This is a genomic window from Paenibacillus taihuensis (genome assembly GCF_003386535.1).
Taxonomy (GTDB): Bacteria; Bacillota; Bacilli; order Paenibacillales; family Paenibacillaceae; genus Paenibacillus_Z; species Paenibacillus_Z taihuensis.
This window is the reverse complement of record NZ_QTTN01000028.1, coordinates 1-56,115: the sequence shown is the minus strand read 5'-3', so window position 1 is coordinate 56,115 and position 56,115 is coordinate 1. Positions and strand designations below refer to the sequence as shown.

The 56,115-nt window shown below is 52.2% G+C and carries 63 protein-coding genes (1 of these 63 only partly in view); 53 read left to right on the top strand and 10 right to left on the bottom strand.

The window, feature by feature from the left end; all coding sequences use genetic code 11:
* Positions 1-396, top strand: the 3' portion of a protein-coding gene (gene mntR / locus A8990_RS20945; protein ID WP_116190998.1) for a transcriptional regulator MntR. 33 nt of this gene lie to the left of the window's left edge; only the last 396 of its 429 coding nucleotides appear in the window; its start codon lies beyond the left edge, outside the window; the stop codon is at positions 394-396.
* A 61-nt stretch (positions 397-457) separates the two neighbouring features.
* Here the strand turns inward: mntR and A8990_RS20940 are convergent, their stop codons facing one another.
* Both A8990_RS20940 and A8990_RS20935 read right to left on the bottom strand, forming a co-directional pair.
* Positions 458-736 carry a 6TM ABC transporter family protein gene (locus A8990_RS20940; protein WP_116190997.1) on the bottom strand — a complete coding sequence of 93 codons (279 nt, stop codon included), beginning with the start codon at positions 734-736 and terminating at the stop codon, positions 458-460.
* 62 nt (positions 737-798) lie between these two features.
* Complete coding sequence (locus A8990_RS20935; protein ID WP_116191028.1) at positions 799-1,713, bottom strand: DUF1385 domain-containing protein; 915 nt, start codon at positions 1,711-1,713, stop codon at positions 799-801.
* Between the two features lie 266 nt (positions 1,714-1,979).
* On the opposite strand from A8990_RS20935, the gene A8990_RS20930 reads away from it, so the two are divergent.
* From A8990_RS20930 to A8990_RS20910, 5 genes are all read left to right on the top strand, one after another.
* Positions 1,980-2,504 (top strand): YqhR family membrane protein, encoded by a 525-nt coding sequence (locus A8990_RS20930; RefSeq protein ID WP_245996131.1) that lies wholly within the window; start codon positions 1,980-1,982, stop codon positions 2,502-2,504.
* Positions 2,505-2,594: 90 nt separating this feature from the next.
* A complete protein-coding gene (gene aroQ, locus A8990_RS20925) occupies positions 2,595-3,032 on the top strand; it encodes a type II 3-dehydroquinate dehydratase (RefSeq protein ID WP_116190996.1) in 438 nt (145 codons plus the stop codon).
* 20 nt (positions 3,033-3,052) lie between these two features.
* Positions 3,053-4,126 (top strand): M24 family metallopeptidase, encoded by a 1,074-nt coding sequence (locus A8990_RS20920; protein ID WP_116190995.1) that lies wholly within the window; start codon positions 3,053-3,055, stop codon positions 4,124-4,126.
* A 72-nt stretch (positions 4,127-4,198) separates the two neighbouring features.
* Complete coding sequence (gene efp / locus A8990_RS20915; protein ID WP_116190994.1) at positions 4,199-4,756, top strand: elongation factor P; 558 nt, start codon at positions 4,199-4,201, stop codon at positions 4,754-4,756.
* Positions 4,757-4,907: 151 nt separating this feature from the next.
* Complete coding sequence (locus A8990_RS20910) at positions 4,908-6,161, top strand: aspartate kinase (protein ID WP_116190993.1); 1,254 nt, start codon at positions 4,908-4,910, stop codon at positions 6,159-6,161.
* An 82-nt stretch (positions 6,162-6,243) separates the two neighbouring features.
* Here A8990_RS20910 and A8990_RS20905 read toward each other — a convergent pair whose 3' ends face one another.
* Positions 6,244-7,092: a helix-turn-helix transcriptional regulator gene (locus A8990_RS20905; protein ID WP_116190992.1), complete on the bottom strand. Its 849-nt coding sequence runs from the start codon at positions 7,090-7,092 to the stop codon at positions 6,244-6,246.
* A 128-nt stretch (positions 7,093-7,220) separates the two neighbouring features.
* On the opposite strand from A8990_RS20905, the gene fabF reads away from it, so the two are divergent.
* Positions 7,221-8,465 (top strand): beta-ketoacyl-ACP synthase II, encoded by a 1,245-nt coding sequence (gene fabF / locus A8990_RS20900; protein WP_116190991.1) that lies wholly within the window; start codon positions 7,221-7,223, stop codon positions 8,463-8,465.
* Between the two features lie 453 nt (positions 8,466-8,918).
* Here fabF and A8990_RS20895 read toward each other — a convergent pair whose 3' ends face one another.
* The 3 genes from A8990_RS20895 to comA all read right to left on the bottom strand — a co-directional run bounded on the left by A8990_RS20895 (position 8,919) and on the right by comA (position 11,093).
* Positions 8,919-9,383, bottom strand: a complete 465-nt coding sequence (locus A8990_RS20895; protein WP_116190990.1) for a DUF441 domain-containing protein — start codon at positions 9,381-9,383, stop codon at positions 8,919-8,921.
* A 103-nt stretch (positions 9,384-9,486) separates the two neighbouring features.
* Positions 9,487-10,197 (bottom strand): 2-phosphosulfolactate phosphatase, encoded by a 711-nt coding sequence (locus tag A8990_RS20890; protein ID WP_116190989.1) that lies wholly within the window; start codon positions 10,195-10,197, stop codon positions 9,487-9,489.
* 59 nt (positions 10,198-10,256) lie between these two features.
* A complete protein-coding gene (comA, locus tag A8990_RS20885) occupies positions 10,257-11,093 on the bottom strand; it encodes a phosphosulfolactate synthase (RefSeq protein ID WP_116190988.1) in 837 nt (278 codons plus the stop codon).
* 224 nt (positions 11,094-11,317) lie between these two features.
* Here comA and A8990_RS20880 point away from each other — a divergent pair, with 224 nt between their 5' ends.
* The 29 genes from A8990_RS20880 (at position 11,318) to clpP (ending at position 36,090) form a co-directional block, all read left to right on the top strand.
* Positions 11,318-11,584, top strand: coding sequence for a YqhV family protein (locus tag A8990_RS20880; protein ID WP_116190987.1), 267 nt, complete (start codon positions 11,318-11,320; stop codon positions 11,582-11,584).
* A 132-nt stretch (positions 11,585-11,716) separates the two neighbouring features.
* Complete coding sequence (spoIIIAA, locus tag A8990_RS20875) at positions 11,717-12,727, top strand: stage III sporulation protein AA (protein WP_116190986.1); 1,011 nt, start codon at positions 11,717-11,719, stop codon at positions 12,725-12,727.
* A complete protein-coding gene (gene spoIIIAB, locus A8990_RS20870) occupies positions 12,720-13,238 on the top strand; it encodes a stage III sporulation protein SpoIIIAB (protein ID WP_116190985.1) in 519 nt (172 codons plus the stop codon). Before spoIIIAA ends, spoIIIAB begins: the two co-directional genes overlap by 8 nt.
* A gap of 15 nt (positions 13,239-13,253) precedes the next feature.
* The gene (gene spoIIIAC, locus A8990_RS20865) at positions 13,254-13,457 is read left to right on the top strand and encodes a stage III sporulation protein AC (protein WP_116190984.1); all 204 of its coding nucleotides are present in this window, start codon (positions 13,254-13,256) and stop codon (positions 13,455-13,457) included.
* A 40-nt stretch (positions 13,458-13,497) separates the two neighbouring features.
* The gene (gene spoIIIAD / locus A8990_RS20860; RefSeq protein ID WP_116190983.1) at positions 13,498-13,893 is read left to right on the top strand and encodes a stage III sporulation protein AD; all 396 of its coding nucleotides are present in this window, start codon (positions 13,498-13,500) and stop codon (positions 13,891-13,893) included.
* A 5-nt stretch (positions 13,894-13,898) separates the two neighbouring features.
* Positions 13,899-15,182, top strand: a complete 1,284-nt coding sequence (spoIIIAE, locus tag A8990_RS20855; protein ID WP_245996130.1) for a stage III sporulation protein AE — start codon at positions 13,899-13,901, stop codon at positions 15,180-15,182.
* Between the two features lie 25 nt (positions 15,183-15,207).
* Positions 15,208-15,981 (top strand): stage III sporulation protein AF, encoded by a 774-nt coding sequence (gene spoIIIAF / locus A8990_RS20850; protein ID WP_116190982.1) that lies wholly within the window; start codon positions 15,208-15,210, stop codon positions 15,979-15,981.
* A 15-nt stretch (positions 15,982-15,996) separates the two neighbouring features.
* The gene (spoIIIAG, locus tag A8990_RS20845; protein ID WP_342772919.1) at positions 15,997-16,644 is read left to right on the top strand and encodes a stage III sporulation protein AG; all 648 of its coding nucleotides are present in this window, start codon (positions 15,997-15,999) and stop codon (positions 16,642-16,644) included.
* 38 nt (positions 16,645-16,682) lie between these two features.
* Positions 16,683-17,396 carry a SpoIIIAH-like family protein gene (locus A8990_RS20840; RefSeq protein WP_116190981.1) on the top strand — a complete coding sequence of 238 codons (714 nt, stop codon included), beginning with the start codon at positions 16,683-16,685 and terminating at the stop codon, positions 17,394-17,396.
* Between the two features lie 210 nt (positions 17,397-17,606).
* Positions 17,607-18,092, top strand: a complete 486-nt coding sequence (gene accB / locus A8990_RS20835) for an acetyl-CoA carboxylase biotin carboxyl carrier protein (protein WP_116190980.1) — start codon at positions 17,607-17,609, stop codon at positions 18,090-18,092.
* Positions 18,093-18,147: 55 nt separating this feature from the next.
* A complete protein-coding gene (gene accC / locus A8990_RS20830; protein WP_116190979.1) occupies positions 18,148-19,506 on the top strand; it encodes an acetyl-CoA carboxylase biotin carboxylase subunit in 1,359 nt (452 codons plus the stop codon).
* A gap of 142 nt (positions 19,507-19,648) precedes the next feature.
* On the top strand, positions 19,649-20,056 hold the full coding sequence (locus A8990_RS20825) for an Asp23/Gls24 family envelope stress response protein (RefSeq protein WP_116190978.1): 408 nt from the start codon (positions 19,649-19,651) through the stop codon (positions 20,054-20,056).
* A gap of 108 nt (positions 20,057-20,164) precedes the next feature.
* Positions 20,165-20,728 carry an alkaline shock response membrane anchor protein AmaP gene (gene amaP, locus A8990_RS20820; protein ID WP_116190977.1) on the top strand — a complete coding sequence of 188 codons (564 nt, stop codon included), beginning with the start codon at positions 20,165-20,167 and terminating at the stop codon, positions 20,726-20,728.
* An 11-nt stretch (positions 20,729-20,739) separates the two neighbouring features.
* Entirely contained in the window at positions 20,740-20,970 is a 231-nt protein-coding gene (locus tag A8990_RS20815; RefSeq protein ID WP_425463922.1) for a DUF2273 domain-containing protein, read from the top strand.
* 94 nt (positions 20,971-21,064) lie between these two features.
* Positions 21,065-21,517: a transcription antitermination factor NusB gene (gene nusB / locus A8990_RS20810; protein ID WP_116190975.1), complete on the top strand. Its 453-nt coding sequence runs from the start codon at positions 21,065-21,067 to the stop codon at positions 21,515-21,517.
* 149 nt (positions 21,518-21,666) lie between these two features.
* Entirely contained in the window at positions 21,667-22,527 is an 861-nt protein-coding gene (folD, locus tag A8990_RS20805; RefSeq protein ID WP_116190974.1) for a bifunctional methylenetetrahydrofolate dehydrogenase/methenyltetrahydrofolate cyclohydrolase FolD, read from the top strand.
* Between the two features lie 10 nt (positions 22,528-22,537).
* Positions 22,538-23,905 (top strand): exodeoxyribonuclease VII large subunit, encoded by a 1,368-nt coding sequence (gene xseA, locus A8990_RS20800; protein WP_116190973.1) that lies wholly within the window; start codon positions 22,538-22,540, stop codon positions 23,903-23,905.
* Complete coding sequence (gene xseB, locus A8990_RS20795) at positions 23,895-24,152, top strand: exodeoxyribonuclease VII small subunit (RefSeq protein ID WP_116190972.1); 258 nt, start codon at positions 23,895-23,897, stop codon at positions 24,150-24,152. The genes xseA and xseB overlap by 11 nt, the downstream gene beginning before the upstream one ends.
* An 11-nt stretch (positions 24,153-24,163) precedes the next feature.
* A complete protein-coding gene (locus A8990_RS20790) occupies positions 24,164-25,075 on the top strand; it encodes a polyprenyl synthetase family protein (RefSeq protein ID WP_425463921.1) in 912 nt (303 codons plus the stop codon).
* Positions 25,076-25,214: 139 nt separating this feature from the next.
* Entirely contained in the window at positions 25,215-27,113 is a 1,899-nt protein-coding gene (gene dxs, locus A8990_RS20785) for a 1-deoxy-D-xylulose-5-phosphate synthase (protein WP_116190971.1), read from the top strand.
* A 16-nt stretch (positions 27,114-27,129) separates the two neighbouring features.
* On the top strand, positions 27,130-27,963 hold the full coding sequence (locus A8990_RS20780; protein ID WP_116190970.1) for a TlyA family RNA methyltransferase: 834 nt from the start codon (positions 27,130-27,132) through the stop codon (positions 27,961-27,963).
* Positions 27,964-28,212: 249 nt separating this feature from the next.
* Positions 28,213-28,674: a hypothetical protein gene (locus A8990_RS20775; RefSeq protein WP_116190969.1), complete on the top strand. Its 462-nt coding sequence runs from the start codon at positions 28,213-28,215 to the stop codon at positions 28,672-28,674.
* A gap of 44 nt (positions 28,675-28,718) precedes the next feature.
* Positions 28,719-29,168: a transcriptional regulator AhrC/ArgR gene (gene ahrC / locus A8990_RS20770; protein WP_116190968.1), complete on the top strand. Its 450-nt coding sequence runs from the start codon at positions 28,719-28,721 to the stop codon at positions 29,166-29,168.
* Positions 29,169-29,212: 44 nt separating this feature from the next.
* A complete protein-coding gene (gene recN, locus A8990_RS20765; RefSeq protein ID WP_116190967.1) occupies positions 29,213-30,913 on the top strand; it encodes a DNA repair protein RecN in 1,701 nt (566 codons plus the stop codon).
* Between the two features lie 123 nt (positions 30,914-31,036).
* Entirely contained in the window at positions 31,037-32,362 is a 1,326-nt protein-coding gene (gene spoIVB / locus A8990_RS20760; RefSeq protein WP_181909694.1) for a SpoIVB peptidase, read from the top strand.
* Between the two features lie 238 nt (positions 32,363-32,600).
* On the top strand, positions 32,601-33,419 hold the full coding sequence (gene spo0A / locus A8990_RS20755) for a sporulation transcription factor Spo0A (protein WP_116190965.1): 819 nt from the start codon (positions 32,601-32,603) through the stop codon (positions 33,417-33,419).
* 103 nt (positions 33,420-33,522) lie between these two features.
* Positions 33,523-34,713: an MFS transporter gene (locus A8990_RS20750; RefSeq protein ID WP_245996129.1), complete on the top strand. Its 1,191-nt coding sequence runs from the start codon at positions 33,523-33,525 to the stop codon at positions 34,711-34,713.
* An 82-nt stretch (positions 34,714-34,795) separates the two neighbouring features.
* A complete protein-coding gene (locus A8990_RS20745; protein ID WP_181909693.1) occupies positions 34,796-35,479 on the top strand; it encodes an RNA polymerase sigma factor in 684 nt (227 codons plus the stop codon).
* Positions 35,480-35,505: 26 nt separating this feature from the next.
* Positions 35,506-36,090, top strand: a complete 585-nt coding sequence (clpP, locus tag A8990_RS20740; protein ID WP_116190963.1) for an ATP-dependent Clp endopeptidase proteolytic subunit ClpP — start codon at positions 35,506-35,508, stop codon at positions 36,088-36,090.
* Positions 36,091-36,150: 60 nt separating this feature from the next.
* Here clpP and A8990_RS20735 read toward each other — a convergent pair whose 3' ends face one another.
* Positions 36,151-36,447 (bottom strand): DUF2627 domain-containing protein, encoded by a 297-nt coding sequence (locus A8990_RS20735; protein WP_116190962.1) that lies wholly within the window; start codon positions 36,445-36,447, stop codon positions 36,151-36,153.
* 155 nt (positions 36,448-36,602) lie between these two features.
* Here A8990_RS20735 and lpdA point away from each other — a divergent pair, with 155 nt between their 5' ends.
* The 5 genes from lpdA (at position 36,603) to lipB (ending at position 42,415) form a co-directional block, all read left to right on the top strand.
* On the top strand, positions 36,603-38,030 hold the full coding sequence (gene lpdA, locus A8990_RS20730) for a dihydrolipoyl dehydrogenase (RefSeq protein WP_116190961.1): 1,428 nt from the start codon (positions 36,603-36,605) through the stop codon (positions 38,028-38,030).
* A 162-nt stretch (positions 38,031-38,192) separates the two neighbouring features.
* Entirely contained in the window at positions 38,193-39,230 is a 1,038-nt protein-coding gene (locus tag A8990_RS20725) for a thiamine pyrophosphate-dependent dehydrogenase E1 component subunit alpha (RefSeq protein WP_116190960.1), read from the top strand.
* Position 39,231: 1 nt separating this feature from the next.
* Positions 39,232-40,215 carry an alpha-ketoacid dehydrogenase subunit beta gene (locus A8990_RS20720; protein ID WP_116190959.1) on the top strand — a complete coding sequence of 328 codons (984 nt, stop codon included), beginning with the start codon at positions 39,232-39,234 and terminating at the stop codon, positions 40,213-40,215.
* A 51-nt stretch (positions 40,216-40,266) separates the two neighbouring features.
* The gene (locus A8990_RS20715; protein WP_181909696.1) at positions 40,267-41,658 is read left to right on the top strand and encodes a dihydrolipoamide acetyltransferase family protein; all 1,392 of its coding nucleotides are present in this window, start codon (positions 40,267-40,269) and stop codon (positions 41,656-41,658) included.
* A 19-nt stretch (positions 41,659-41,677) separates the two neighbouring features.
* Positions 41,678-42,415: a lipoyl(octanoyl) transferase LipB gene (gene lipB / locus A8990_RS20710; RefSeq protein WP_116190957.1), complete on the top strand. Its 738-nt coding sequence runs from the start codon at positions 41,678-41,680 to the stop codon at positions 42,413-42,415.
* Here lipB and prli42 read toward each other — a convergent pair.
* Positions 42,374-42,472: a stressosome-associated protein Prli42 gene (prli42, locus tag A8990_RS31645; protein WP_165910951.1), complete on the bottom strand. Its 99-nt coding sequence runs from the start codon at positions 42,470-42,472 to the stop codon at positions 42,374-42,376. The two genes, lipB and prli42, sit on opposite strands and share 42 nt — an antisense overlap.
* An 82-nt stretch (positions 42,473-42,554) precedes the next feature.
* Here prli42 and A8990_RS20705 point away from each other — a divergent pair, with 82 nt between their 5' ends.
* Positions 42,555-43,688 (top strand): M20/M25/M40 family metallo-hydrolase, encoded by a 1,134-nt coding sequence (locus A8990_RS20705; protein ID WP_116190956.1) that lies wholly within the window; start codon positions 42,555-42,557, stop codon positions 43,686-43,688.
* Positions 43,689-43,794: 106 nt separating this feature from the next.
* On the opposite strand, the gene mciZ is transcribed toward A8990_RS20705, so the two are convergent.
* On the bottom strand, positions 43,795-43,956 hold the full coding sequence (gene mciZ / locus A8990_RS32805; RefSeq protein WP_116190955.1) for a Z-ring formation inhibitor MciZ: 162 nt from the start codon (positions 43,954-43,956) through the stop codon (positions 43,795-43,797).
* Between the two features lie 87 nt (positions 43,957-44,043).
* Between mciZ and A8990_RS20695 the strand changes: the two genes are divergently transcribed.
* The 4 genes from A8990_RS20695 (at position 44,044) to fur (ending at position 47,915) form a co-directional block, all read left to right on the top strand.
* The gene (locus tag A8990_RS20695) at positions 44,044-44,601 is read left to right on the top strand and encodes an NUDIX hydrolase (RefSeq protein WP_116190954.1); all 558 of its coding nucleotides are present in this window, start codon (positions 44,044-44,046) and stop codon (positions 44,599-44,601) included.
* Entirely contained in the window at positions 44,601-45,809 is a 1,209-nt protein-coding gene (locus tag A8990_RS20690; RefSeq protein ID WP_116190953.1) for an endonuclease Q family protein, read from the top strand. Before A8990_RS20695 ends, A8990_RS20690 begins: the two co-directional genes overlap by 1 nt.
* Positions 45,810-46,701: 892 nt before the next feature.
* Complete coding sequence (gene spoIIM, locus A8990_RS20680; protein ID WP_116190951.1) at positions 46,702-47,346, top strand: stage II sporulation protein M; 645 nt, start codon at positions 46,702-46,704, stop codon at positions 47,344-47,346.
* Between the two features lie 101 nt (positions 47,347-47,447).
* On the top strand, positions 47,448-47,915 hold the full coding sequence (gene fur, locus A8990_RS20675; protein WP_116190950.1) for a ferric iron uptake transcriptional regulator: 468 nt from the start codon (positions 47,448-47,450) through the stop codon (positions 47,913-47,915).
* A gap of 75 nt (positions 47,916-47,990) precedes the next feature.
* Here fur and A8990_RS20670 read toward each other — a convergent pair whose 3' ends face one another.
* On the bottom strand, positions 47,991-49,304 hold the full coding sequence (locus A8990_RS20670; RefSeq protein WP_245996135.1) for a S8 family peptidase: 1,314 nt from the start codon (positions 49,302-49,304) through the stop codon (positions 47,991-47,993).
* A gap of 220 nt (positions 49,305-49,524) precedes the next feature.
* Here A8990_RS20670 and ald point away from each other — a divergent pair, with 220 nt between their 5' ends.
* From ald to A8990_RS20635, 7 genes are all read left to right on the top strand, one after another.
* Positions 49,525-50,667 (top strand): alanine dehydrogenase, encoded by a 1,143-nt coding sequence (ald, locus tag A8990_RS20665; protein ID WP_116190948.1) that lies wholly within the window; start codon positions 49,525-49,527, stop codon positions 50,665-50,667.
* 103 nt (positions 50,668-50,770) lie between these two features.
* Positions 50,771-51,004, top strand: coding sequence for a DUF4227 family protein (locus tag A8990_RS20660; protein ID WP_116190947.1), 234 nt, complete (start codon positions 50,771-50,773; stop codon positions 51,002-51,004).
* 111 nt (positions 51,005-51,115) lie between these two features.
* On the top strand, positions 51,116-52,015 hold the full coding sequence (xerD, locus tag A8990_RS20655) for a site-specific tyrosine recombinase XerD (RefSeq protein ID WP_116190946.1): 900 nt from the start codon (positions 51,116-51,118) through the stop codon (positions 52,013-52,015).
* Between the two features lie 24 nt (positions 52,016-52,039).
* Positions 52,040-53,215 carry a phosphopentomutase gene (gene deoB, locus A8990_RS20650; RefSeq protein ID WP_116190945.1) on the top strand — a complete coding sequence of 392 codons (1,176 nt, stop codon included), beginning with the start codon at positions 52,040-52,042 and terminating at the stop codon, positions 53,213-53,215.
* Positions 53,216-53,247: 32 nt separating this feature from the next.
* Positions 53,248-54,072 (top strand): purine-nucleoside phosphorylase, encoded by an 825-nt coding sequence (locus A8990_RS20645; RefSeq protein ID WP_116190944.1) that lies wholly within the window; start codon positions 53,248-53,250, stop codon positions 54,070-54,072.
* A 105-nt stretch (positions 54,073-54,177) separates the two neighbouring features.
* Positions 54,178-54,348 (top strand): aspartyl-phosphate phosphatase Spo0E family protein, encoded by a 171-nt coding sequence (locus tag A8990_RS20640; RefSeq protein WP_116190943.1) that lies wholly within the window; start codon positions 54,178-54,180, stop codon positions 54,346-54,348.
* A gap of 68 nt (positions 54,349-54,416) precedes the next feature.
* Positions 54,417-55,745, top strand: a complete 1,329-nt coding sequence (locus A8990_RS20635) for a pyrimidine-nucleoside phosphorylase (protein WP_116190942.1) — start codon at positions 54,417-54,419, stop codon at positions 55,743-55,745.
* Positions 55,746-56,115: the final 370 nt, after the last annotated feature.

Below are 56,115 nucleotides of genomic sequence, written 5' to 3'. Positions count from 1 at the left end.
CGGATTTATAAATTGATTGATGAGAAAGGCTATGCCCGGGTTTCGGATATCGCGGAAGGGCTTGAAGTTCATCCTTCTTCCGTAACGAAGATGATCCAGAAGCTGGATAAAGATAATTATTTGATCTATGAGAAGTATCGCGGGCTTGTACTTACGAACAAAGGGAAGAAGATGGGCAAGCGGCTTGTTGAGCGCCATCATCTGCTGGAATCGTTCCTGACCGTTATCGGCGTTCAGGAAGAGAACATCTATAAGGATGTCGAAGGTATCGAGCATCACTTGAGCTGGGACTCAATCACATGCATTGAGACGCTTGTGGAGTTTTTCCGGAGAGAGCCATCGCGTCTGGAGGAGTTCCGGTCGGTTCATGCCGAGCTCAATAGCGATAATATATAGGTATTCGAAAGGGGCATCCTTCAGCAGAGTAGCTGAGGGATGCCCCTTATTAGTTTGCTAATTAATGATACTTCGGTAAATTGTCGTCATCCTTGCCGCCCTCAATGACGCGGAACGGCATGTTCTTACGCTGCTTGCTCTTGGCAGGCTGGTCCTTGCGGGACTGCGTCTTGTAGCGCGGCTTTGCTTTCGTTCGCACGCCGCCTGGCGGAAACTTATACAGCAAATAAATAACGCCGAACACGACAACCGGAATAAGTAGCTGATAGGGATTGCTTATCGTTTGCGAAACAATGCCGATGACGACGAGCACAAGGATGACGATGGACAATAGACTCATTTTACGAGGCATGGCTCCCACCCTTTCTTCCCGAAACTAAGATTCATTCGTGAAACGTTGATTTACGGCTTGCTCACCTGACCATCGAGTTCAAGCATCCGGTTGAAGGAAGCGATCGATACAGCCACTTGTTCATCCGTAGGTTCTTTCGTTGTCAGCTTCTGGAGCCACAGGCCCGGATAGCCGAGGAAACGAAGCACTGGCAAATCGCGAAGCGCGTTCGTGAAGCGAAGCGCTTCATAGGATACGCCTAAAACGACTGGAAGGAGCAGAATGCGCAAGTAAATCCGTTCCCAGAGCGAATCCCAATGGAAGAAGGAATAGACGACGACGCCGACCAATACCGAGAAGACAATAAAGCTGCTGCCGCAGCGGTAATGGAGTCTGGTGTACTTCTGTACATTCGAAACAGTCAATTCCGCTCCTGCTTCATAGGCGCTTATTACTTTATGCTCGGCGCCGTGATATTGGAACAGGCGCTTAATGAGCGGTGTTAACGAGATAATATATAAATATGAGAGCAAGAACAAAATTTTGATAACACCTTCAATAAGGTTGTGTACGACTCGGTTAGAGAAGGAGTGCTGGAAGAGCAGCTGCTCAATAATGGCAGGCACTACCGTGAAAACAATCTTACCAAACGCGAACGACAATATACCTGCAACGGCAACTCCGACGATCATGCTCAGGCTCCAGCCGCTTTTCTCTTCTTTCTTCGCCGATTTCGCCGCAGCTGCTTCGGCTGTGCCTTCCTTGCTCGAATCCGCCAGCTCGTCCTCTGCATAAGACTCCATGGAGAAGTTCAAATGCTGCGAACCTTTTGCGCTTGATTCGAGAATTGCGACTACACCGCGTACGAGCGGGATTTTCTTCAGCCTCTGAATCCAAGGCTTGGTCGTTCTCGGCACTTCGTAGAAAATAATTTCATTATTTTTGCGCCGTACGGCAGTGACATTAGCGTGACGGCCTGCAAACATAACACCTTCGATGACGGCTTGTCCGCCATAAATATTTTGTGTGCTTTCAGACAAGGGCGAATCACCATCCTTTAGTTTGACGTAAGGTAAGATTATAGCTTTGAATACGCTACCTACTGTATCTATTGTACTTGATTCTGCGGCTATTTGCGAGAGCCATCCATTACCTCATTTCGAGGTGTCCGCCGATTTGTGATCGATTCGTTTGTGCATACTACTATCCATGACGGCAATGTACAACTTTACGGCAATGGAGGAAACTGATCTTGCGAAACATACAGAGAAGCAGTCGGCAACAAGGGACGAAGAATGACTACGACGGCAGTACACATACGAATCCGACCGCTTTTTGCTTGCAACTTGGCTTTTTTGCAGGACTGATATGGGGCTTGGTCCACTGGCTGCTTTTTGCGCTGAACTTCACGAAGGTTATGCCGGCGTTTCTCTTGGATCCGTTCTATAAACAGTCTTTCCTGCTGAAGTGGTGGGGGGGTCTGCTTGGGATCGCGGCGTTCATTGTATTCTCGATTATCGCGACATTCATCTATAAGGTGCTGCTTGGGCGACTATTTGGTCCGTGGCCGGGCATCCTTTATGGAATGCTATGGTGGGCGCTGATCTTTATGACGATTGGCCCTGCGATGAGTATGACTAAGGCTTATAATCTAATCGGATATAAGACGCTGATTACGGAATGCTGCCTGTTTGTACTGTGGGGATTATTCATCGGCTACACGATTGCTTTTGAATTTTCCGATGAAGCGGGACGGGAGCCAGCGGGAGCGAGCTAGTGCATGGCATGAGCTGCTGGGCGAGCACTTCTCAAAGCGTGGGTCTTTGTGGTAGAATGGCAATTGATCTATGCGCCGGGAGGATTCTCCATGACTCGAATACTTGTACTAAACGGGCCGAATTTAAACATGCTTGGCATTCGTGAGCCAGGTGTTTACGGTTCCATGTCGCTTCCAGCTATTGAAGAGATGCTGAAGGAAACAGCGGCATCGCTCGGAGTTGACATTTCGTTCTTCCAATCCAATCACGAAGGGGCACTAATCGACCGCATCCACGAGGCATACGGCCAAGTAGAGGGAATCGTCATGAACCCTGGAGCGTTCACTCACTACAGCATTGCCATTCGCGATGCGATCGCAAGCGTCGGCATTCCTGTCGTTGAGGTGCATTTATCGAACATTCATAAGCGGGAAGCGTTTCGTCATGTTTCAGTCATCGCGCCAGTTGCGATCGGTCAGATCGCAGGGTTTGGCGCTCAAAGCTATGTGCTTGGCGTCCATGCACTAGTGAATCAGCTGAAGCAGTAATTAGAAAAAGGGTGATACTTTTGACACAGAAACGTTTAGCCGGATTGCGAGAGAAGCTTGCAGGTCTGCAGGCAGATGCGATTCTCGTAACAAGTGCCGTTAACCGTCGGTACATAAGTGGATTTACTGGATCTTCTGGCATGCTGCTTATCACAGCGGCAGACAGCTGGCTGCTGACGGACTTCCGTTACATGACGCAAGCGCCGCAGCAAGCTCCTCACTTCACAGTGGTCGAGCATGGTCCGAAATGGATTGAGACGGTTCGTGATTTGGCGGATAAGGCAGGCGTACGCAAGCTTGCTTTCGAACAGGATCACGTCGTATTCAGCAGCTATTCCGACTGGAATGGCGTTCTTGGCTCGATCGAGCTTGTACCGGTATCCGGAGCAATTGAACAGCTGCGCCTTTATAAGGATGATGCAGAGCTTGCCGTTATTCGTGAAGCCTGTGCGCTTGCGGATGAGACATTCCAGCACATCCTCAGCTTCATCAAGCCAGGCGTCAGCGAGCGCGCCGTCGCGCTTGAGATGGAGATGTACATGCGCAGCAAAGGCGCTACTTCGTCTTCGTTCGATACGATTGTCGCATCAGGTGAGCGTTCTGCGCTGCCGCACGGTGTTGCAAGCGATCGAATCATTGGCAATAATGAATTTGTTAAGCTTGACTTTGGTGCTCTGCTCAAAGGCTACTGCTCCGATCTGACAAGAACGATCGTTGTAGGCAAGCCGACAGACAAGCATCGCGAAATTTACGAAATCGTGCTTGAAGCGCAAATGACTGCACTTGCCGGCATTAAGCCAGGCATGACAGGCCGCGAAGCGGATGCACTTGCTCGTGACATCATCACGAAGTATGGCTACGGTGACAAGTTCGGTCACGGTACAGGCCATGGTTTCGGTATGGAAATTCACGAAGCGCCACGTGTATCGGTTGGCGGAACGACAGTGCTTGAGCCAGGCATGACAGTTACGGTGGAGCCAGGCATTTACTTGCCAGGTTTCGGCGGCGTTCGCATCGAGGATGACATCGTCATCACCGAGAACGGCAATTCGTTATTAACCTCATCTCCGAAGGCATTGTTCATTTTGGAATGAGATTTATAAACAACATTACCCAAGCAGCGGATCAGCACCTGATGGACCGCTTATTACAGGAGGAAACCTAGAGTGATTTCAGTAAACGATTTTAAAACGGGTCTTACCGTTGAGGTAGACGGCGATATCTTCACAGTTCTTGATTTCCAACACGTTAAACCAGGCAAAGGTGCAGCATTCGTTCGTTCGAAGCTGAAAAACCTGCGTAACGGCAACACTGTTGAAAGAACGTTCCGCGCAGGCGAGAACATCGGCAAAGCAAACATCGAGAACCGTGCGGTGCAATACCTGTACAACTCCGGTGCGGAGTATACGTTCATGGATAACGAAACTTACGACCAATTCAATCTCGACAAGAAGCAATTGGAATGGGAAGTTAACTTCTTGAAAGAAAACATGACCGTTAACATCACAAGCTACCACGAGGAAATCATCGGTATTCAACTGCCTAACAACGTAGACCTGAAAGTAACAGAAACAGAACCAGGCGTAAAAGGCAACACGGCGCAAGGCGCAACGAAGAACGCTACAGTCGAAACAGGCCTGAACGTCCAAGTTCCGCTGTTCATCAACGAAGGCGACGTTCTTCTTATCGACACGCGCGATGGCAAGTACATCTCCCGTGCTTAATTTCATGACAAAAGAAGCCGCCCGGTCTTAGTGCCGTGCGGTTTTTTTGTTGGTGGTTCATATTCAAAATTGTGTCGTTGTGTTATAATCTTGTGTTAGAAAAGAACTTCATACTCTACAGAGATCGAACAACGTTGGGAGTGGATTAGCAGTGTCGTTGATAGTAATGAAATTCGGCGGCAGCTCCGTTGGCTCAACTGAACGGATGCAGCGCGTTGCAAGACGCATCGCCGATTATAAAGAGGCTGGCCATAAAGTCGTTGTTGTCGTTTCCGCAATGGGCGATACAACAGACGATTTAATTGATCAATCCAAGCTGCTTAATGCCAATCCGCCTGCACGTGAGATGGATATGCTGCTGACGGTTGGCGAGCAAATTTCGATTGCATTGCTGTCGATGGCAATAGACGCGATCGGACTGAAATCCAAGTCGTTCACGGGCTGGCAGGCTGGGATTACAACAGAAGCGGTTCACGGCAAGGCACGTATTTCGGACATTCAGCCCGATCGGATTTTTGCGGCACTCGACAGTGGCTACGCAGCCATCGTTGCAGGCTTCCAAGGTGCGACGGAAGATGGCGACATTACGACACTGGGCCGCGGCGGTTCCGATACAACTGCAGTCGCTCTTGCGGCGGCACTCAAAGCTGACGTATGTGAGATCTATACCGATGTAGACGGTATTTATTCGACTGATCCGCGTGTTGTAAAATGCGCTCGCAAGCTAGATGAAATTACGTACGATGAAATGCTGGAGCTTGCTAACCTAGGTGCTGCCGTTCTGCATCCTCGTGCCGTTGAATATGCGAAAAATTACAATGTGAATTTGGTTGTACGTTCTAGCTTTACGCAAAATGAAGGTACGAGTGTGAAGGAGGAAGCGGTAATGGAGCAAGGAAATGCCGTTCGCGGTATTGCATTTGATAAAAACGTAGCACGTATTAGCATCTTGGGTGTTGAAGATATTCCAGGCGTTCTTGCCAAAGTATTCGGCGCGCTTGCATCGAACGGCGTTGACGTCGATATTATCGTACAGAGCGGCACGCAAGACGGTAAAGCAGACTTCGCGTTCACTGTAACGCTGACAGATAAAGATAGAGCGATTGGCATTGTGGAGCGTATCCGCGCGGAAGTGCCTTACCGTGAAGTGACTTCCGAAGAGAACCTCGTGAAGGTTTCCATCGTTGGTGCAGGCATGGTCAGCAATCCAGGGGTTGCGGCAAAAATGTTCGCAGCGATCTACGAGCAAGGCATCAGCATCAAGCTCGTTACGACTTCCGAAATCCGTCTGTCCGTCGTAATCGGTGCAGAACACACGCAAGATGTTGTCCGCGCACTGCACACGGCATACGGCCTGGACACAGCAGAGCAAGCTTTCGTAGGCGGCCCGCAGGATCGCCGATAGGATATAAGATTGCCGGTATTGGAAAACAGCAGCACCTTAGGGTGCTGCTGTTTTTTTGTGTTTATGTTTCTTCGATTATGAGCTATGAGGGGGACTGCGTGTCGAGCAGCTTTCGCAGCTTGCTCTCAGTCGTAGTGTCTGCGGCAGGCGTGTAGATGCTGCAGCGCAGGTCATCCTCGCCTTGCACTTGCAGCGAGGTCAGCTGGAACAGCATTTTGCCGGCTGCGGCGTGGCGGAACTCGATTACCATCTCCGGCGCGAGACTGACTCGGCTCCGCTCCCAGAGCGAATCGAAATCGGGGTATGATGCTCTCATCTCCGAGAGGAAGTCTTCGTACCACTCATCTTCTACATAACGTCCATAATACGCTCGGAAAATGGCGAGGAAATCCAAGGCGAAGTGCTCCCAATTTGCCGCCAGCCGCCGGAAATCCTTGCGCGCAAACAACAGCCGAACGAGGTTGCGGTCTTCTGCTGGCAGCAGGTCGAAATCCAGAAATACGCGGGAAGCGGCTTCATTCCAGCCGACAATTCGAAATCGCCTGTCGGTGACGATCGTAGGGCAGTAGCGGAGCTCTTTCAAGATCCGTTGGAGTGATGGGCGAATCTCCGGGAGCAGCTGCAATTCCGGAGCAGGCGTGCTCGTGGACTCCATGGCCAGCGAAAACAGATACCTGCGCTCGTCGGAGGTCAGTTGGAGCGCCGAAGCGACGCAGTCCAGCACGGATGCAGAGACTTGGATATCGCGGCCCTGCTCGAGCCATGTGTACCAGGTCGTGCTTACTCCTGCGAGTTGTGCGACTTCCTCACGCCGCAGCCCAGGTGTTCTCCTGCGAATGCCTGCAGGCAGGCCAACCGTCTGAGGCATCGTTTGCGCGCGGCGCTTCTTGAGAAATTCGGATAGTGCTTGCAGCCTGGCTTGCCGATTCATGATTAATAGAACCTCCAAGTAGTAGTCTGGTAGTTATTATACTAGGATAAATACAAACTTGTAATAGGATAAATTGTAGCGCAAGATGGGATAGCAGGCAACTCGGAACGCAATTAGGAGGAATTAATATGGAACGGGTAGTCATTACCGGTACGGGTATAATATCGCCGCTTGGGAATGAGACGGCTGTCTTCTGGGAGAGGCTGAAGAAAGGTGAATCTGGTATTACCGAGATTGACTCGCTGGATGATGTCAGTCGGTTCAAGTCGCGTATCGCCGGTCTGGTACGAGATTTCGACGGCGATGCGAGATTCGGACGAAAGGAAGCGAGAAGAATGGATCGTTTCGTTCAGTTCGCGCTGGCTGCAGCCGAGCAGGCATGGAATGAAGCCGGTCTGAATGCCGCTTCAATCGACCATGAGCGCTTAGGCGTGTACGTCGGCTCCGGTATTGGCGGATTGAACACGTTGCTCGAGCAGGACGGAGTATTGCGAGATCGTGGTGCGGATAGAGTTAGTCCGACACTCGTTCCGATGATGATCGCGAACATGGCTTCGGCGATGATCAGCATTCGCTTCGGAGCGCACGGACCGTCCATGTCTCCCGTGACGGCATGTTCGATCGGGAATACTGCGATCGGAGAAGCCTTTCGTCTTATTCGGTCGGGAGGCGCTGATGTGGTGTTCGCCGGAGGGGCGGAGGCTGCGGTAACGGAGATATCTCTTGCCAGCTTCGGCAATGCGACTTCGCTCTCGAACCGAAATGATGACCCAACTGGTGCGAGCCGTCCTTTCGATAGTGGCCGCGACGGTTTCGTCATTGCCGAAGGTGCAGGAATCGTCGTGCTGGAATCGTTATCGCATGCCCTTGCAAGAGGCGCTACAATCTATGGTGAAGTAATCGGATACGGAGCTAGCTCGGACGCCTATCACATTGTCGCGACGCATCCAGAAGGATTAGGCGCTTATCTCGCGATGAAGTCGGCACTGCGGGATGCGGGCTTAACGCCGAGCGACGTGGACGTTATCAGCGCGCACGCGACAAGCACGCACCTTGGCGATATTTCCGAGACGAAGGCGATCAAGCGTCTGTTCGGAGAAGATGCCTATCGCGTGCCAATCACGGCAAACAAGTCGATGACGGGGCATATGCTCGGCGCAGCAGGCGGAGCCGAAGCGATCGCGCTCGTGAACTCGCTTCGCGAAGGCATCATTCCACCGACAATTAATCAGGAAGAGGGTGATCCGGAATGCGATCTGGATTACGTGCCGAACATAGCGCGAGAGGCGGATCTTCGCGTTGGCATGTCCAACTCCTTCGGCTTCGGCGGGCATAATGCAGTGATTGTGCTTCGGCGGTTTGATGGGGAGTAAACTTGAGCGGGACATTGTGCGTTGAATTGACAATTGGAAAAGCGGAATTGGTGAAGTAGCCGGTCTGGTGGACTACATTCGAGTAAATTGGGCGGAATTGGTAGATGTAGCTGGTCTGGTGGACTACATGGAGATTATGTATGTACTCCAGGTACCTACATTAGCGGAATACCAGTGTTTTGAGTGAAAGAGTGTACTCCAGGTACCTACATTGGCGGAATACCGATGATTCGAGCGAAAGAGTGTACTCTAAGTACCTACATTGGCGGAATACCAGTGTTTTGAGTGAAAGAATGTACTCCAGGTGCCTACATTGGCGGAATAACGATGATTCGAGCGAAAGAGTGTACTCCAGGTACCTACACAAACCATGTACTTCCTCACACACAAACAAAGAAGCTCCCCAACCAACAACCAACTGGGGAGCTTCTTTGCTTCACCCCACGCTCGTCGCTAAAAAAAGCGTCCGGCAATAAAGCTAAACAGCTTGAACAAGATCGCGGTGATACCGGCGGCCATAAGAGGGCCGACGGGGATTCCGCGCAGAAAGACGATGCCGAAGATCGAGCCGACGACGAGGCCGACGATCAGCTGCGGATCGAGCCGCAGCATCTCAAGACCTTTGCCGTTGACGTAAGTGGCGATCGCGCCTCCTGTCAGGGCGAGGATGCCAGGCCATGAAGTGACGACGCTGAGCATATCTTTGGTTGTGATTCGCTCCGAAGCGAACGGAACAAGCACGCTAAACGTAAGGAACAGCAGTCCGAGCTCTAATCCTCTCCGCTCAATTGTGGGCAAGAAGCGCTGCAGATGAACGAGCTTCACAATCAAGAGCACGCATGCCGCTGTTGAGATGATCGGCGATCGTCCAATTAAGCCAATAATAATGAGTACAACTAATACGACTTCCCCGCTCATACTTGCCCGACTCCTTCAACCGTTGTCGCCGCCCCGCAAATGAACATGGAGCGTCCATACTTCCAGTGTATGGAACAAGCTCTCGCGATATGTCTAATCCGAGTTACCCTTGTACAAGCATGTCGCCTTGCATCCGCGGCACGATACTGCTGCAATTGACGACACTGCATCGCTCCACGTCGCGGCCGCTGCCATACTTAATCAATCGTTTTCCCGTTACGCTGCCGGAAATGACCTCATAGAGATGATCGGCTGTATTCCGATACAACCCCAGCATAGCCGCGCCAAAATCATTCATCTCAAGCGGCGCAGAGCAAAGCGCCTGAAGCTCGCTGATGAGCAGGCCCGCGCATACGCCGTCTTCCAGCGCAAATTCATCATGGCTGCCGGCGCACAGCAGCACAAGATCACGGCGCAGCTCCATCGCAGCGCGCGCGCATGCCGCCGCATTGTTCAGCGATCCCGCCAGCACATGGTCGGCGCGCATCGCTTTGTGCAGTGCCCGCGTGCCGTTCGTCGTCGTCAGAACGACCCGACGCCCGCGAACCGCTTCAGCGGTAAATTCCTCGGGGGAGTTGCCGAGATCGAATCCGGGGATTTTACGGCAAAACCGCTCTCCCGCCAGCACCTGTCCTTCGCATAGAAGCGCTCTTGCTTCCAGCACGGTTTCCACAGGGACGATCCCTGCGGCCCCGGCGGAAAGCGCAGCGACAATCGTGCTCGTTGCGCGAAGCACATCAATAACGATCGCCGTCCGATGGCTGAACCGCTCAGCCTGCGCTTCATTTACGTTGGAGATGACTTCAATTTGCATGAGTTAACGCTTCCTTCCTGAAATTCCTAAAACGGTAGAACCGGCATGCCGAAACCGCATTAAATCATATAAACAAACGGCTCGACATGTACCCCGAAACAGAATGTGTCGGAGCGCAGCCCCCGCCGCATCGTTTCAAGTGCTAATACCTCGCCCGGCTGAATGTTGCCGAGGTGCACATCGGAGCCGAAGGTTTGCAGCATCAGCACCTGTTGGTGCTTCAGCGGCGTTTCCCACATAATGCGGCTAACATCGCCGCCGAAAGCACGGCTTACCGTTTCGAGCACGCTTTGCGCGCAATTGCCATTGGCATCGAACAGTCCAACGCCGACGCCGGATTCTCTTGCTTCAATCGTCACCATTTCTGAACCTGCATGCCAGTCTGCCTCAGCGGTAGCGACAAGCTCCTGGACATCGACAAGCGAGCCGGTCAGCTTCTTCCCATATTCAGAAACGACGCGAAGTCCGTTCTTAACTCCTTCTTGAATAAGCTCGGCGCGCTGCTTGCGGCTCAACTCAATCGTGCCATCGGACACTTCAATTCCGTTAAAGCCAAGCCGGCAAATCGTCCGGAAAAAGGCAGCCACGACGTCTTGCTGCACCGCGGACTCCAGCAGCGTGCCTCCTGGCATGACGGTAAGGCCGCATCGTTTCGCTTGTTCGATTTTGCTCAGAAGGAGGTCCGTCGGATATAACGGCGCAGTGCCGAATCCGAATTTAATGCAATCCATATAGCTTGCAGACGTCTCAAGCAGATCGGAGAACGCGTGGCGTCCTAGCCCTTTGTCAATTACCATCGTTTTGCCGCGCTCGTGAGCGCTGCGGCTGGACATCTCGCGCTGGCCGCTTGGGTCGCTGAGTACGGAAGGCCAAGCCGCCACATTAATTGATCTCATGATATCTCCTCACAATTCGCAGGTCGTTTCATTTCCACAGCAATATATGCAGTGCGCCCAGATCGTGTGCTGATGACAGTGCGCATACGCCTAATTTTGTGAGAATGAAAGAATAGCAAGTCCGCATAAGCTATACGAGAGCGGTTCTAGTAGTAGAAGAAGTAGAGGGACAATGGGCAAAATGCATCTCGCATCTTGCAACAATTGGAAGAGAGGAGATAGATATGCTGAACAAAATTGTAATGAGCATGGCGACGATTCGGATTTTCTCCGGCTCGCTCGAAATTTTGGCGGCACTGCTCATGCTGCGGCTCAATCAGGTTGATAAAGCGTTAGTTGTCAACACTTCACTGGCGTTCGTCGGTCCACTGGTGCTTATCTCCACGACGACGATCGGACTCGTGGGACTTTCGGACAAAATCTCGTTTGGCAAAATGCTGTGGATCGTTGGCGGCGTCGCGTGCATTTTGACCGGGGTGCTGAAAAAGTAGCCTTCCAGCAATCGTTCATAGACGTCTAGATTTGTCATAATGCTGCGTTCCATTGAATAGAATTGGTTATAAAGATGGACAATCACGCCATTCTAGCAATCTAGCTTTGGAGCTGCCGGGAGGGATTGAACGATGCTGAAGAAAGTGCTGCATTTGCTGCCTTCCGAGCTGGCCTATGTGCTATGCCGCATTCCGGATAAGATTCAGGACGTCATCGAAGAGATACGAATCCGCGAAGGCCGGCCGCTTGAAATTAGTACAAGCCAAGGCTTTTGGTTCGTATCCGGAACCGGGAAGCTGCTGGCGAAGCCGGATGAAGCGTACAAGCCAACCCCGGAGCTTTGCCGCAAAATGCAAGAGCGAGTCACGAATCATTCGCTCTATGCGATGGAGGAAGAACTGCGCCGCGGATATATCACGGTCGCCGGCGGTCATCGGATTGGACTAGCTGGCCGCACGATTCTGGAGCAGGGCCATGTCCGGGGCATCCGCGATATCGCAGCGTTCAACGTGCGGATCGCCAGAGAAGTGATCGGCGCGGCAACCGGGCTGCTGCCGAAGCTCGTTGATCTTCAGCGGCAGACGCTGCAATCGACGCTCATCATCGCACCGCCGCAGCAAGGAAAGACAACACTTGTGCGGGACTTGGCAAGGGCGGTCAGCTGTGGAGCTTGGGGACATCCTGCTGCTTCGGACTGGCCTGGCCGCAAAGTCGGTATTATCGATGAGCGCTCGGAGATTGCAGCCTGCGTCAGAGGCGTGCCTACGTTCAATGTCGGGCCGCGGACAGATGTGATGGATGCCTGCCCCAAAGCGGAAGGGATGATGATGATGCTTCGCTCCATGTCACCGGAGATTATAATCGTCGACGAAATCGGCCGCGAAGAGGACGGCGCAGCCATTCTGGATGCCAGCCACGCCGGCGTGACCGTTATTGCAACCGCGCATGCCAAGGATCTGGAGGATGCAAGAGGCCGGCCGCTGCTCGGCAAGCTGCTCGAAGCGGGAGCCTTCCAGCATATCGTGGAGCTTCGGCGAAGCGGAGGAAGCCTGATGAGCAGAGTGCTGCCGGCCGCTTCGGCTGGACGAGCGCCGGCGGCTCGCGAGCCGACAGCAGTGAAGGGAGGCGGCGCCAGTGGTTAAGCTGATTGGAGCTGCGCTCATCCTGTTCGCCGGCACGATGATCGGGTTCGTACAAGCGTCGCGATTCGCTTCGCGCCCGAATCAGATTCGCCAGCTGATCTACGCGCTAACGCGGCTCGAGACTGAGATCGGATACGGCTTCACGCCGCTGCCGGAAGCAATCAGCCGCAGCGCAGCCATGCTGCAGGAACCAGCCGCAGGGCTGTTCCGCGCAGTGGGGCGCAGGCTGGACGAACAGTCCGAGCTCACGTTCCGCGAATGCTGGGAACAGGCGGCAGCCGAAATTTGGCCGAATACTGCGATGCGACAGCCAGAGCAAGCGGCGCTAGTCCGGCTCGGGTCGACTCTTGGCATCAGCGACAGGGAAGACCAGATGAAACATTTGAAGCTCGCGATTCAACAGCTCCATGCGGAAGAGGAAAACGCTCGGGAAGATGCTTCGCGATTCTCAAAAATGTGGAAGAGTCTTGGCGTACTCACTGCTCTACTCGTCGTCATTTTGATTCTTTAATGGGGTGCCGCAAGAATGAACTTTGATGTATTGGCAATCTTTCAAATCGCCGGAATTGGGTTTATCGCCGCCATGATCCATACGCTTCTGAAGCAAAGCGGCAAGGAGGAATACGCGCACTGGGCGACGCTGGTCGGATTTATCATTGTGCTGTTCATGATTTTGCGATTATTAGGCGATCTGTTTCAGGAAATCAAGACGACGTTCTTATTTCAATGACAACAACAACAGCTTTTACAGCTAGGCAGGTGAACAGGCTTTGGAAATCATCCAAATTGTAGGACTAGGTTTGGTGGCAGCAGCACTCGTGCTTGTTCTGCGGGAGCAGAAGCCGATGTTCGCTTTTCTGCTGGCTGCATTTACAGGACTGTTCATCTTCTTGTATGTCGTTGGCAAAATCGACGCCGTATTAAATGTGCTCGAGCAGCTCGCGGATCGGTCCGGCATCCCGTCGATCTATCTGAAGACGATTCTGAAAATCATCGGCATCGCCTACATCGCCGAATTCGGCTCGCAGATTGTACGAGACGCGGGGCAGGAGAGCATTGCCTCGAAGATCGAATTTGCCGGCAAAATCCTCATTCTCGTGCTCGCAGTGCCGATCATCAGCGTCATCGTAGAAACAGTGCTCGGCCTGTTGCCGGTAGGGAGTTGAACCAGATGATGCAGATGAGACGATGGTTGATCCGTAACACGATGCTCGTAGCCGTCGTCCTGTTCGCACTTCTCGCACTTCTGCCGGTGGCGGCAATGGCAGCATCGAATGGGCCTGACGATCAGATGCAGCAGACAGAACAGATGGATCGACCGTCAGCATCGAGGTCAGGTGCCGATCCTAGTGCGCCCGAAGTCAATGCAGCGCTTGCGAATCAACAGCTGAAGGGCATTAACACGGAGGCTGTTGAGGATTACTGGAACAAGCTGATGAAGGAATACAGCGGCTTCTTCCCGGAAAATAAAGTGCCAAGCTTTGCGGAGATGGTCGTGCCAGGCGGCGAAGGACTCAAACTGACGACGGTCATCTCGGGACTGCTGAGATACGTGCTGCACGAGATCCTTTACAATGGCAAGCTGCTCGTCACGATCGTCATTCTGACGGTGTTCAGCATGATGCTGGAGACGATGCAGACCGCGTTCGAGCGTAATACTGTGAGCAAAGTGGCCTACAGCATCGCCTACATGGTCATGATCGTGCTGGCGGTGAACAGCTTCAACGTCGCAATCGGCTATGCGAAGGACGCCATCACCGGAATGATCCAGTTCATGCTCGCGATGGTGCCGCTGCTGCTGACACTGCTTGCAACAATGGGGAGCGTCGTTACCGTTTCGGTGCTCCATCCGCTCATTGTCTTCATGATCAACGCGGTGGGCTCCATCATCTATACCGTCGTTTTTCCGCTCCTGTTCTTCTCTGCCGTGCTTCATATCGCAAGCGCCGTGTCGGATAAGTTCAAGGTAACGCAGCTGGCGAACGTGCTCCGCAATTTCAGTGTCGGGCTGATGGGCATCATGCTGACGGTGTTTCTCGGGGTTATCTCGGTGCAAGGGGCGACGGGCTCCGTCACAGACGGCGTAACGATGCGGACGGCGAAGTTCATTACAGGCAACTTCGTACCTGTCATTGGACGAACCTTCTCGGATGCTGCTGATACGGTCATGTCGGCTTCGCTGCTCGTCAAGAACGCGATCGGGATCGCAGGCGTAGTCATCATTTTGTTCCTATGCGCATTCCCTGCGGTGAAGATTATGACGCTCGCACTCATCTACAACGTATCTGCCGCCATCATGCAGCCGCTCGGTGACAGTCCGATCGTGACCTGCCTGCAGACGATCGGCAAAACTTTAATTTACGTCTTCGCTGCGCTGGCCGCAGTCGGACTGATGTTCTTCCTGGCCATCACGATCGTGCTTACGGCAGGCAACGCGGCGGTCATGATCAGGTGAAGCGCATGAAGCAGGAGGGGTTCGCATGCTGAACTGGCTTGCCGTATGGCTTCAGCAAATTATCGCGGTTGTGCTGCTGGCGGGCTTTATTGATCTGATTCTGCCAAACAAGGCGATGCAGCGGTATGTAAGACTGGTCGCGGGACTGATTATCCTTCTGACCATCCTGACGCCGATCATTCGGCTGCTCCAAGGCGACTTCAACGCAAGGCTGGATCAGCAGGTGGATAACTGGATTCAATCGACCAAGAATGACCAGCTCCACATGCCGACGCTTGAAGAGATTCAAGAGAATGCCAAGAAGCTGCAGCAGAAGCAGCAGGATTCGGCCTTACTGCTGACGGAACAGAGGCTCGGGGCATCCATGAAGGAAAGCATCGCAGAGTCGACCGGATTGCAAGTGGCAGGGGTGAACGTCAAGCTGATCGGAACGAACGGCGGAGATCAGGCACGAATCGACTCGGTCGTGGTGACATTAGCAAAGCCGGAACCAGGAACAGAGCCAGATGCAGATTCAGCAGCGAACTCAGAGTCGGTCCCGGAGGATGAGAGCGCGGCAACAGGTAATTCGAATTCGGGGAAGAACGTGAAGCCGGTCGAAGAGATTGAAGCGATCGAAGTTACGGTCCCGCCCGTGACGGATCAGCAGGGGAACACACCAGATGCTTCTGCAGAGGTTCAGCCAGTGAACAACGCTGCGGCAGCTGCCGTTAAGGAAGTGCTCCGGCAAGGCTGGAGTGTGAATCCGAAACGAATTGAAGTGCTGCAGCAGCAAGCGGATGCCGAGTCGGCAAAGTAGGGAAAGGGGAGAACGATGTTGGCCAAATGGCTGGATGCGCTGGAGTCATCAGTTGGAGGCGGTCGTGGAGGCGGAGGGCCGAAGCGGGTGAAGACGCTGCGCTGGCTGCTCATTCTCGGAGGGATCGGAGTCGCGCTAGTTATCCTGAACTCTTTTCTCACCTATCGCCAAGTACCATCCGCAGATCAGCAAACAACAGCGTCCAATGCTCCGCAGACGGAAGCGGCTTTGGGGCCAGGCGGTTCATCGAACAGCCCTTTTGACGTCATCGAGCATTCGCTGGAGAATCGGCTTAAAGAGATCTTGGAGATGATCGTGGGCGTAAGCGATGTCGACGTGCTGATAACGGTGGACTCCACGGAGGAATCGGTCGTACAGCTAAACCAGAAAGAATCGCAGCAGATTACGAACGAAAGCGACAAGAATGGCGGTAAACGAAGCATCACAGCCCTGACTAAGGAAGGACAAGTGGTGCTCTACGATACATCCGGCGACCAATCGCCAATCATTGTGAAGAAGCTTCAGCCGAAAATTCGCGGTGTACTGATCGTCGCGAAGGGTGCAGAGAACGGTACGGTAAGACGGCTCATTGTCGACGCTGTCGAGAAGGGCCTTAATGTTGCGGTCAACCGAATATCGGTTGTTCCCCGCAAACACCAATAAAATTTCAATTGGACAATGAAAAGGGAGGCTGTTCGTAAATGAACAACAAAAGGCAAACGATTTGGCTAGTATCCATGCTGAGTTTAATGGTCATTTTGTCGGCTTATTATTTGTTTACTGAGGATGTAGGAACGCCAAGCAACATGGTCACTGACGGAACGCAGCAGCAGCAGAGCGCAGCTTCGAACGCGACGGAGGCTTCCAGCGATGCTGGCAACGACAACGGCATTACCGTATCCGAAGTAACAGGCAATAAAGACGCGAATGCAAGCACAGATGCAACGGCAACGAACAGTACGCAGGATGCTTCGAAGGACAGCACAGCTGCGGCAGACAATAGAGCGGCAGCAGACGCAGCGGATCAAGAAACGCTCAAGCAGCTGGAGAAATCCGGCGCAGTCAGCGAGAGCGTGTTCAGCCAAATGCAAGAGAAGCGCGATCAGAAGTTCTATGATGAGTACAACAAGCTGCTGGGCACCATCTCCGATACGAAGCAGGACGAGAAAGCGGCCGGCGCGGCTGTTGATCAGCTGAATCTGCTGGAAGACAAGAGCACGAAGGTTACTGCCCTTGAAGAAGAGCTGACGAAACAATTCAGCAATGCGGCTGTCGTATCTGACGATAATGACCGTTACAAAGTCGTCGTCCAAAGCGAGAAGCTCGAGAAGAGCCAAGCGGAAACGATCCTGTCCATGGTCATCAACGAGCTTGGCGTATCTCCGGATCAAGTGACGATTCAATATGTGAAGTAAACGGTCTAAGAGAGAGCCCCATTGCCAATGCTATAGGCAATGGGGCTTTTTCCCATCCAGGCTTGTATAAAAAATGGGTTCGTGTTCCGGGTGGTTTATGCTATAATGAGCATTGGTATGTGCAGGTTTGGTAAATTGCACCTTACCCACTGTTATTGTTACTAAGAAGCATCTTCCCTGAAGATGCACTACATTTTTAGGAGTGAAACGATGTTTAAGCTGAGTGAGATAAAAGAATTGATCAAACTGGTTGACGGTACTTCCGTCCATGAACTTGAAATCGAAAACGATGGCGCACGCCTAATGATTCGTAAACCCGGCAAAACAGAAGTGGTGAATGTACAAGCTGCTTCAGCCATTCCTACATATACGCAGGCGTATCAGCCGCAGGCAGCAGCACCGGCACCAAGCCCGCAAGCAAGCGCGCAAGCGTCGCAGCCGGCAGCTACTGAGAACTATCACCAAATCGTATCGCCGATGGTGGGTACTTTCTACCGCGCGTCCTCGCCAGAGAAAGGTGCTTACGTGAATGTTGGCGATCGCATTAACGAGAAGTCGATCGTATGTATCCTTGAAGCGATGAAGCTTATGAATGAGCTTGAAGCCGAAGTACGCGGCGAAATCGTTGACATCCTTGTTGAGAATGGCCAGCTTGTCGAATTCGGGCAGCCGTTGTTCCTGGTTAAACCGGAGTAGCATTTGAAGCGAAAAGGGAATCAAGTACAATAGCATGCGCGAAAGGAGCTTACCCATGAAATTCAACAAAATATTGATTGCAAACCGGGGCGAAATCGCTGTGCGTATTATTCGTGCTTGCCGCGAGCTCGGCATTCAAACCGTTGCTGTTTATTCGGAAGCGGACCGTGAATCCCTTCATGTACGTTTAGCTGATGAAGCTTATTGCATCGGACCGGTTGCGTCCAAAGACAGCTACCTGAACTTGACGAATATTATGAGCGTTGCAACGTTAACCGATTGCGATGCGATCCACCCGGGCTACGGCTTCCTGGCGGAAAATGCGGATTTCGCTGAAATTTGCGAATCCTGCAACGTGACCTTTATCGGTCCTTCCCCGCAAGCGATTAGCAAGATGGGTGATAAAGCGGTTGCAAAATCGACGATGAAGCAAGCCGACGTACCGATTATCCCAGGCTCTGACGGCCTGATCGAAGATATGGATGATGCCATTCGCGTAGCCCGCGAGATTGGCTATCCGGTTATTATTAAAGCAACTGCGGGCGGAGGCGGCAAAGGCATCCGTATTGCAGAGGACGAGAATTCCCTCATTTCGCAAATTACGACGGCTCAGCAGGAAGCGCAGAAGGCTTTCGGCAATGCCGGCGTTTACCTTGAGAAATATTTGACGGGCATGAAGCACGTTGAAATTCAAATTATGGCCGACAAGCATGGCAACGCCGTTCACTTGTTCGAGCGTGACTGCTCCGTGCAGCGCCGCCGCCAGAAGCTTGTCGAGGAAGCGCCTTGTCCGATTCTTAGCCCGGCGCTTCGTGAGCGTATGGGCCAGGCAGCTGTGCGCGCTGCGCTTGCTGTTAACTATTCCGGCGCTGGCACTCTTGAGTTCTTGCTCGGTCCAGACGGCAACTTCTACTTCATGGAGATGAATACGCGTATTCAGGTAGAGCATCCAGTAACAGAATTGATTACTGGCGTCGACCTGATTAAAGAAATGATCTCTGTGGCAGAAGGCAATGAGCTTTCCTTCAAGCAAGAAGATCTGAAGATTAACGGCTGGTCGATCGAATGCCGGATTAATGCGGAAGATTCGGAGCGCGGCTTTATGCCTTCGCCAGGTAAGATCGACTTCTACTTGCCGCCAGGCGGTCTAGGCGTGCGTGTTGACAGCGGTGCATATCCGGGTTATACGATTTCCCCGCATTACGATTCGATGATCGCGAAGCTGATCGTCTGGGGCGCAACGCGTGAAGACGCGATTGCACGGATGAAGCGGGCACTCGGCGAGTTCGCGATCGATGGGATTAAGACGACGATTCCGTTCCATATGAAGCTCTTGAATCATCCGAAATTCCTCAAAGGCAATTTCGATATCAAGTTCCTCGAGGACAATGACATTAACAATCCTGTAGAATAACCGCGAGAATCGCGGTTGTGACAATTGGACTGGTTTGTCATAATTCCTTTGGAATGCTATAGTATAGGAATAAGAAGCGGATAAGCTATCCATGCCAAAATTGGCGGATATACGCAACTTTTACGGGAGGTGTAGGATAACCATGAGTACGCTAGCAGCGGACTACGAAAAGACGGACATGGGCACTATTCAAATCGCACCCGAAGTGATTGAGATCATTGCTGGACTTGCGACAATTGAGGTAAAGGGCGTTGCAGGCATGAGCGGCGGTTTCGCCGGCGGCATTGCAGAGCTACTGGGCCGTAAAAACTTGTCCAAAGGTGTAAAGGTTGAAGTTGGGCAGCGTGAGGCTGCAGTCGATGTCTCCATCATTGTGGAATACGGCAATCGTATTCCGGAAATTGCGGCTAACATTCAGAACAACGTGAAACGGTCCATCGAAATGATGACTGGTCTCCATGTAGTCGAAGTGAATGTGCATATCCATGACGTTCATTTCAAGACAACAGAGAAGCTGGAAGAAGATGAGATCGTTACGCGCCTAAAGTAGAGATGCAATCGTCAATCGTAAATGAATGATGACATACCCCCTAGTGGTTGGGCTTGCCGCTCGGCGCTAGGGGGTTTTATCTAGTCCGCCCCAAGGAGGAATCTCACGTTGATTAGAGTGCTGGACAAGTTCCTATTATTCTTATACAGCTTGGCGATCGGTGCGGTGGCTGTCATTGCATTCAGCGCAGGCATGTACTGGTTCCCTGAAGAGTGGCTGATCAATCTCGTACATAATACATACAGCGGCGACTATGACTGGCTGCAGGCGACGGTGCTCATCGTCTCCGCGCTTGTCTTTATCATTAGCCTTCGTTTCTTCTATGTATCGCTTAGACGGAGCAATTCATCCGCACCGTCGATTGACCAGCGGACGGAATTCGGCGACATTCGCATCTCGCTAGAGACCGTTGAGAACCTCGCGCTTAAGGCAGCAAGCCGCCAGCGCGGCGTGAAAGATCTGAAAGCAAGAATTCGAATTAGCGACGCAGGCATTGAAGTGTCATTGCGCGCCATTGCTGATGGTGAAAGCTCGATTCCGGTTCTTACTGAAGAAATACAGCGTGCCGTCAAATCCCATGTGGAAGAGATTACAGGTATTCCTGTAGCCGGCGTGTCTGTATTCGTAGCTAATATCATCCAAACCGCGAACTTTAAAAGTCGCGTAGAATAGAGGTGATGCCGATGTGGAAGGAAGTCTGGACAACCTACGGGGGACGGATAACCGGTGTAACAGCAGGTATCATTCTTGGTCTTCTTTATTTTATTGTAGGTTTTTGGGACATGCTGTTTTTCGCCTTTCTGCTTTGTATCGGCTATACCATAGGCAAAGCGAAAGACCAACAAAGAGGCCCCATTATTCCATGGCAGCGGCTTGGCGAATGGCTTATGGAACGATGGAGGCCGTTTAGATAATACTATGGTCTCCTCCGTACCCCGGACTTAAGTGGATTCGTTCGGGGCAGGGAGGAGATCATATTTTGACCAATGTGATGAATCGGGAGGCACCATGAAACGTAGGCTAGCACGGGAAATTGTGGTACAAAGCTTGTACCATATGGAAATGAATGAAGAAGCAACAGCAGCATCCGCAGTGGATATGCTGGTGGATGAAGTGAAAGAAGAGAATGAGATCGAAGCGGACGCTGCGGACGTTCACCGCATTGATGAATATGTGCGCGAAATGGTTCAAGGCGTACTTGAGCGCAAATCAGCGATTGATGATATGCTGCAGCACTATTTGACGGGTTGGCAAGTCGATCGTTTGTCTCGTGTAGATCGGCAGATCCTTCGCCTCGCTTGCTATGAGCTTGTATTCCGGGATGATGTGCCGCCTAAGGCAATCATCAACGAAGCCATCGAGCTTGCGAAGCATTTCGGTACGGACGAGTCCGGCAAGTTCGTCAACGGCGTTCTAGGCCGTCTGCTGCAGGCGCTCGATGAGCTCAAGCCGAAGGCTTAAACTTATGAGTTAACGATAGCGAGTCTTCACTCGCTTAACGGTAGCCCCTTGAGTCCTTTTACAGGATTTAAGGGGCTTTAAGAAAATTTAGTCCATTTTCAAGCGTTCAAAACTGCTATCATAACATCGATTCAGGAGTGATTACGAGAATGACTGCACAGCGTATTGAAGGTAAAGTGATTTCGGATGCAATCCGAGTTGAAATTGGAGAAGAAACGGCGAAATTGTCTGCGCAAGGCATTCAGCCTGGTCTTGCCGTTGTCCTTGTCGGCGAAGACGCGGCTTCGAAGGTGTATGTAGGCAGCAAGGAGAAAGCATGCCAGCAGCTTGGTTTCTATTCAGAGGTTCACCGTCTTAGCGGCGATGCGTCTGAAGAAGAGCTTCTGGCGCTAATCGATAGACTCAACAATCAATCGACGATTCATGGTATTCTCGTGCAGCTGCCGCTGCCGAAGCATATCAATGAGAAAGCGGTTATCGATGCAATCAGCCCTATGAAAGACGTGGATGGCTTCCATCCGGTCAGCGTCGGCAATCTCGTGATCGGTGACGATAGCTTACTGCCTTGTACGCCAGCAGGCGTTATCGAGCTAATTAAGCGGACAGGCGTATCCATTGCTGGCAAGCATGCAGTCGTTATTGGCCGCAGCAATATTGTCGGCAAGCCGGTATCGATGCTGCTGCTTCGCGAGAACGCGACTGTGACGATCTGTCATTCGCGTACAGCGAATATGGAAGAGATCGCAAGAACGGCTGATATTCTAGTCGTAGCGATCGGCAAAGCCAAGGCAATCGGCAGCAAGTTCGTGAAGCCGGGTGCGGTCGTTATCGACGTCGGCATTAACCGTCTGGAAACCGGCAAGCTGGCTGGCGATGTCGACTATGACGATGTGCTTGAAACAGCGGGCTATGTGACGCCGGTACCGGGCGGTGTTGGTCCGATGACGATTACAATGCTGATGCTGAACACGCTGAAAGCGGCGAAACAACAACACGCAATCCAGGGGTGATAAGCGGAAGATGGCGGATCGCACGCGTATATTTTCGATTAAAGAGATAAATCGTTATATTGGCATGAAGCTGGGATCGGACGAGCTCCTCGGCGATGTATGGATTCGCGGGGAGATCTCTAATTTCACGCATCATTCAAGCGGACATATGTATTTCACGCTTAAGGATAAGGACAGCCGGCTCAAGTGCATCATGTTTGCTTCTTACAATCAGCGGCTGCCCTTCATTCCGAAGGAAGGCGCGAAGGTTATTGCAAGGGGCAATATCTCCGTTTACGAGCGTGACGGCAATTATCAATTTTACTGTATCTCCATGCAGCCGGACGGGATCGGAAGTCTCTATCTGGCCTATGAGCAGCTGAAGAAGAAGCTGCAGGATGAAGGCTTGTTTGACGCAGCACGGAAGCGGCCGATCCCGCGGTTTCCGAAAGCAATCGGCGTAATCACGTCTGCAACAGGCGCGGCCGTGCGGGATATAATCATTACGCTGCAGCGCCGTCACCCTTCTGTGCCGGTGCTGCTTTTTCCCGTTCTCGTGCAAGGGACAGGCGCTGCGCCTTCAATCGTAAAAGCGATCGAAACAATGAACCGTTTAGCCGAAGTCGACGTATTAATAATAGGCCGTGGCGGCGGGTCGCTCGAAGAGCTATGGGCGTTCAATGAAGAGGCGGTTGCGAGAAGCATTGCCAGATCACGCATTCCGGTTATTTCGGCGGTTGGACATGAGACGGATTTTACGATAGCTGACTTTGTCGCAGACCTCCGGGCCGCAACGCCAACAGCTGCCGCAGAGCTTGCCGTTACGAGTGTTCATGAGCTGAAATCGAAACTGGCTCAGACAGAATCAAGGCTTGTGAGTAGTTTGCGAATGTCTTTGAACAACCGTAAGGAACGTCTTGCGCGGCTGCGCAGATCGCCATTATTCATAAATCCGCGCAAATATTTATTGCAGCATGCCGAGCGGCTAGACCGCGCACAGGAACGGCTGCATGTGAGAGTGCTTCGCCTTGCGGAACGAAACATTGATAAATATAAACGCCTCAGCGGAGCGCTTGCCAAGATGCATCCTGGAGCGCAAGCTGCGCAAGCAGCGAAGCAGCTGGAGCGTGTATCGGACCGGCTGCAGTCGACAATGGCAGCAGGCATGAAGGAGAAGCGGATGCAGCTGCTTGCTTCAATGAGGCAGCTTGATGCGCTTAGTCCACTGAAAGTCATGTCCAGAGGGTACAGCCTGATCTACGATGAGCAGGAGAAACGGCTCGTGAAATCGGTGAATGACGTCCAGCTCGGCGACCTTGTGAAGGTTAAAGTTGCAGACGGTCAGCTGGAATGCCAAGTATGGGGAATTAATGGGGAGGCCAAAGCAGATGGCAGCTAAAGAAAAAGTGTTGGAAGAAGAGGCGATTAGCTTCGAAACGGCAATGGAACGTCTAGAGTCGATCGTAAGCAAGCTTGAGAGCGGCGATGTTCCGCTTGAGACGGCGATCGAATTGTTCCAAGAAGGGATGAAGCTGTCCCAGCTGTGCGGCGCCAAACTTGAGGATGTTGAACGTAAGATCGAAGTGCTCATTGAAACAGAGAACGGCTTACATAAAAAACCGTTTGCCCAGACAAACGAGGAATAGAGGGATTGCCAGTGAAGACTTCGGTTTCTACTGCCGACTACTTGAATCGCTCCGTCTTGGAAATCGAAGAGGCGCTGCATATGTCGCTCCCGCAGGAATGGGATATTCCGCCGGCACTTCGGGAGTCGATGATGTATTCCTTGGAGGCGGGCGGTAAACGTCTGCGGCCTATTCTCGTTCTGACAGCGGCTGAGGCAGTTCACAGCAACAGTCTTGCCCGCAGCCAGGCAATGCCGGTGGCGTGTGCGATTGAGATGATCCATACGTACTCGCTCATTCACGATGATTTGCCAGCGATGGATAACGATGACTATCGAAGAGGCAAATTAACCAATCATAAAGTATACGGTGATGCGATGGCTATACTTGCCGGCGATGGGTTGCTCACACATGCCTTCTACGCGATTACTCGTTCTGCTGCGCTTGGAACTCCACCAGAGACGGCGCTCGCGATCGTATCGGATCTCGCAAGGCTTGCGGGTGCTCCGGGCATGGTTGGAGGCCAGGCGGCTGATATCTTAGGCGAGCAGGGCGTTACCTCACTTGCTGAACTGGAGTACATCCACTTGCACAAGACCAGCGACTTGATCGTGTTCTCCGTGTTGGCTGGAGCACGGATCGGCGGCGCAACGCAGCAGCAGCTGGAATCGCTGCAGCAATTCGCCCGCAAGCTTGGGCTAGCTTTTCAAATCCAGGACGACATTCTGGATCTGATTGGCGACGAGGCGAAGCTTGGCAAGCCGGTGCAAAGCGACGTGCAGCAGCAGAAGGTAACATACCCGTTCTTGCTTGGCATGGAGAAGAGCGTGGCGCTCGTGGAGCGTTTAACGGAGGAATCCAAGCAAGCGCTGGCTGATGCGAAGTTGGCAAATCCGGACAATTTGATGGCAATTGCTGATTATTTAATGAATCGGGATCATTAATTTGACCGTGAAATTATCAAGATTATCGAGATTGAACAGACAATTGTCGTTTTTGCTTAAATCGTATGTTATAATTTAGCCACATTTGACGTTTAATGGATTACGGGTCAACAATAACCCGTGAAAGCGAGGAAATATCGTGTTACTGGAACATATTCATGAGCCGGCTGATCTTAAACCACTATCGATCGCCCAATTGGAACAGCTTGCTGCGGAAATCCGCTCGTTCCTAATTGAGAAGCTGTCAGAGACAGGCGGGCATCTTGCGCCTAATCTTGGTGTTGTCGAGCTTACAATTGCGCTGCATTACTTGTTTGACAGCCCTAAAGATAAATTTATTTTTGACGTGGGCCATCAATCATACGTTCATAAAATTTTGACTGGACGTATGGAACAGTTCGATACGCTCCGTAAATATAAAGGGTTGTGCGGGTTCGTCAAACGTTCGGAGAGTGTGCATGACGTTTGGGAAGCCGGCCACAGCAGCACTTCGCTGTCCGCAGCGATGGGCATGGCGCTTGCCCGCGATTTGAAAGGCGAGAAGAACAAGGTCGTTGCTGTAATTGGCGACGGTGCACTTACAGGCGGTATGGCACTTGAGGCGCTGAACCACATTGGGCATGAGAAGAAGAATTTGATGGTCATTCTGAATGACAATGAGATGTCGATTGCACCGAACGTAGGTGCACTGCATCACTACCTAGGCAAGATCCGAACAGACCGCCATTATCAGAAGGCGAAAGAAGAACTCAATCAGCTGCTGAACAAAATCCCTGCAATCGGCGGGAAATTGGCGAAGACGGTTGAACGTTTGAAGGACAGTGTGAAGTATTTGCTCATGAACGGTGTTCTGTTTGAGCAATTCGGCTTCACTTATTTCGGTCCAGTAGATGGGCATGACTTGGTTCAATTGACGGAAACCATCGAGCAAGCTAGCCGCGTGCAAGGTCCGGTGCTTATTCACGTCATTACGGTTAAAGGCAAAGGCTACTCTCCGGCGGAAGCCGATTCGCATAAATGGCACGGCATTACGCCGTATAAGATTGAATCCGGTCAAGTGTTGAAAGCAGTTGGGCCGCCGATGTACACCGAAGTGTTCAGCGAAGCGCTCATGGACCTAGCTGAGCAGGACAGCCGAATCGTTGCCGTTACTCCAGCGATGCCGGGCGGATCCGGTTTGATGAAGTTCGCTGCGAAGTATCCGGATCGCATGATTGATGTCGGTATAGCAGAGCAGCATGCTGCAACCATGTGCGCAGCGATGGCGATGGAGGGCTTAAAGCCGGTTTATGCGGTGTATTCGACCTTCCTGCAGCGCGCGTATGACCAAGTCGTGCATGATATTTGCCGCCAGAACACGAATGTTGTGTTTGCGATTGACCGTGCAGGCTTCGTAGGCCCGGATGGCGAGACGCATCAAGGTGTATATGACATCGCCTACTTGCGCCACATTCCGAACATGGCTCTCATGATGCCTAAGGATGAGAACGAGCTTCGCCGGATGATGAAGACGGCGATTGATTATAATGATGGACCGATCGCAATCCGTTACCCGCGGATTAACGGGCTTGGCGTAACAATCGAACCTGAGATGAAGCCGATTCCGATTGGCTCGTGGGAAGTGCTTCGCGAAGGAGATTCCGCTGTTATTGCGGCAATCGGACCGATGATTCAAGTTGCAGAGGAAGCTGCTGACTTGCTGAAGCGCGAAGGGCTGCAGGTTCGTATCGTCAATGCGCGGTTTATTAAGCCGATGGATGAAGCGATGCTGCTGCAAATCGCCGAGGAAGGCTTGCATATGCTCGTCCTTGAGGAAGGCTCAGAGCTAGGCGGCCTTGGCAGTGCGATTATGGAGTTCTATTCGTTGAATGGTAAGTACGGCGTGCCGGTTCGGATTATGGGCGTGCCGGATGTTTTCGTCGAACACGGATCCATTAAGGAGCAGCGCCAGGAAATCGGATTGACGGCTGAGCATGTTGCGGCGGAGCTGAAAGCACTGCTGCCTCGTATGCGCAAGCGCGTTCCGGGTCAGGTATAAGAAGCAGGAGAAACCGATGACAATTGCAAAAGAAAGAATCGATGTCTTGCTCGTGGAGCAAGGCTTCTACGAAAGCCGTGTGAAGGCGAAGGCGGCGCTTATGGCTGGTCTCGTGCTCGTCGATGGGGAACGGATCGAGAAGAGCGGGATGAAGGTGCCCCGCGCGGCGAATATCGTCGTGAAAGGCGCCGTACACCCTTATGTGAGCCGCGGAGGACTGAAACTGGAGAAAGCGATTCGCCAGTTCGAGCTGAACCTGCAAGGTGCCGTTATGATCGATATTGGAGCGTCTACGGGAGGCTTCACTGACTGTGCGCTGCAGAACGGCGCGTCATACGTCTATGCGGTTGACGTAGGCTACAATCAAATCGACTGGTCGCTTCGTCAGGATGAACGAGTTAATGTGATGGAACGGACCAATTTCCGCTACACCGTTCCGGAAGATTTGACTGGACCGCAGCCAACGTTCGCAACGATTGATGTATCGTTCATTTCGTTGAAATTGATACTGCCGACGCTTGGAACGCTGCTAATGCGCGGTGCCGGTGTCGTTGCCTTGATCAAGCCGCAGTTCGAAGCGGGACGCGAGAAGGTCCCCAAGTCCGGTGTCGTTCGTGAGCCGAGCGTCCATCGCGAAGTGCTTGAGCAAGTGCTGTCGATGGCTGCGCAAGAAGGCTTCGCATTGCAGCATTTGACGTTCTCGCCTATTACAGGCGGCGAAGGCAATATTGAATTCCTGGCTCACTGGCTGTGGGAACCAGGCAGCAGCCAGGCGCCTCCAAGCGATGAAGCGATTGCTGCGGTTGTGAAGGATGCAGGGAGCACCTTCGCACAGGATTCCAAGCATTAATCAAAGTCTTTCATTTTGGCAGCTGCCAATGTGAAAGGCTTTTCTTAATTTATAACAAATTTCGCGCTGGACCTCTTTGCAGATCGGAAATTATTTGGTACACTAAGTACGAAATCGAACAAACGTTTGGACAACAAGTGTTCGGCAACAGATGTTCGGTTTCGCCGATCATTCTTGGATGGAGAGGAAATCGTTTCTTCAGCGCGAAATGAATAGAGTAACTCTTTCATGCTGGGGGGTAACATTGGATTGGGAAACTACGGAGATTGGCTCGTCATGTTTATCGCAGGTGCATTGATCGTCTTCTGGCTGTACCGCAGCTTTTACCGCTGGCTGCATGAACCGCCGGGCATGAACACGAAGCTGCTGCTCAGTCATGCAGAGGATGTTCTCGAGGACGATGTGAATGTACAGTTTCTGGAGAAGTCCGGATACGAGGTGACGCACGGCAAGTACCGTGTGCCGATTACAATTGATCTTGACGGCACGGAGCTGCAAAGCCGGCTGTTCATTGATTTAATTGCGGAGAAAGATGGCAAGCATTATATTGTGAAGACGGCGCGAGAACGGATGCCAATCGATTGGACAGGCAGCGGCGTTAGAGACAGGCTGCTTGTATATGCACTGCTTCTCCCAGAGTGTGAGGGCGTCTTGTTCGTCGACCATAAGGAACATACAATCCGTACAATTACCTTCCGATTCGGAACCTAGCAGAAGTTACAAGCTAATTTATGGGATAACTTAGGAGGCTATTCATGAAGAGCGTTCGGCAAATGAAAATACGTGAACTGATTACAAGCCAAATCATTGAGACACAGGACGAGCTGGTCGATACGCTGCGCGAAACTGGACTTGCGGTAACGCAGGCGACTGTATCGCGTGACATTAAAGAGATGCAGCTTATCAAAGTGCCAATTGAGGACGGCCGTTATAAATATTCGCTGCCGCAAGAGACACGGAGTAATTCCATTCATAAGCTGAAGCGTACATTATCCGATCACTTCCTGCATATCGACTTCACCGATAACCTTGTTGTTATGAAGTGTTTGCCGGGAACGGCGAACGCCATCGGCGCGATGATCGATAATTTGGAATGGCCGGAAGTGATGGGAACGATCTGCGGTGATGACACGATTCTGTTGATTTGCAGAACGAAGACGCAGAGCGCAGAAATTGTGGACAGGCTGCTTGGATTAATGAATTAAGCTTCGAATGTTCATTTGAACGACCTTGGAGGAGGAGAGCAACTATGCTTCGCGAGTTGTCGATACGCAATCTGGCTGTTATTGAATACGTTTCAGTAAAATTCCACGATGGATTTCATGTACTGACGGGTGAGACTGGAGCAGGGAAATCGATTCTAATCGATGCGCTCAGTCTTGTTGTCGGAGGACGCGGTGCTTCGGAGATGGTCCGGTACGGCTGTGACAAAGCCGAGATCGAGGCGATGTTCGAGCTTCCTGCCTCGCATCCTGTATGGTATACGCTCAAGTCGTTCGGAATTCATGCTTCGCCTGAGGAAGGCCTCGTCATTCGTCGTGAGCTTTCCGTACAAGGCAAGAGCATCAGCCGCGTAAACGGACATATCGTAACTTTATCCATGCTCCGCGAAGCAGGGGAGTGCCTCGTTAATATCCATGGTCAACATGAGCATCAGTCGTTGCTGCGTACGGAGAAACATTTGGAATGGCTTGATTCTTACGCTGGGGATACCGTAGCTGCAACTTTGGAATCATATCGCGCGGTCTACCGCGAGTTCGATAGGGCTCGTTCACAGCTGAAGGAAATTGAAGATACATCGCGGCAAAATATGCAGATGCTTGATCTGTATCGGTTCCAGATCGAAGAGATCGCTTCTGCACGTTTGAAGCCAGGCGAGGATGAATCGCTAGCCGAAGAGAAGCAGAAGCTAATGTATGCAGTGAAACGCAGAGATTCCGCTTCTGAAGCTTACAGCCTGCTGCACGGCGGCAAAGGGTTGGATGCAGTGAGCAGAGCGGTGAACCGGATTAGCGATATCCGGGATTATGATCCGACAGTGATCAATCCGCTGCTTGAACAGCTGCAGAGCGCTTTCTACCAGCTTGAGGACGCTGTATTCCAGCTCCGCGATTATCGGGACAATGTTGATTCTGATCCAGAGCGGCTAGCCTACATCGATGACCGTCTGGACATGATTTATAGCTTGAAACGGAAGTACGGGGAGACAATCCCTGATATTCTGTCCTATTTGGCAAACATCCAGTCGGAGACTGACAAGATCGAGAACCGCGACGAGCATCTGGTTCGTTTGCAAGCAGAACGCGACCGTTTGTTTGCAGAGGCGTTGGTGCTTGGCCTGTACCTCTCAGAGCAGCGCCGTATAGCTGCTGATCAGCTTGCTGTTGCGATTGAGAGCGAGCTGCGGGGGCTTCAGATGGAACGGACGAAGTTTTATGTTCAGCTGCAGCAGGCGGGGGACGGCGAGCATTATAAGCTGCATAGTAACGGGATAGATGAAGCGGCATTCCTCTTCGCGCCGAATCCAGGCGAGCCGATGAAGCCAATCAGCAAGATCGCATCCGGCGGTGAGATGTCGCGTATTATGCTGGCACTCAAGACGATCTTCGCCTCTATAGATGAAGTGCCTGTACTTGTATTCGATGAAGTGGATACTGGTGTCAGCGGACGTGCTGCGCAAGCAATTGCAGAGAAGATGTCGCGATTGTCGAGCCAGTGCCAAGTGTTCTCGATTACACATCTGCCGCAAGTTGCATGTATGGCTGATCATCATTATGAAATTAAGAAGACGATTGTTGCTGATCGTACGTCTACAATGGTAACGGAAATGAGCTCGGCGACTCGAATTGAAGAATTGGCGCGGATGCTTGGCGGTGTGGAAGTAACGGAAAAAACCCGCCATCATGCGCAAGAAATGCTTGACTTGGCTTATAAACAAAAGGGGGCGTAATGGAAGGCAATCAGGGAATGTTTTTGGCGACATAAAACATTAGGGGCAGGGATACCTTAAAGGTACGCAAATGGCGAACCACCTTTCTCGTCAAGCGATTTTGCAACAGGGAGCGTGAAGTCATTGAATGCCAATCAGCGGAAGCGGTGGCTGGGTCTACTTCTCGTTATCATCGTTTGCATGCTTGGTCTATCCTCTCCAATTCAACATTTCGCCGCATTTCCGAACGAAGTTCGGTTGTTTTCCGGCCAGTTGAAACAATTAGACTATGGTATGCCTGTTCATGCTCAAGTGACCGTTGATCCGCAAATGCTGCGAGTCAACGGCTCAACAGACCGTTCACTTTCAATTAATTTGAACAAGCCACTGTCGATTCAGTCATCGCAAAGCGGTAAGACCACGATGAAATTGAAATTATTCGGCAAAATTCCTTTCAAAACCGTGCGAGTCAATGTTGTACCGGATTTGCGTGTTATTCCAGGTGGACAAACGATCGGTGTTAAAGTGAAGTCAGCTGGCATTATGGTTGTCGGTCATCATCAAGTTGTAGATGCGAAGGGCACTAAAGTATCCCCAGGCGAGCAAGCAAAGCTGCAGCTGGGTGATCTCATTGTTCGTATTAATGGCAAGTATGTAAACGAAGTGCACAAGGTAGCAGAAATGGCGGAGGAAGCAGGTGACTCCAAACAGCCGCTTCATTTGACAGTAAAACGGGGAACGCGTTTATTTGATACGAAGCTGTCTCCTGTATTCGATTCCGAGGATCGCGCATGGCGATTAGGATTGTACATTCGTGACTCTGCTGCAGGCGTAGGCACATTAACGTTCTATGCTCCAGATCAAGGCGTATACGGTGCGCTCGGTCACGTTATAACAGACATGGATACACAGACACCAATTGAAGTTGGTGAAGGACAGATTTTGCAGTCGAATGTAACCTCCATCAATAAGAGCCAGAACGGCGAACCAGGTGAGAAGAGGGCACAATTCGTGAAGGAAAGCAAAGTGCTCGGCAACATTGAGCGCAACACATCATTCGGCATATTCGGCAAGATGAAGGAATTGCCTTCACATAGTTATAACGATCAATCGGTTCCAGTTGCTTTCGCTGAAGAAGTAAAGGAAGGTCCAGCCCAATTACTTACTGTAGTGAACGGGCAGAAGGTTGAGCGGTTTAATGTGGAAATTGTTCATGTAACGAAGCAGGAATCTCCTGCGACGAAGGGCATGGTCATTAAGATTACTGACCGCCGCTTGCTTGAGCAAACAGGTGGCATCGTGCAAGGGATGTCCGGAAGTCCAATCATCCAAGACGGTAAGCTTATCGGGGCTGTGACCCATGTGTTCGTCAATGATCCAACATCGGGCTATGGATGCTTCATTGAGTGGATGCTGCAGGATGCAGGTGTACTTCTCAAACCAGCTAGCTTAAATCTTAAGGCGGCATAGCCCCTTAAGATTTTTTGCTGTCGTGTCGAAACATTCCGAATCTTTTCGAATGATGAGAGTTTCTGTAACAAATTATTTATTATAATGCAGTTGAAAATAAAAATAAAGAAAAATATTATTCGACAGAAGGAATTTGATTCGGTATGTCGAAAACGTTTAATAAGCTAACACTAAAGACGTAATGAGTATGACGGATACTGCATATGAGTGTGGATTTTAGTCTAAGGAGGACTATACCTTGCAAAAAATTGAAGTTTTGTTGGCAGATGACAATCGGGAATTTACGAACCTTCTCTCAGAGTATATCTCTGAGCAAAATGATATGGAAGTTTCCGGTGTCGCGTATAACGGTGAGGAAGTTCTTCGTTTATTGGAAGAGTCGCATGAAGTGCCAGACGTTCTTATTCTCGACATCATTATGCCGCATCTTGATGGCCTCGGTGTTCTGGAGCGTCTGCGTGAAATGAATCTGCCTAAAATGCCTAAAATCATTATGTTAACTGCTTTTGGCCAAGAGAATATTACGCAAAAAGCGGTACAGCTTGGTGCATCATACTACATACTTAAACCGTTTGACATGGAAGTTCTTGCGAATCGAATCCGCCAACTCGTTGGCAACCCGACAGTAATTTCCTCGTCGTTCACAAGTGGAGCTGCTACAGCTGCCGTCTCGAAATCGAATGTTGTTCCTATCGCGAAAGGCAAAAACCTGGATGCGAATATTACAAGCATTATTCATGAGATCGGTGTTCCTGCCCATATTAAAGGGTACCAATATTTACGTGAAGCGATAACAATGGTTTACAATAATATCGAAATTCTTGGTGCGATTACGAAGACGCTGTACCCGGCAATCGCAGAGAAGTTCAAGACAACGCCTTCCCGTGTGGAACGCGCCATTCGCCATGCAATTGAAGTTGCTTGGACTCGCGGCAACATCGACAGCATCAGCCACTTGTTCGGTTACACGATCAATATCAGCAAGTCGAAGCCAACGAACTCCGAGTTCATCGCGATGGTTGCCGACAAGCTGCGCATCGAGCATAAGGTTTCGTGAAAGGATAAAGAATAGCCGAAATCGAACGAAGCGTCACTTTCGTGCAAGCTGCGAATGTGGCGTTTTTTATTTGAATTCATGTAATGTATTTAGGAGGATTGTTTTGACAGCTTCAGTTCTTACACCTGTTCCTTCGGTGAAGAGGTTAATCATTTTGTTATCAGTCACACTTGTATCTGGCCTGAATCAGGGCTTGCTCCTGCCTTTGCTGGCGATTTTGCTGGATCAGCGAGGCGTATCATCCGACCTGAACGGGATAAATTCGATGGCATTATACATCGGTACGTTCAGCACGATGTTCTTCATTGAGAAGCCGATTATGAAGATCGGTTACAAATACGGTATTCTAGTGGGCATTGTGCTGGCGGGGCTTGGAACGATTATGTTCCCTTTCATGCACGCACTTTGGATTTGGTTTATTTTGCGCATTGCGGTCGGTATTGGTGATAGCGCGCTTCATTACTGCACGCAGCTGTGGATCGTCAGCAGTAGCCCGCCGCAAAGCCGCGGACGGTACATTTCGCTCTATGGGATGGCCTACGGAATTGGATTTAGTATCGGACCGATGGGGATTAACTTCACTTCGATCGGGAAATGGCTGCCTTTTGCGCTTAATACGGGTTTATTTGTAGTCATCATGCTGCTAGTAACAAGGTTGCCTTCAGTCTATCCCGAGCGAGCGGAGAAGTTGGAGACATCAACAAACCGGTACTGGAGAACGTACCGGATTGCATGGTTCGCGCTCCTTCCAGCAATTCTCTATGGCTTGATGGAAGCGACGATGAATAGTAATTTTCCGCTGTATGGACTTCGTATTCATCTTAGCAAAGAGATGATCTCCATGCTGCTGCCAGCTCTCGGCGTAGGAAGTCTGATCGTTATGTTCCCGCTTGGCATGCTGAGTGACCGAATCGGTCGTAAGCCGGTTCTTATGGCATGTGCGATTGCAGCAGGCATGATGTTCTTTATGGTTCCGCTGGCTGGAAATAACGCACCGCTGCTATTCGTGCTGCTTGGATTGATCGGCGGCTGCATCGGTTCATTCTTCTCGCTTGGACTCGCTTATGCGGCTGATCTGCTCCCACGAGAGCTGCTGCCGGCATCGAATGTCATTGCTTCGATACACTTCAGCATTGGCAGCCTGCTTGGTCCCGGAATTAGCGGCATCGGCATACAATATATATCCGAGAAGAGTATGTTCCTTATGTTGGGAGGCGCGTTCACACTTTTCGCATTGATCGGACCTTTGTTCCGGCGGAGTAATATGCAGTCGCGGAATTCAAGCGCAGCCTAATTTTTCAGCAGGGCGTATCTTTTTCATTCCTTCATTCGTTTACGTTATGCATCACAAGCTAACAGATGAGGAGGTGCCAAATATGACGACAAAGCCAACTGTAGATGAGCTGCGATTCGTGCTATATCGTTATTGCTTGACGCTCACCCAGTCGACCTGGGACGCCGAGGATCTCGTGCAGGAAACTTGCTTGCGAGCGCTGCCGGTCATGAACGGCAACGTGGAGCATCCGAACCCGACAGCGTATTTGCTGCGTGTGGCCAAAAATATTTCGATCGACCATTTGCGCCGGCAGCAGCTGGCAAGACGCACATTGGAACGGAATGAAGCTGTTCTTACGCAGCTATACGGCGATTCGCATGAGATGGAGTACGCAGTACGACTGCTTCTCGCTCACTTGTCTCCTTTGCAGCGGACAGTATTCCTACTAAAGGAATTGTTCGGTTACAAAGGAACCGAGGTGGCTGCGAAACTGTCTACGTCGGAAGGTGCTGTCAAAGCTGCGCTTCACCGCGCACGATCGGCGCTTGCACGCTTGAAGCAGCGCGAACAAAGTGCAGCAGCTTGCCCATCCACAGTTCTTGAGAATCAAGTCAGCGATAGCATGCTGTACGCATATGTGAATGTAATTCGTTCGGCAGATCCGAATGCGCTGATCGTGCTTGCGAACGCTGAAGAACAGCTTATCGATCCGGTTCAGGCTATCGGTCAACTACATGTATCTTCGGGCATCGGCTCATCTGTCAGTATGATGATGGCAGCATAATCGTGCCTGAAGGGGATGGATGAGCTATGAATTTGACGCCTTACGTAATTGAATCGACGAATCGCGGGGAGCGCAGCTATGATATTTATTCGCGGCTGCTCAAGGACCGGATTGTAATGGTAAGCGGCGAGATTGAAGATCAGATGGCGAATGCGATTGTGGCACAGCTGCTTTTCTTAGCGGCTGATGATCCGGAGAAGGATATCCAGCTGTACATCAATAGTCCAGGCGGCTCCGTCACGGCAGGCTTCTCGATCTATGACACGATGCAGTTCATTAAGCCGGATGTGTCGACGATTTGCACAGGCTTTGCCGCAAGCTTCGGTGCGATATTGCTGGCGGGTGGCGCGAAGGGGAAGCGTTTTGTCCTTCCGAACAGCGAGGTTATGATTCATCAGCCGCTTGGCGGCGCTAGAGGGCAGGCGTCGGATATTCAAATCCACGCCAGCTGGATATTGAAGACGCGCGAGAAAATTAACAAGCTGCTTGCGAGCCATACGGGGCAGAGCGTGGAGCAGATTGAACGCGATTCAGATCGGGACCGGTTCATGAGCGCACATGACGCAGTCGCTTATGGTATCGTGGATCGAGTCATCGAGAATAACGCATAGCAAGAACAAAGCGGGCATTCCCATTAGAGGAGTGCCCGCTTTTCGCTTTGCATATTACATTTACACGCCCGGCCGAGGCGGACGAGGCCGCTTCTGGCGAAATTTTGGCGCTACATAGTTGCGCTTCCGGTCCCGATAGAACGTCCAGCCGCCGATGAATGCTACTCCGATCAGGAACAGAACAAGTCCGCCTAGAAACATCCACCATTCAAAATGGCGCGTCGTGACGGTTTCATCGCCGAAAGATGAGAAATAATGAAATATAGCGTCCTTCATAAGCAGGAAGCCGTATGTGGCTCCAAGACCTGGAATGACAAGCAGTAGAACAGCGATAAATCGAATGATGACTTGTCTCATACGTTATAAAATCCCCCTGTACACGTGCAGCAGATACGGTAATATCATACCTTTTTCCCTTCCGACTGTCCATTTGGGGCGGGATGTTTTCTGAGCCAGCGAAAAAAGGTACAATAGGGAATGTATAGCAAGGCGAATTGGAGAGGGGAACGAACATGACATTACAATGCGATTTGGCCATTATCGGCGGAGGCATTGCAGGATATACGGCCGCGATCAGGGCGGCACAGGCAGGCAAGAAGGTAATTATCGTCGAGAAAGAGAAGCTCGGCGGCACATGTTTACATAAAGGCTGTATCCCAAGCAAATCGCTGCTGCACAGTGCAGAAATTTATGCAACGCTGCGGGGGGCGGATGCGTATGGCATAGCCGTAGCAGAAAATGCGATCAGCATTGATTTTCCGAAGGTCCAGAGACGGAAAGCGAATACGATCGAGGGCTTGTACAAAGGATTGCAGTACCTCATGCGTAAACATGACATTACGGTGGTAAAAGGTATTGGACGGGTTATTGGACCTTCGATCTTCTCGCCGAAGAGCGGCAGTGTGGCGGTTGAGTTCGAGGATGGCGAGATGGAAACGATCGTGCCGACGAATTTGATCATCGCAACGGGTTCACGTCCGCGCACGCTTCCGGGGCTGGAACCAGTTCCAGGTCAGCTGATGACAAGTGATGAAGCGCTCGAAATGGACAACCTGCCCAAGTCCATGCTCATTATCGGCGGAGGTGTAATCGGTGTTGAATGGGCGTCGCTGCTCATCGATTTCGGCATTGAAGTGACGCTCGTTGAGGCGGCATCACGCTTATTACCAGGCGAGGATGCAGAAGCTTCCGCAGAGCTGACGAAGCAGCTGCGCCGCCGCGGCGTCCGTATTCTAACAGGCATTCAATTGAAGCTGGATACGTATACGTATAACGACGGACAAGCTTCGATTACGGCCGACACAGCGGATGGCACGGTTATTCTGAACGCAGAGCGACTGCTCGTGTCAGTAGGACGGCAAGCGAATGTGGAAGAAATCGGTCTTGAAAATACAGACGTACGCATTGAGAAGGATGTCATTCGCGTAAACAGCTTCTTCCAAACGAACGAGCCTCATATTTACGCCATCGGCGATGTGAATGGCGGCCTTCAGCTGGCGCATGCAGCGGCTCATGAAGCGATTGTCGCTGTCGATCACATCCTCGGCGGCAAAGATCAAGCGCCGGATCACTCACGCGTGCCAAGGGCGATTTATTCCCGTCCGGAGATCGCTTCAATCGGTATGACCGAAGATGAAGCGCGCAAACAGGGACATGATATTAAGGTCGGCAAAGTGCCGTTTGGAGCGATTGGCAAGGCGCATGTGCTCGGCGAGACAGAAGGGTTTGCAAAGGTTATCGCAGATGCGAAAACGAGCGATGTGCTTGGTGTTCATCTCGTCGGCCCGCATGCAACGGACCTGCTGTCCGAAGCATCGCTTGCTATGCTGCTCAATGCAACGCCGTGGGAAGTGGGCCAAGTCATTCACCCGCATCCGACGCTGTCCGAAGTGCTTGGAGAAGCAATGTTAGCGGTAGACGGAAAATCAATCGCATTTTAGGCGGTTGCTGCATTATATATTAAACACCAAAAAAAGCGCCTTCAATAAACGCTTACATGAGTAACGGATCGAACATTTCTTTTTCGGAAAAAGTCGGTTATAATGGGTATAGTCAAGTCTTAGTACCTGGTTATAATAGCAGTTAAAAGGAGGGCATCCCTCATGACACAATCCGAATCCGCCGTGACGCAATCGAGGCATGCGGCACTTGGGCTAACGGACGAGCAAGCCATTGAAATGTATAAACTTATGAACACTGCCCGCAAGTATGATGAGCGCTGTCTTATTCTGCAACGAGCAGGAAAAATCAAGTTTCACGTATCCGGAATTGGCCAAGAGGCTGCACAGGTTGGAGCAGCTTTCGCCCTTGACCGGGATCAAGACTACTACTTGCCCTATTACCGCGATTACGCGTTTGTATTGTCTGTCGGCATGACGCTGCGCGAACTGATGTTGTGCCTGTTCTCGAAAATTGATGATCCAAATAGCGGCGGTCGTCAAATGCCGGGTCACTTCGGCAGCAAGCGCCTGCGTATTGTAACGGGCTCGAGCCCAGTAACGACACAGGTTCCACATGCGGTCGGTTTTGCGCTGGCAGCGAAGATGAAGAAGAAGAACTTCGTATCGTTCGTTACGTTCGGCGATGGTTCCAGCAACCAAGGAGACTTCCATGAAGGCGCGAACTTTGCTGGCGTACACAAGCTGCCGGTCATCTTCATGTGCGAGAATAACCAATATGCGATCTCGGTTCCGCTTCACAAGCAAGTGAGCGGCAAAATCGCGGATCGCGCGCTTGGATACGGTTTCCCAGGCGTAGCCGTGGACGGCAATGATCCGCTGGAGGTTTACCGCGTGATGAAAGAAGCGCGTCAACGTGCAGCGAACGGCGAAGGCCCAACTCTTGTTGAAGCGGTCATGTACCGGTTGTCGCCACACTCGACCTCGGATGAGGATTTAGCATATCGGACCAAAGAAGAAGTCGATGCGCACCGCGACAAGGACGGCATTCCGAAGTATAAGCAATACTTGATCGATTGCGGCATTTGGGATGAAGAGCGCGAAGCAGTGATGCAGCATGAGATTAAGGCTGCACTTGATGACGCGACTAGCTTCGGCGATAAAGCGCCATTCCCAGCGCCTGAAGATATTCTCAAACATGTGTATGCCGATGATGCTGCGCAAGGCGAAGGAGGACGCTAACATGCCGAAAATGGACTATATTGATGCGATCCGCCTCGCAATGAAAGAAGAAATGGAGCTCGACGAGAACGTGTTCGTCCTCGGCGAAGACGTCGGCTATAAAGGCGGCGTGTTTACGACGACGAAAGGTCTGCTCACGCAGTTTGGCGAAGAGCGCGTGCTCGATACGCCGCTTGCGGAATCAGCGATTGTTGGTGTTGCAATTGGCGCAGCAATGTACGGCATGAAGCCGATCGCCGAAATGCAGTACTCCGATTTCATGTTCCCGGCAACGAACCAAATCATCAGCGAAGCGGCGAAAATCCGCTATCGTTCAAATAATGACTGGGACTGCCCGCTCGTAATCCGCGCGCCAATCGGCGGCGGCATCTTCGGCGGCTTGTACCATTCGCAATGTCCGGAATCGGTGTTCTTCGGAACGCCAGGTCTTAAGATCGTAGCTCCTTACACCGCGTACGATGCGAAGGGTCTGTTGAAAGCAGCCGTTCGCGACCCGGACCCGGTTATTTTCTTCGAGAACAAGAAGTGCTACAAGCTTGTTTCGGGCGATGTGCCGGAAGACGATTACATCGTACCGATTGGCGAAGCAAATGTTCTTCGCGAGGGGGACGACATCACGGTAATCAGCTACAGCTTGCCGCTGCACTTTATTATGGAAGCGGCAGAAGAGCTTGAATCAGAAGGCATCACCGCGCATGTGCTTGACCTTCGTTCGCTGCAGCCGCTCGACAAGGACGGAATTCTTGCAGCTGCCCGCCGTACCGGCAAAGTACTTATCATTCATGAAGATAATAAATTCGGCGGCATCGGTGCCGAGGTTTCGGCGATCATCGCGGAAGAGATGCTCTATGAGCTGGATGCGCCGATTATGCGCCTATGCGGTCCTGACGTGCCAGCCATGCCGATCAACCCGCCAGGCGAGAAGTTCTTTATGCTTAATAAAGACAAAGTGAAAGAAGCGATGAAGAAGCTCGCGCTCTACTAGAATTTACGCGTGTTAGGAGTGGTCGGATTGAAAAAAGTGACGGAAGTCGTCATGCCGCAGCTCGCAGAATCGCTCGTCTCCGCAACGATTGACAAATGGCTGAAGCAGCCAGGAGACACCATCGACATGTACGAGCCGATCTGCGAAATTGTTACAGACAAAGTAAACGCAGAACTACCTGCGACCATTCAAGGGAAGCTGGTTCAAATATTAGTCGGCCCTGGAGAGACGGTACCTGTCGGTACACCAGTATGTCTGATCGAGGTTGAAGATGAAGGAGCTGGCGACGCGAATTCGGCGGCTTCCACTACTTCGGCACAGCAGCCGTCCGCATCGGCTCAAGGCACTGCAGTAGGCAGCAACGAGCGCGCTGCGGTCCGCGCGCAAGGTGCAGCATCGGAGGCGGCAGGCGTCAGCGACAGCGAGAATAGCATGCGTTATCGGTACTCGCCTGCGGTGCAGCAGCTTGCAGCCGAGCACGGCATTAACTTGTCCCACATCCAAGGGACAGGCATCGGAGGACGGATCACGCGCAAGGATGTGCTTGCTTATGTGGCGTCCGGTCGCGGAGCGAATGCAGCACCAGCTTCTCAGAACGCAGGTGCAGGCGCAAGCAGCGCGCCGATTCAACCACCGCAGCCGATCTATACGTCGAAGGAGCCGGTCCGCTCGACAGGACTTCACCTGTCCGAGACGCCCCGTATCCCGAAGGTTGAGATCGAAGGCCAGCAGGTACCGGGACGCAGCGAATATTTTATCGATGTTACCCCGGTCCGCAATGCAATTGCGCGTAATATGCGCCAAAGCGTCACGGAAATTCCGCATGCTTGGATGATGATGGAAGTCGACGTGACAGATCTCGTCAGCCTCCGCAACAAGCTGAAGGATGACTTCAAGAAACGTGAAGGCGTCAACTTGACGTACCTCGCTTTCTGGGTGAAAGCAGTCGTCAACGCGATCAAGGATTTCCCGATTATGAACTCCGTCTGGGCGGTCGACAAAATCATCGTCAAGCGCGACATTCATATCGGTCTGGCCGTCGGAACTGAAGACGCGGTTAAAGTTCCGGTCATCAAGAACGCGGATCAGAAGAACATTGCCGGGCTTGCTCGCGAGATCGAAGAGCTGGCACGCAAGACGCGTGAAGGGAAGCTGACGCTCTCCGATATGGAAGGCGGCACGTTCACCGTCAATAACACTGGTTCGTTCGGTTCGATTCTCTCCTATCCAATTATCAACTACCCGCAAGCAGCAATCGTGACTTGCGAATCGATCGTGAAGCGTCCTGTCGTAATTAATGATATGATCGCGGTCCGTTCGATGGCGAACATCTGCTTGTCGCTCGACCACCGGATTCTGGACGGCGTCATCTGCGGGCGGTTCCTGCAGCGGGTGAAAGAAAATTTAGAAGGCTTCAACCTGGAAAGCACGAAGCTGTATTAGAAAGAAGGCTGAGGCAGCAATGTCGACAACGAACGTGAAGGCGATCGATGTCCATTATATTCCGATGCTTGGATATGCCGAGGCTTGGGATTTGCAAAAAAGCCACGTGAAAGAGATCGACAAGGAGGAGCGCCGTGAAACGCTGCTCCTTCTTCAGCATCCGCCGACGTACACGATCGGCTCACAGAAGCATCCCGAGCATCTGCTTTATTCGGAGGAAGAATTGGCGCGGCGCGGCATCGGTGTATTCCAGATCGACCGCGGCGGGGACATCACGTACCATGGGCCAGGACAGCTTGTGGGGTACCCGCTCTTTTATCTCGATGGAGCGAACCTCGATTTGCATGGCTATTTGAGGCAGTTGGAACAGGCGATCATTGATTGGTTAGCTACATATGGCATCGAAGGCGGGCGTAAACCGGAGTATACTGGTGTTTGGGTTGGCGATGAGAAGATTGCCGCGATAGGGGTCAAGTTTAATAAAGCCCGGACTCGCCGCGGGTTTGTGACGAGTCATGGCTTTGCGCTGAATGTGAAAGCGGGCATCGCGCAGGATGGCTTCCGCGGCATTATTCCTTGCGGAATTCAAGAGTATGCCGTCACCTCATTCAATGATTTGACGGGCAAACAATTGACTGTGGAACAGGTTGCGCTGGAGCTTACACCTTTTATCTGCAAGCAGTTCGGGCTTGAAGTGGAGGAAGCGAAGGGCGGGCTATTCGAACAGCCAGCCGAGACCGACGAGCAGCGTGGATAGCAGCATTGCCCCAATAATGAGCCAGATAAATACTTTCATAAGCGGATTGGAACGCATGTCAGCATGCTCCTTTCGTGCAATATAATGTGGACGACCTTAATGTACATTGTAAACGAAAAGGATGGACGGAGGAAAGACGATGATTAATGAGAAGCGTCTGGTTGAGGAATTTATGGAGCTCGTGCGCGTGGATAGCGAAACGAAGTTCGAGCGTGAGATTTGCAATGTGCTTACGAAGAAGCTGACAGAGCTCGGCTTGTCGGTAGAAGAAGACAATGCTGCGGAAATTACTGGGCATGGCGCAGGGAACCTGATTGCTATGCTTCCGGCGAATGGCCGCGAGGATGCGCCGATCATTTTCTTCACATCCCACATGGACACCGTTACGCCTGGCAAAGGCATTAAGCCGCAGCTGGACGAGGATGGCTATATCAGAAGCGACGGCACAACCATTCTCGGCAGTGACGACAAAGCGGGACTTGCAGCGATGCTGGAGACGATCCGTGTCCTGAAGGAAAACAATGTGCCGCATGGCCCGATTCAGTTCGTGATCACTGTTGGCGAGGAGAGCGGTCTTCTCGGCGCAACTGCGCTGGAAAGCTCGAAGCTGAAAGCGAAGTTCGGTTACGCGCTCGATTCGAACGGACCGATCGGCGATATTGCGGTAGCGGCGCCTTCCCAAATGAAAATCACGATCAAAATCTACGGGAAATCTGCGCACGCCGGCGTTAATCCGGAGGATGGCATCAGTGCGATTCAAGTGGCGGGCAAAGCGATTTCGCGCATGAAGCTTGGCCGCATCGACCATGAAACAACTGCGAACATCGGCCGATTCGAAGGCGGCGGCGCAACGAATATCGTTTGCGATTATGTGAAGCTGGACGCGGAAGCGCGCAGTATCGTGATGGAGAAGCTCGATAAGCAAGTGGAGTCGATGCGTGAAGCGGTAGAGACTGTAGTCGCTGAATATGGCGCGAAAGCGGAGTTTGAAGCAAATCTGATGTACCCGTCGTTCAACTTCAACGATGGCGATCCTGTTGTAGAACTTGCGAAGGCAGCCATTGAGAAAATCGGCAGAACGCCGAAGCTGTTCCATTCGGGCGGCGGCAGCGACGCGAATGTGTTCAACGGACATGGCGTGCCGACGGTTAACCTGGCGATTGGCTATGAGCATATCCACACTACGAAAGAGCAAATTAAAGTAACGGATTTGGTGAAGACAGCTGAGCTTACATTGTCGATTGTAGAGCAAGCTGCTGAGCAGAAGGTTTAGTTGAGGCAATTCGTATCTCGTATATAGGCAAAAAGGGGCGCCTGCCGCAGATTCGATCTTTCGAGATCGAATTTGCAGCGGGCAGCCCCTTTGTCATTGACCGTTGTTATTGAGCAGCAGATTGCAAGTATTCGCGGAGAGTACGGTTCGAGCCCAGCGCCGAAAGCCCGGATTTGGTGCTGGTCTTGGCAAGCAGCTTCAGCTGATGCCTAATCTCCCACGCTTTGCCGACGAGTGCCAATTGGTTTTGCTTCGCATATTGTTTCATCCTCTATCGCCCCTTTTGCTATACTGATAGATAGATATGAGAGACTTGCTAGACATATGCCTACAAATCGAAGGAGACGATGAGAAGATGCTGGAGAAAACCGAGCAATACCGCGAAGTCACCGTGAAGACAGAACCGATTTTTGAAGGGAAAATCATTTCGCTGCAGGTCGATACGATCCAATTGCCGAATGGCGGAACCGCAACTCGTGAAATCGTCAGACATCCCGGAGCTGCTGCAGTGCTGGCTCTGATTGATGATAAAATGCTCGTCGTGGAGCAGTATCGCAAGCCGATGGAGAAGTTTCAAATCGAGATTCCTGCGGGCAAGCTGGATGCCGGCGAAGATCCGATGGTTGCTGCCGCGCGTGAGCTCGAAGAGGAGACAGGCTATCGCGCAGGGAAGCTGCGTCCGCTGAGTGCTTTCTATACGTCGCCAGGCTTTGCGGATGAGAAGCTGTTCGTCTATATCGCAGAGGATCTGGTAAAAGGCGAGAGCGCGCCGGATGAAGATGAGTTCCTGGCAGTTGAAGCAATAACTTTCGAGCAAGCGCAGCAGTATATAAAAGAAGAGCGGATTAGCGACGCGAAAACGATTCTGGCTGTTTATGCGTGGCACATTTATAGGCTGACAGGAGAAATTTAATGAAGAAGCAGGAAAGTGGAGGCTTGCAGCGCGTGTTTGCGGACCTCCATTTGCATATTGGACGTACGGAGCGCGGGGAGCCGGTGAAGATTAGCGGGAGTCGGGATCTAACCTTCCGCAACATCGCTCATGAAGCGGCGGTTCGCAAAGGGATTCAGCTGTTAGGCGTTATCGATTGCCACTCTCCAGGCGTGCAAATGGATATCGCGGCTCTGCTTGGGTCCGGAGAGATGACGGAAATCAGCGGCGGCGGAATCAAGTATCGGGATACGACAATCCTGCTCGGTGCGGAGATTGAAGTTCGCGATGCGGGGTTCGGGACGGCGCATCATCTTGCGTTTATGCCGGATTTTGCGGCGATGCAGTCGTTCACGGCGTGGATGAGCAAGTCTATGAAAAATGTGCAGCTCAGCTCGCAGCGATTGTACGTGCCGAGCCGGGAGCTTCAAGAGGAAGTGAAGAAGCGCGGGGGTTTGTTCATCCCTGCGCATATTTTCACGCCTCATAAGAGCCTGTTCGGGAGCTGCTCGGATCATCTTGGCGATACGCTGGATCCCGCGCTCGTCGATGCCGTGGAGCTTGGGCTGAGTTCGGACAGCGAGTTGGCGGGGTACATTCCGGATCTGGATGCGTATCCGTTCTTGACCAACTCCGATGCACATTCCCTTGCCAAAATCGGCCGCGAGTATAATGAGCTTCTGTTGCGCGAGCCGTCCTTCGCCGAGTTGAAGCTCGCGCTGGAAGGTGCGGAGAGGCGGGAGATTACGGCGAATTACGGGCTGAACCCCGTGCTCGGCAAGTATCACCGCACCTACTGCTTGAATTGCGGCTCGCTCGTGGAAGAGCGGCTCGACGCCGAGCGCTGCTTGCAATGCGGCAGCCTGAAGCAGGTTCGAGGCGTGTTCGACCGCATTCTGGAGCTGGCGGAGCAGGCTGGCCGCGAGCAGCCTTATGTGCCGGCAGGGCGTCCGCGCTACGTGTACCAAGTCCCGCTCGAGTTTATCCCGGGACTTGGCAAAGTGAAGCTGGGCAAGCTGCTCGAAGCGTTCGGGACGGAGATGAATATCATCCACGACGTCCCGGAAGCCGCAATCGCGGCAATCGCCGGCGAGGCAGCCGCCGCGATTATAGCGAGCGCCCGCCGCGGAACGCTGCAGCTGGAAGCGGGCGGCGGGGGGAAGTATGGCAAGGTGAGCGCCGAACAGTAGGTGGCAGGTGAGGTGTGTGCTCTGTGTAGCTCGGGGTCTATAATGGAAAAATCCATTAAAGAACACCGTTTTCGGCCTAAAATTGAATCTATGTTGGATTAATCTGATTAATCCACTCATTTCTAAGCAAAACGGCCGATATCAGGTCATTTGGCCGAAAATGAGTGGATTTTTCCATTATAGGATGGAAAAAAGGCCTAATAGTGTGGGAATGAGTGGATTTATCCATTGTAGGGAGTTGAATGTTGATCGAAGCGCCGGAGGCGCAGGGTTTCGGTGCCAAGAGGTGTGGGGTTTGGTTTGGTTTGGTGCGAAGCACAAATGGGGTTAGGTTTGGTGTTTGGTGTTTGGTGTTTGGTGTTGAGGTGCGCAGCACCAAGTGGGGTTGTGTTTGAAGTGCGCAGCACCAAGGTTGTGGGTTTTGGTGCGGAGCACCAAGGGGTTGGTTTTGGAGTTGGTTTTGTGTGCGCAGCACGCTCTGTCTTATCTCTTTGCGAGAACACCCGAGCACAGCGCGCTGAAGGCGGAAAGGTTCCAGGTGCGCAGCACCGTGCCCTTGCAGCGAGGGCTGCCGAGCGGCCGCCGCAGGCGATGCGATGAAAGCGACTTTGGTGCGAAGCACCACGGGAGCGACTCATCGCATCGCCTGCAAGCAGCGAGCACGCAGCTTACAAAACAGCGAAGCCGCCTTGCTGCCCTTCTCCCACCACAGGTGGGCAACGGGTGACGTGGGGGCCGAGCGGAGGCGCAGGCATTCCGAATGAGAGCGACTTTGATGCGAAGCACCACGGGAGCGCTCATCGGAATGGCTGCACCCGCAGCGAGCATCCCCAGTCATACGCGAACAAGCCTGCACATACACTGTACCATTCGACATTTGGAGGTATAGTCCATGCGCTCATCTGCCATGCAGCCGATGCTGAAAGAACAGCTGAACCTCTATGTATTCGTATCCGTCCTATTCATCGTTGGCGTCGTCTTCGGCGCTTTGCTGGTGAACGCGCTGACGCTCGACCAGCAGCAGGATCTCGCCGGCGACGTGCAGCAATTCGTCGGACGCATCCAAGACGGCACAATGCTCACCGGCACCGAGTCGTTCTGGGACCGTGCATGGTTTCACGCCAAATGGCTGTTGCTCGTCTGGGTGCTCGGGCTCACAGTTGTCGGGATGCCGCTCGTGCTGGCGCTCGACTTCCTGAAGGGCGTGCTCGTCGGCTTCGCAGTCGGCACGCTTGTGCGGCAGTTCGCGTGGAAAGGGCTTATTTTCTCACTTGCATCCGTGGCGCCGCCGAACCTGATTGCCATTCCGGCGTTCTTGATCGCCAGCGTATCCGCGGTTTCATTCACGATCTATATCGTAAAAAACCGACTCTTTGGCCGCTTCGGCAACATGAGCCAGCCGCTGCTGCGCTACGTCACGCAGACCGCAATGATGCTCGTCCTGCTGCTCGGCGCGGCGATGATCGAGTCGTATCTGACGCCGCTTTTGCTGCAGTGGGTTGCACCATTGGTACAAGGGACCGACGCTGGATTGTAATCATTCTAAAAAAGTTTGACTTTGCTCCTGACCTGCACCTATAATTAAAACAAACCAGTTCCGGTTATGGCACTAGTTGTAGTGGTAGAGGGGGGGAAGCCATGGAATCCCGGATTGACAAGATCAAACAGCAGCTCCAGTCACAGGGGTACAAGCTCACCCCGCAGCGTGAAGCCACAGTTCGTGTGCTTCTGGAGAATGAAGAGGATCATCTCAGCGCTGAGGATGTATTTATGCTCGTCAAGGATAAAGCGCCAGAGATCGGCCTTGCAACCGTGTATCGGACGCTGGAATTGCTAAGTGAGCTTCATGTCGTAGAGAAGATGAACTTCGGTGATGGCGTTGCTAGATACGACCTGAGAGCCGATAACAATAAGCACCATCATCATCACCTCATTTGTGTACAATGCGGAACGATGAGCGAGATTTTGGAAGACTGGCTCGGACCACTTGAGGAACGGCTTGAGAAAGAATACGGCTTCACCGTTGTAGATCACCGTCTCGATTTCCAAGGCGTGTGCGCAAACTGCAAGAGCAAGAACGAAAGTGCAAAAGCCGAACAACAGTAACTCCCTTCTGCAGTGCAGTTAGCGGCGTTTTATCGCTAACGCGCGCTGCTCCCGAAGGGAGTTTTTTGTGCTGTTCTAACGTTTGCCGCCGCGAACTTGCCGCTGTTTCCCAGCTGCCACCGCCGTCTTCCTAGCTGCAGAGGACTTCGTCTTCGCAGAACGAACGCGTGAGGAAGCTGCGGTCGTATCCTCTGATACCGCCATAGCATCTGCGAGCTGGATCAAGCCATAGCCTTGCGTTCGCTTGGCGTAGCTGGACAGCTTCTTCGTCGTATTGCGGAGACGCTGCGCGATCCCGTATGGCGTGATGCTCGGGTGGAGCGACTTCAATAGCGCTGCTCCGCCAGCGACATGCGGACTCGCCATGCTGGTGCCGGACAACGATTTGTAGCTGCCGCCTGGCCAAGTCGATTTGATATAGCTGCCCGGAGCCGTCACGTCAATGCCATACCCTCGGCTGCTGTAATTCGCGATCTTGCCGTAGCGTGTAGAAGCGGCAACCGCAAGAGCATCCGTATAACGAGCAGGCTGGTCGATCCGGCCGCCCATAGTGCCGTTATTGCCTGCGGATGCAACAATCAGGATACCGTTCTTGCGCGCACGCTGCACCGCTTCCTTCAATGCGCTGCTCGTTTCGCCCTCGAGACCGAGACTCATATTGATGATCGGGATATTTTTGCTGATACACCAGTCGATGCCTTTGATGATGTCGGATACATAGCCCGCGCCATTCGCATCCAGCGCTTTAACCGCGTACAGACTCGCTCGAGGTGCAACACCGGGTCTCTTGTACGACCCCGTCCCTGCAGCGATGCCAGCGACATGTGTTCCATGCCCGTTGTCATCGTAATACGACGAACCGCCCATCGTATTCACGCCTCCGGTTACTTTCAAATCGGAGTGTTTTGCGATGCCTGTATCGATGATCGCGATGCCTGCACCTTTGCCGCGGGTCGTCGACCACACTTTGTTAGCTCCAATTTGGGATAGATTCCAAGGCGTTGTCGTAGAGTCAGAGGATTTGGTACGACCGCTGATGGTAACACTCTTCGTCCGCAGCCGCTTGCGTAAATAGGGGGCAGACTTATTTCGAACTGACTTCTTACTCCTTTTCACTGGCTGCAGGATATGCGCATGTATCTTGAAATCTGGTTCCACAAAGTTGACGTTCGGATGCTTGGAGAGCGACTTTAGCTGTTCGGTTCTGCGGCTGTCCAAGTGGCAGCAGATGACGCGGCTCTTCTGGATGCTTTTCACCGGACGGATGCCGTACTTAGCCAGCTCCTCAATACATTGCTTATAGTCGGATTCACGCTTGAAGCCAATCAGCTTGCGGGACGTATAACCGGTTGACTTGCTTTTTGAGCAGCTGAGCAGCAGCCGTTCCACATTTGGCAAAGATGCTCCTCCTTTTGGAAAATAAGATGGATGTTCAAATCATGGCATAACCGTTACTTCTAATGTATGGAGACATTCGTACAAGGGCATGGGTAGACGCTGACCTGGCGTACATATTTTTAGGCATGTCAGGTAAACGTATCATGGAGGACTGTCAACCCGTCCTCTGCCTGCATATGAAGAATCAAGGAGTAGGAGAGGGAGTGCGCTTATGATTATCGGAGTTCCAAAAGAAATCAAGTCAAGTGAGTACAGGGTCGCGCTGACCCCGGCTGGAGCCGCTATGTTGAAGGCGGCTGGCCACGAGGTGCTCGTGGAAGCAGGCGCAGGTGTCGGAAGCAGCTTCACGGATGATGCCTATGTCGCCGAAGGAGCTGCAATCATTAACGACGTCTCAGAAGTATGGTCACGCTCGAGCATGATCATGAAAGTGAAAGAGCCGCTGCCGGAGGAGTTCGCGCATTTCCATGATGGTTTGCTTCTATTCACTTACTTGCATCTTGCTGCAGCACCTGAGCTCACGAAAGCACTCGTCGAAAAAGGGGTATCCGGCGTTGCGTATGAGACGATCCAGATGCCGAACGGCAGCCTTCCGCTCCTAACGCCAATGAGCGAGGTTGCGGGACGCATGGCGGTGCAGGTCGGCTCGCAGTTTCTCGAGGCGTTCTATGGTGGACGTGGCATCCTGCTTGGCGGCGTTCCTGGTGTCCCGCCTGCTGAAGTCATCATTCTCGGCGGAGGTATCGTCGGTACGAATGCAGCCCGCATCGCGCTTGGCATGGGTGCGAGTGTCGTTATCCTGGAGCGCAGCGCCGATCGGATGCGCTATATAGATGAAGTATTCAGCGGTCGCATACGGACGCTCATGTCCAACCCATATAATATTGCAAGCGCGGTGAAGAAAGCAGATTTGCTAATTGGAGCGGTGCTAATTCCTGGTGCAAAGGCGCCTCATCTTGTAACCGAAGAAATGGTTAAAACAATGAAGAAAGGCGCTGTCATCGTTGACGTTGCCGTTGACCAAGGCGGTACTATTGCTACAGTAGACCGTGTGACGACGCACAAGGATCCGGTGTACGAGAAGCATGGCGTGCTTCATTATGCAGTTGCGAACATGCCAGGGGCAGTTCCGCGCACATCGACGCTAGCGCTGACGAATGTGACGATCCCTTATGCGCTTGAGCTTGCAGGCAAAGGGCTGGAGGAAGCGGTCAGGACGAATGAACCTTTGCGCAAAGGCGTGAACACGTACAAAGGCCGCGTTACCCATCCGCAAGTGGCACAAGCGGTGAATATGCCTTATATCAGCATGGAGCAGCTGCTCGAGAGTGTTGCTTTTGACAAACTGAGCTAAGTGCCTTGCGTTGCCTGCGCAGCCATGCATGATTAGCCCTCTGAACTCATAAGGTGTTGTAGAGGACAACTCCCTTACAGTTACAGAGAGGAGCATTCGGCGTATGGTGGTGTCGGTTCGCAGATGGCTGAGACGGATATTTTTTGTGCTGCTGCTTTCTTTTTTCACAATTACGATGTACGGCGGCTGCCGGTTTATTGCTGTATGGATTGCGCCGCATGATCCTTACCGTGTCCCGCAGGGCCAAGCGCTTAAAGTGTTTCAACATGATGACTACCAGGATAACGGAAGCAGCATTTATGAGCGGCTGAGGTTGTTTTATTGGTATGGGGAATAGGCGATCTTGAAAATTCGACAAAAATGGTGTCCTTTGGCAGGATTATGTACAGCGACTGTGGAATATAGCAGGAAAACCTGCTAAGCTGTAAATCCGGGAAAGGAACGACCTATGAGAGCGCATCTGAGAACATTTATTCAGTTTTTACGGGAAGGACGTAGGCTATCCATTAATACACTGGATTCCTATGAGCGGGATCTGTCGAATTTTATCGAGTATGTCCAAGCACAAGGCGTGACTAACACTGCAGATATTCAGAAACACCATCTGTCCCTGTATATGCTTCAATTGAAGCAGCAAGGGAGGGCCGTTGCGACGATGTCCAGACACATGGTGTCTATTCGCGCCTTCTTTCATTATTTGGTGACAGAGCGGCATGTGCAGTCTAATCCGTCCATCCATCTGGAAACGCCGAAGCAAGAGAAGAAACTGCCGAAGGTGCTTTCGATTGATGATGTGGAGAAGCTGCTGACAGCCCCTGATGCCAGTACGAATGCCGGCGTCCGTGATGCAGCGATGCTTGAGGTGCTGTACGCGACGGGAATCCGGGTATCTGAACTTATTTCGTTAAATTGTGATCATATTAATTTGACGCTTGGTTTCATTCGCTGTACGGGCACTGCCGATAAGGAGCGGATTGTTCCGATAGGCGCTGTCGCTGCGAAGGCACTGCAAGCTTATATGGATGGTGTGAGGGACAAGCTGCTGAAGCAGGACAAAGTGGAATCAGCGTTGTTTCTCAACTTGCAAGGGACACGAATTACGAGACAGGGTTTTTGGAAAATCATTAAGAAATACGCCGCGGAGGCTGGCATCGTCAGCGATATTACGCCCCATACGCTTCGTCATTCTTTTGCCGCTCATCTACTGGAAAATGGGGCAGATTTGCGCTCTGTACAGGAGATGCTTGGCCATGCTGACATTTCCACGACGCAGGTATATGTGGGACTGACGAAGCCGCGCATTAAAGAGGTGTACAACCTGACACATCCGCGGGCGAAAATGAAATAAACTTGGCACGGAGTGATACTAGCGATGAAATTTGATCGAATTGCCGTTATTGTGCTTGATAGCGTCGGCATCGGCGAGCTGCCGGATGCGCCGTCCTTCGGAGACGCTGGCTCCCATACGCTTGGCCATATTTTGCGGGAAGTGCCTGCGATGGCGCTGCCGAATATGCGGAGCTGGGGTCTTGACCGCATTGCCGACCTTGGCAGCTGGAAGCCGGAAGGCGAAGCGAAGTCTTACTATGGCAAGATGGCCGAAGTTTCGGTCGGCAAAGATACGATGACCGGTCACTGGGAAATTGCCGGTTTGAGAGTGACCGTTCCGTTCCGCACGTTCTCGGACGGATTCCCGGACGAGCTTCTCCAGGCGTTCGAAGAACGGACAGGCCGTGGTGTACTTGGCAACAAGTCGGCAAGCGGTACCGAAATTCTCGACGAGCTCGGCAAAGAACAGATGAAGACTGGCAAGTGGATCGTCTACACATCGGCGGACAGCGTGTTCCAAATTGCCGCTCATGAAGAAGTTATTCCGCTCGAAGAGCTGTACCGTGCTTGCGAAATCGCGCGTGAGCTTACGCTGGACGATCGTTATGCCGTCGGCCGCGTTATTGCTAGACCTTATGTCGGTCAGCCAGGCGCGTTCAAGAGAACGCCGAACCGCCATGATTACGCAGTAAAGCCGCCTGAGCCAACCGTGCTCAACACGCTTAAGGACAGCGGATTCGACGTCATCGCGGTCGGCAAGATCGACGATATCTTCTGCAGCGAAGGGGTTACTGAAGCACTGCCGACAAAGAGCAACGATGATGGCATTGAGAAGACGCTTGCTGCACTCGGCCGTCCGTTCAAAGGGATGTTATTCACGAACCTCGTCGACTTTGATTCGCTCTTTGGTCATCGCCGCGATCCGGCGGGCTATGCCGGAGCACTCGAAGCTTTCGATCGCAGCCTGCCGAAGCTGGCAGCGCTGATTGGCGAGAAGGATCTGCTGATCATCACTGCCGATCACGGTAACGATCCGACCTATACGGGCACGGATCATACGAGAGAATATGTACCGATTCTTGCATACTCGCCAGCATTCACGAACCCTGGCTCGCTCGGCGTGCGCTCGACTTTCGCGGATGTCGCGGCGACGATTGCGGATAATTTCGGCGTGAAGCTGCCGGCGAACGGTATGTCCTTCTTGGCAGAACTGCGCTAACCTACCCTTACTCTTAGGAGGCTTTTCATACGATGGAAGCAATAAAAGCAATTCACATTAACGAAGCAGCAGCTTATATCAATTCGAAAATTACAGTCAAGCCGGAAGTAGGCCTTATCATGGGCTCCGGACTTGGCATTCTTGGCGATTACATCGAGAATCCAGTAACGATTCCGTATCACGAAATCCCGCATTTTCCGATTTCGACTGTTGAAGGCCATGCCGGCGAATTGCTGATCGGTACGCTCTTCGGTCGTCCCGTCGTGCTTATGCGCGGACGTTTCCACATGTACGAGGGATACGGTCCGGATTTGACGGCGTTTCCGGTTCGCGTTATGAAAGCGATCGGCGCAACGAAGCTGATCGTGACGAATGCAGCGGGCGGCGTAAACACAAGCTACAATGCTGGAGATCTGATGCTGATTAGCGATCATATCAACTTCCAGGGCCGCAACCCGCTCGTCGGACCGAATGATCCAGAGCTTGGCGTTCGTTTCCCGGATATGTCACAGCCGTACAGCAAGCGATTGCGTGAGCTGGCAGCAGGCGTTGCGAAGGAGCAAGGCTTCTCGTTACAGGAAGGCGTGTATCTCGCGGTGCTTGGTCCATCCTATGAAACGCCAGCAGAAATTCGGATGATGCGGATTTTGGGTGCAGATGCTGTCGGTATGTCGACCGTTTCGGAAGTCATCGCGGCGAAGCACTCAGGCATGGAAGTGCTCGGTATTTCGTGCATTAGCAACATGGCATCGGGCATTCTCGACCAACCGCTTTCGCATGATGAAGTCATGGAGACAACAGAGCGCGTGAAATCGAAGTTCCTCGGCCTCGTGCAAGGTGTCGTAACATTGCTTTAATTGTAACAAAATTGTAATAATGCCCTCGACTCAATATGACATTCTTTGTTCGCTCATAGTCGTATAATGTCCGTGAGAATCAATATATGATAAGTGGGGATTCACATGGAAAATCAAAATCAGCGGCTTGAGCGGCTGCGTACACAGTTGGTTTCTGCGGCGTTAACCAAGGAAACGTTCCTTCACCCGGATGTCATCTTGCTCAGTCAAGCGCTCGATCAATTAATCGTGAAGGTGCAGCGGGAGAAGTATAAGCGAGTGGCGGGGCAGCGTTAATTTGTTGTTGCTCATTTAGAGGTGCAAGCACAAGTACATACATGGAATTACATAAGGAGGCTTCACGCTTGCGTGCAGTAGATCTCATTCAAAAAAAACGGAACGGCGGCGTCCTTACGAAGGACGAGCTAACATTTCTAATAGAAGGCTACAGCAAAGGCGAAATCCCGGACTATCAGCTGTCGGCATGGGCGATGGCTGTTTACTTCCAAGGCATGAATGCGGAAGAGACAGCGCACCTGACGATGGCGATGGCGGTATCGGGCGATCAAGTTGATCTGTCGCCGATTCATGGCATTAAGGTGGACAAGCATAGTACAGGCGGAGTCGGCGACAAGACGAGCCTTATCATCGGGCCGCTGGTCGCCTCTTGCGGCGTTCCGGTTGCGAAGATGTCCGGCCGTGGCCTCGGTCACACGGGCGGTACGATTGACAAAATGGAAGCGATGGAAGGCTTCCGCACAGAGCTAACGCGCGACGAGTTCATCGCACAGGTGAACGATATCGGCCTTGCGATTATCGGCCAGAGCGGCAACATGACGCCTGCCGATAAGAAGCTGTACGCGCTTCGTGATGTGACCGCTACTGTAGAATCGATTCCGCTCATCGCGAGCTCGGTAATGAGCAAGAAGATCGCAGCAGGTGCAGACGCGATCGTGCTCGATGTGAAGACGGGCAGCGGCGCGTTCATGAAGACGCTGGAGGATTCCGAGAAGCTCGCGCAAGCGATGGTCGAGATCGGCACTGAGGTGGGCCGCAAGACGGCCGCGCTGATCAGCGACATGGACCAGCCGCTCGGCTACGGCATTGGCAATGCGCTTGAAGTGCAGGAAGCGATAGATACGCTGCATGGCCGCGGTCCGGAGGATCTGACCGCGCTCTGTATCGCGTTGAGCTCGCACATGGTTGTGCTCGGCGGACAGGCGAATAGTCTCGAGGAAGCGGAAACGATGCTTCGCGTGAAGCTCGAGTCCGGTGCGGCACTGGCGAAGTTCAAAGCATTCGTCGAGGCACAAGGCGGTAATCCTGCAGTTGCGGACGATCCGTCGCTGCTGCCACAGGCGCCGCTTGTGCTTGAAGTAAAGTCGACGCAGGACGGCTACGTGCAGGCAATCCAAGCCGAGGAGCTCGGACTTGCAGCAATGCTGCTCGGCGCAGGTCGCGCGACGAAGGAGTCGGTCATCGACTTCGCGGTAGGTGTGACGATGAAGCGCAAAGTCGGCGACAAAGTGAGCGAAGGCGATACGCTCGCGACCTTGCACGTTCGCGAAGAGAACGCGACAACACGCGAAGTAACAGAGCGAGTACGCGGCGCTTATTCTTTCTCCAGCGAGCCGGTGAAACCATCACCGTTGCTGCTCTCGGTCGTAACAGAGAACGGCGTGAAGCGGTTCTAGTTGATAAGGAAGACCAACCAGTTGAAGCTGGTTGGTCTTTTGTGCGCTTGGCAGCGCAATCGACTAAGGAGTGAAAGTCTCTAGCACACCGCGAGGTGGCGGAAGTGCATAGCTGACGCATAGTGCTTTGTCCGCGAGGAGAGGTGCGGAGGATGCGAAGGCAAAACCCGGAACAGGCGGCATACCAAGTTGGCTGACAGAGCCGGATAACCCTGCAAAAGAAGGGGAGGTCCAATACCACCAGTGGCTCTGGAAGTTAGGAGGACTGGTTTCGGGGGAAAGTCGGTTGACGTGACCCAAGGAGATCTCATCGTCTCCGCTAAGAAGCGGTAACCCTTGTTCGAAACCGTGACGGTTAAGGCGAGGTTAT

Excerpts from the sequence above, each read along its gene's own strand:
- spoIIIAE (WP_245996130.1), top strand. The coding sequence starts at position 13,899 with ATGATGCAGATGAGACGATGGTTGATCCGTAACACGATGCTCGTAGCC.
- ald (WP_116190948.1), top strand. The coding sequence starts at position 49,525 with ATGATTATCGGAGTTCCAAAAGAAATCAAGTCAAGTGAGTACAGGGTC.
- A8990_RS20745 (WP_181909693.1), top strand. The coding sequence starts at position 34,796 with ATGACGACAAAGCCAACTGTAGATGAGCTGCGATTCGTGCTATATCGT.
- A8990_RS20940 (WP_116190997.1), bottom strand. The coding sequence starts at position 736 with ATGAGTCTATTGTCCATCGTCATCCTTGTGCTCGTCGTCATCGGCATT.
- comA (WP_116190988.1), bottom strand. The coding sequence starts at position 11,093 with ATGAGATCAATTAATGTGGCGGCTTGGCCTTCCGTACTCAGCGACCCA.
- accB (WP_116190980.1), top strand. The coding sequence starts at position 17,607 with ATGTTTAAGCTGAGTGAGATAAAAGAATTGATCAAACTGGTTGACGGT.
- A8990_RS20645 (WP_116190944.1), top strand. The coding sequence starts at position 53,248 with ATGGAAGCAATAAAAGCAATTCACATTAACGAAGCAGCAGCTTATATC.
- lipB (WP_116190957.1), top strand. The coding sequence starts at position 41,678 with ATGTCGACAACGAACGTGAAGGCGATCGATGTCCATTATATTCCGATG.
- accC (WP_116190979.1), top strand. The coding sequence starts at position 18,148 with ATGAAATTCAACAAAATATTGATTGCAAACCGGGGCGAAATCGCTGTG.
- A8990_RS20715 (WP_181909696.1), top strand. The coding sequence starts at position 40,267 with ATGCCGCAGCTCGCAGAATCGCTCGTCTCCGCAACGATTGACAAATGG.
- A8990_RS20780 (WP_116190970.1), top strand. The coding sequence starts at position 27,130 with ATGACAATTGCAAAAGAAAGAATCGATGTCTTGCTCGTGGAGCAAGGC.
- xseB (WP_116190972.1), top strand. The coding sequence starts at position 23,895 with ATGGCAGCTAAAGAAAAAGTGTTGGAAGAAGAGGCGATTAGCTTCGAA.
- A8990_RS20840 (WP_116190981.1), top strand. The coding sequence starts at position 16,683 with ATGAACAACAAAAGGCAAACGATTTGGCTAGTATCCATGCTGAGTTTA.
- A8990_RS20695 (WP_116190954.1), top strand. The coding sequence starts at position 44,044 with ATGCTGGAGAAAACCGAGCAATACCGCGAAGTCACCGTGAAGACAGAA.
- spoIIIAF (WP_116190982.1), top strand. The coding sequence starts at position 15,208 with ATGCTGAACTGGCTTGCCGTATGGCTTCAGCAAATTATCGCGGTTGTG.
- A8990_RS20935 (WP_116191028.1), bottom strand. The coding sequence starts at position 1,713 with ATGTTTGCAGGCCGTCACGCTAATGTCACTGCCGTACGGCGCAAAAAT.
- A8990_RS20815 (WP_425463922.1), top strand. The coding sequence starts at position 20,740 with ATGTGGAAGGAAGTCTGGACAACCTACGGGGGACGGATAACCGGTGTA.
- A8990_RS20905 (WP_116190992.1), bottom strand. The coding sequence starts at position 7,092 with ATGAATCGGCAAGCCAGGCTGCAAGCACTATCCGAATTTCTCAAGAAG.
- ahrC (WP_116190968.1), top strand. The coding sequence starts at position 28,719 with ATGAAGAGCGTTCGGCAAATGAAAATACGTGAACTGATTACAAGCCAA.
- fabF (WP_116190991.1), top strand. The coding sequence starts at position 7,221 with ATGGAACGGGTAGTCATTACCGGTACGGGTATAATATCGCCGCTTGGG.
- A8990_RS20660 (WP_116190947.1), top strand. The coding sequence starts at position 50,771 with ATGGTGGTGTCGGTTCGCAGATGGCTGAGACGGATATTTTTTGTGCTG.
- A8990_RS20705 (WP_116190956.1), top strand. The coding sequence starts at position 42,555 with ATGATTAATGAGAAGCGTCTGGTTGAGGAATTTATGGAGCTCGTGCGC.
- aroQ (WP_116190996.1), top strand. The coding sequence starts at position 2,595 with ATGACTCGAATACTTGTACTAAACGGGCCGAATTTAAACATGCTTGGC.
- nusB (WP_116190975.1), top strand. The coding sequence starts at position 21,065 with ATGAAACGTAGGCTAGCACGGGAAATTGTGGTACAAAGCTTGTACCAT.
- lpdA (WP_116190961.1), top strand. The coding sequence starts at position 36,603 with ATGACATTACAATGCGATTTGGCCATTATCGGCGGAGGCATTGCAGGA.
- A8990_RS20735 (WP_116190962.1), bottom strand. The coding sequence starts at position 36,447 with ATGAGACAAGTCATCATTCGATTTATCGCTGTTCTACTGCTTGTCATT.
- xseA (WP_116190973.1), top strand. The coding sequence starts at position 22,538 with ATGGCGGATCGCACGCGTATATTTTCGATTAAAGAGATAAATCGTTAT.
- spoIIIAG (WP_342772919.1), top strand. The coding sequence starts at position 15,997 with ATGTTGGCCAAATGGCTGGATGCGCTGGAGTCATCAGTTGGAGGCGGT.
- deoB (WP_116190945.1), top strand. The coding sequence starts at position 52,040 with ATGAAATTTGATCGAATTGCCGTTATTGTGCTTGATAGCGTCGGCATC.
- spoIIM (WP_116190951.1), top strand. The coding sequence starts at position 46,702 with ATGCGCTCATCTGCCATGCAGCCGATGCTGAAAGAACAGCTGAACCTC.
- A8990_RS20895 (WP_116190990.1), bottom strand. The coding sequence starts at position 9,383 with ATGAGCGGGGAAGTCGTATTAGTTGTACTCATTATTATTGGCTTAATT.
- fur (WP_116190950.1), top strand. The coding sequence starts at position 47,448 with ATGGAATCCCGGATTGACAAGATCAAACAGCAGCTCCAGTCACAGGGG.
- mciZ (WP_116190955.1), bottom strand. The coding sequence starts at position 43,956 with ATGAAACAATATGCGAAGCAAAACCAATTGGCACTCGTCGGCAAAGCG.
- recN (WP_116190967.1), top strand. The coding sequence starts at position 29,213 with ATGCTTCGCGAGTTGTCGATACGCAATCTGGCTGTTATTGAATACGTT.
- A8990_RS20690 (WP_116190953.1), top strand. The coding sequence starts at position 44,601 with ATGAAGAAGCAGGAAAGTGGAGGCTTGCAGCGCGTGTTTGCGGACCTC.
- spoIIIAA (WP_116190986.1), top strand. The coding sequence starts at position 11,717 with ATGCTGAAGAAAGTGCTGCATTTGCTGCCTTCCGAGCTGGCCTATGTG.
- A8990_RS20880 (WP_116190987.1), top strand. The coding sequence starts at position 11,318 with ATGCTGAACAAAATTGTAATGAGCATGGCGACGATTCGGATTTTCTCC.
- spoIIIAC (WP_116190984.1), top strand. The coding sequence starts at position 13,254 with ATGAACTTTGATGTATTGGCAATCTTTCAAATCGCCGGAATTGGGTTT.
- A8990_RS20720 (WP_116190959.1), top strand. The coding sequence starts at position 39,232 with ATGCCGAAAATGGACTATATTGATGCGATCCGCCTCGCAATGAAAGAA.
- clpP (WP_116190963.1), top strand. The coding sequence starts at position 35,506 with ATGAATTTGACGCCTTACGTAATTGAATCGACGAATCGCGGGGAGCGC.
- A8990_RS20725 (WP_116190960.1), top strand. The coding sequence starts at position 38,193 with ATGACACAATCCGAATCCGCCGTGACGCAATCGAGGCATGCGGCACTT.
- xerD (WP_116190946.1), top strand. The coding sequence starts at position 51,116 with ATGAGAGCGCATCTGAGAACATTTATTCAGTTTTTACGGGAAGGACGT.
- A8990_RS20640 (WP_116190943.1), top strand. The coding sequence starts at position 54,178 with ATGGAAAATCAAAATCAGCGGCTTGAGCGGCTGCGTACACAGTTGGTT.
- A8990_RS20825 (WP_116190978.1), top strand. The coding sequence starts at position 19,649 with ATGAGTACGCTAGCAGCGGACTACGAAAAGACGGACATGGGCACTATT.
- folD (WP_116190974.1), top strand. The coding sequence starts at position 21,667 with ATGACTGCACAGCGTATTGAAGGTAAAGTGATTTCGGATGCAATCCGA.
- prli42 (WP_165910951.1), bottom strand. The coding sequence starts at position 42,472 with ATGCGTTCCAATCCGCTTATGAAAGTATTTATCTGGCTCATTATTGGG.
- A8990_RS20890 (WP_116190989.1), bottom strand. The coding sequence starts at position 10,197 with ATGCAAATTGAAGTCATCTCCAACGTAAATGAAGCGCAGGCTGAGCGG.